56 protein-coding genes and 2 tRNA genes (2 of these 58 cut by a window edge) are annotated in these 54,712 nt (G+C 70.2%); 45 read left to right on the top strand and 13 right to left on the bottom strand.

The window, feature by feature from the left end; translation table 11 throughout:
- The 12 genes in view from J2Y69_RS15190 to J2Y69_RS15135 are tightly spaced (at most 25 nt apart) and all read left to right on the top strand, a layout consistent with a single transcriptional unit that may run on beyond the window.
- Positions 1–396, top strand: partial view of a phage tail tape measure protein gene (locus tag J2Y69_RS15190; protein WP_310022283.1) — the 3' end only. 2,469 nt of this gene lie to the left of the window's left edge; only the last 396 of its 2,865 coding nucleotides appear in the window; its start codon lies beyond the left edge, outside the window; it ends in the stop codon at positions 394–396.
- Between the two features lies 1 nt (position 397).
- Positions 398–1,141, top strand: a complete 744-nt coding sequence (locus tag J2Y69_RS15185; RefSeq protein ID WP_310022280.1) for a hypothetical protein — start codon at positions 398–400, stop codon at positions 1,139–1,141.
- A gap of 8 nt (positions 1,142–1,149) precedes the next feature.
- Positions 1,150–2,217, top strand: a complete 1,068-nt coding sequence (locus tag J2Y69_RS15180; protein ID WP_310022278.1) for a hypothetical protein — start codon at positions 1,150–1,152, stop codon at positions 2,215–2,217.
- Positions 2,218–3,213: a hypothetical protein gene (locus tag J2Y69_RS15175; protein WP_310022276.1), complete on the top strand. Its 996-nt coding sequence runs from the start codon at positions 2,218–2,220 to the stop codon at positions 3,211–3,213.
- Positions 3,210–3,650, top strand: coding sequence for a hypothetical protein (locus J2Y69_RS15170; protein ID WP_310022274.1), 441 nt, complete (start codon positions 3,210–3,212; stop codon positions 3,648–3,650). Before J2Y69_RS15175 ends, J2Y69_RS15170 begins: the two co-directional genes overlap by 4 nt.
- Complete coding sequence (locus tag J2Y69_RS15165; protein ID WP_310022272.1) at positions 3,650–5,344, top strand: SGNH/GDSL hydrolase family protein; 1,695 nt, start codon at positions 3,650–3,652, stop codon at positions 5,342–5,344. The genes J2Y69_RS15170 and J2Y69_RS15165 overlap by 1 nt, the downstream gene beginning before the upstream one ends.
- A gap of 2 nt (positions 5,345–5,346) precedes the next feature.
- The gene (locus tag J2Y69_RS15160) at positions 5,347–6,027 is read left to right on the top strand and encodes a hypothetical protein (protein WP_310022270.1); all 681 of its coding nucleotides are present in this window, start codon (positions 5,347–5,349) and stop codon (positions 6,025–6,027) included.
- A gap of 25 nt (positions 6,028–6,052) precedes the next feature.
- The gene (locus tag J2Y69_RS15155) at positions 6,053–6,502 is read left to right on the top strand and encodes a M15 family metallopeptidase domain-containing protein (protein WP_310022268.1); all 450 of its coding nucleotides are present in this window, start codon (positions 6,053–6,055) and stop codon (positions 6,500–6,502) included.
- A complete protein-coding gene (locus J2Y69_RS15150; RefSeq protein WP_310022266.1) occupies positions 6,495–7,127 on the top strand; it encodes a peptidoglycan recognition protein family protein in 633 nt (210 codons plus the stop codon). Before J2Y69_RS15155 ends, J2Y69_RS15150 begins: the two co-directional genes overlap by 8 nt.
- Positions 7,120–7,353, top strand: a complete 234-nt coding sequence (locus tag J2Y69_RS15145) for a hypothetical protein (RefSeq protein WP_310022264.1) — start codon at positions 7,120–7,122, stop codon at positions 7,351–7,353. Before J2Y69_RS15150 ends, J2Y69_RS15145 begins: the two co-directional genes overlap by 8 nt.
- Complete coding sequence (locus tag J2Y69_RS15140; RefSeq protein WP_310022262.1) at positions 7,353–7,670, top strand: hypothetical protein; 318 nt, start codon at positions 7,353–7,355, stop codon at positions 7,668–7,670. The genes J2Y69_RS15145 and J2Y69_RS15140 overlap by 1 nt, the downstream gene beginning before the upstream one ends.
- A gap of 10 nt (positions 7,671–7,680) precedes the next feature.
- Entirely contained in the window at positions 7,681–8,022 is a 342-nt protein-coding gene (locus tag J2Y69_RS15135) for a hypothetical protein (protein ID WP_310022259.1), read from the top strand.
- Positions 8,023–8,178: 156 nt separating this feature from the next.
- Here the strand turns inward: J2Y69_RS15135 and casA are convergent, their stop codons facing one another.
- From casA to J2Y69_RS15120, 3 genes are read right to left on the bottom strand one after another with little or no spacing between them, the layout of a single operon-like run.
- Complete coding sequence (casA, locus tag J2Y69_RS15130; protein WP_310022257.1) at positions 8,179–9,600, bottom strand: type I-E CRISPR-associated protein Cse1/CasA; 1,422 nt, start codon at positions 9,598–9,600, stop codon at positions 8,179–8,181.
- Positions 9,597–9,944: a hypothetical protein gene (locus J2Y69_RS15125; RefSeq protein WP_310022255.1), complete on the bottom strand. Its 348-nt coding sequence runs from the start codon at positions 9,942–9,944 to the stop codon at positions 9,597–9,599. The genes casA and J2Y69_RS15125 overlap by 4 nt, the downstream gene beginning before the upstream one ends.
- 12 nt (positions 9,945–9,956) lie before the next feature.
- The gene (locus tag J2Y69_RS15120) at positions 9,957–10,310 is read right to left on the bottom strand and encodes a hypothetical protein (RefSeq protein WP_310022253.1); all 354 of its coding nucleotides are present in this window, start codon (positions 10,308–10,310) and stop codon (positions 9,957–9,959) included.
- Positions 10,311–10,717: 407 nt separating this feature from the next.
- On the opposite strand from J2Y69_RS15120, the gene J2Y69_RS15115 reads away from it, so the two are divergent.
- Positions 10,718–10,978: a hypothetical protein gene (locus J2Y69_RS15115; RefSeq protein WP_310022250.1), complete on the top strand. Its 261-nt coding sequence runs from the start codon at positions 10,718–10,720 to the stop codon at positions 10,976–10,978.
- Positions 10,979–11,118: 140 nt separating this feature from the next.
- Here the strand turns inward: J2Y69_RS15115 and J2Y69_RS15110 are convergent.
- A tRNA-Gly gene (locus J2Y69_RS15110) sits at positions 11,119–11,189 on the bottom strand.
- A 100-nt stretch (positions 11,190–11,289) separates the two neighbouring features.
- Between J2Y69_RS15110 and J2Y69_RS15105 the strand changes: the two genes are divergently transcribed.
- The 9 genes from J2Y69_RS15105 to J2Y69_RS15065 all read left to right on the top strand — a co-directional run bounded on the left by J2Y69_RS15105 (position 11,290) and on the right by J2Y69_RS15065 (position 19,256).
- Positions 11,290–11,363 (top strand) — tRNA-Pro (locus tag J2Y69_RS15105).
- 68 nt (positions 11,364–11,431) lie between these two features.
- A complete protein-coding gene (gene tig, locus J2Y69_RS15100) occupies positions 11,432–12,925 on the top strand; it encodes a trigger factor (RefSeq protein ID WP_310022247.1) in 1,494 nt (497 codons plus the stop codon).
- Between the two features lie 62 nt (positions 12,926–12,987).
- Entirely contained in the window at positions 12,988–13,464 is a 477-nt protein-coding gene (locus tag J2Y69_RS15095; RefSeq protein ID WP_310022245.1) for a tetratricopeptide repeat protein, read from the top strand.
- Positions 13,465–13,544: 80 nt separating this feature from the next.
- Complete coding sequence (locus J2Y69_RS15090; RefSeq protein ID WP_310022244.1) at positions 13,545–14,138, top strand: ATP-dependent Clp protease proteolytic subunit; 594 nt, start codon at positions 13,545–13,547, stop codon at positions 14,136–14,138.
- 17 nt (positions 14,139–14,155) lie between these two features.
- Positions 14,156–14,806: an ATP-dependent Clp protease proteolytic subunit gene (locus J2Y69_RS15085; RefSeq protein ID WP_310022243.1), complete on the top strand. Its 651-nt coding sequence runs from the start codon at positions 14,156–14,158 to the stop codon at positions 14,804–14,806.
- 180 nt (positions 14,807–14,986) lie between these two features.
- Positions 14,987–15,937, top strand: coding sequence for a sugar-binding transcriptional regulator (locus tag J2Y69_RS15080; RefSeq protein WP_310022242.1), 951 nt, complete (start codon positions 14,987–14,989; stop codon positions 15,935–15,937).
- Positions 15,934–16,935 (top strand): deoxyribose-phosphate aldolase, encoded by a 1,002-nt coding sequence (deoC, locus tag J2Y69_RS15075; RefSeq protein ID WP_310022240.1) that lies wholly within the window; start codon positions 15,934–15,936, stop codon positions 16,933–16,935. The genes J2Y69_RS15080 and deoC overlap by 4 nt, the downstream gene beginning before the upstream one ends.
- Positions 16,936–16,965: 30 nt before the next feature.
- A complete protein-coding gene (locus tag J2Y69_RS15070; RefSeq protein ID WP_310022238.1) occupies positions 16,966–18,408 on the top strand; it encodes an aldehyde dehydrogenase family protein in 1,443 nt (480 codons plus the stop codon).
- Positions 18,405–19,256, top strand: a complete 852-nt coding sequence (locus J2Y69_RS15065) for an aldehyde dehydrogenase family protein (RefSeq protein ID WP_310022237.1) — start codon at positions 18,405–18,407, stop codon at positions 19,254–19,256. Before J2Y69_RS15070 ends, J2Y69_RS15065 begins: the two co-directional genes overlap by 4 nt.
- 25 nt (positions 19,257–19,281) lie before the next feature.
- Here J2Y69_RS15065 and J2Y69_RS15060 read toward each other — a convergent pair whose 3' ends face one another.
- Positions 19,282–19,767, bottom strand: coding sequence for a DUF2087 domain-containing protein (locus tag J2Y69_RS15060; protein ID WP_310022234.1), 486 nt, complete (start codon positions 19,765–19,767; stop codon positions 19,282–19,284).
- Positions 19,768–19,930: 163 nt separating this feature from the next.
- On the opposite strand from J2Y69_RS15060, the gene clpX reads away from it, so the two are divergent.
- Entirely contained in the window at positions 19,931–21,199 is a 1,269-nt protein-coding gene (gene clpX, locus J2Y69_RS15055) for an ATP-dependent Clp protease ATP-binding subunit ClpX (protein ID WP_310022233.1), read from the top strand.
- 162 nt (positions 21,200–21,361) lie between these two features.
- Here the strand turns inward: clpX and J2Y69_RS15050 are convergent, their stop codons facing one another.
- Both J2Y69_RS15050 and J2Y69_RS15045 read right to left on the bottom strand, forming a co-directional pair.
- Positions 21,362–23,413, bottom strand: a complete 2,052-nt coding sequence (locus J2Y69_RS15050) for a M3 family metallopeptidase (RefSeq protein WP_310022231.1) — start codon at positions 23,411–23,413, stop codon at positions 21,362–21,364.
- A gap of 53 nt (positions 23,414–23,466) precedes the next feature.
- The gene (locus tag J2Y69_RS15045) at positions 23,467–24,378 is read right to left on the bottom strand and encodes a LysR family transcriptional regulator (RefSeq protein WP_310022229.1); all 912 of its coding nucleotides are present in this window, start codon (positions 24,376–24,378) and stop codon (positions 23,467–23,469) included.
- Between the two features lie 87 nt (positions 24,379–24,465).
- Between J2Y69_RS15045 and tdh the strand changes: the two genes are divergently transcribed.
- The 5 genes from tdh to J2Y69_RS15020 all read left to right on the top strand — a co-directional run bounded on the left by tdh (position 24,466) and on the right by J2Y69_RS15020 (position 28,698).
- A complete protein-coding gene (gene tdh / locus J2Y69_RS15040) occupies positions 24,466–25,509 on the top strand; it encodes an L-threonine 3-dehydrogenase (RefSeq protein WP_310022227.1) in 1,044 nt (347 codons plus the stop codon).
- A 49-nt stretch (positions 25,510–25,558) separates the two neighbouring features.
- Positions 25,559–26,737 (top strand): glycine C-acetyltransferase, encoded by a 1,179-nt coding sequence (locus J2Y69_RS15035; protein ID WP_310022224.1) that lies wholly within the window; start codon positions 25,559–25,561, stop codon positions 26,735–26,737.
- Between the two features lie 58 nt (positions 26,738–26,795).
- Positions 26,796–27,776: an alpha/beta hydrolase family protein gene (locus tag J2Y69_RS15030; RefSeq protein WP_310022221.1), complete on the top strand. Its 981-nt coding sequence runs from the start codon at positions 26,796–26,798 to the stop codon at positions 27,774–27,776.
- A gap of 68 nt (positions 27,777–27,844) precedes the next feature.
- Positions 27,845–28,483, top strand: coding sequence for an ArsR/SmtB family transcription factor (locus tag J2Y69_RS15025; RefSeq protein ID WP_310022219.1), 639 nt, complete (start codon positions 27,845–27,847; stop codon positions 28,481–28,483).
- A complete protein-coding gene (locus tag J2Y69_RS15020; protein ID WP_310022216.1) occupies positions 28,480–28,698 on the top strand; it encodes a hypothetical protein in 219 nt (72 codons plus the stop codon). Before J2Y69_RS15025 ends, J2Y69_RS15020 begins: the two co-directional genes overlap by 4 nt.
- A 36-nt stretch (positions 28,699–28,734) precedes the next feature.
- Here the strand turns inward: J2Y69_RS15020 and J2Y69_RS15015 are convergent, their stop codons facing one another.
- Both J2Y69_RS15015 and valS read right to left on the bottom strand, forming a co-directional pair.
- Entirely contained in the window at positions 28,735–28,950 is a 216-nt protein-coding gene (locus tag J2Y69_RS15015) for a hypothetical protein (protein ID WP_310022339.1), read from the bottom strand.
- Positions 28,950–31,541: a valine--tRNA ligase gene (gene valS, locus J2Y69_RS15010; protein ID WP_310022213.1), complete on the bottom strand. Its 2,592-nt coding sequence runs from the start codon at positions 31,539–31,541 to the stop codon at positions 28,950–28,952. Before valS ends, J2Y69_RS15015 begins: the two co-directional genes overlap by 1 nt.
- 170 nt (positions 31,542–31,711) lie before the next feature.
- On the opposite strand from valS, the gene J2Y69_RS15005 reads away from it, so the two are divergent.
- The 4 genes from J2Y69_RS15005 to J2Y69_RS14990 are packed head-to-tail and all read left to right on the top strand — an operon-like array spanning position 31,712 to position 36,796.
- Positions 31,712–33,322: an ABC transporter substrate-binding protein gene (locus J2Y69_RS15005; protein WP_310022211.1), complete on the top strand. Its 1,611-nt coding sequence runs from the start codon at positions 31,712–31,714 to the stop codon at positions 33,320–33,322.
- 47 nt (positions 33,323–33,369) lie between these two features.
- Complete coding sequence (locus J2Y69_RS15000; protein WP_310022208.1) at positions 33,370–34,335, top strand: ABC transporter permease; 966 nt, start codon at positions 33,370–33,372, stop codon at positions 34,333–34,335.
- A complete protein-coding gene (locus J2Y69_RS14995; RefSeq protein ID WP_310022207.1) occupies positions 34,332–35,156 on the top strand; it encodes an ABC transporter permease in 825 nt (274 codons plus the stop codon). The genes J2Y69_RS15000 and J2Y69_RS14995 overlap by 4 nt, the downstream gene beginning before the upstream one ends.
- On the top strand, positions 35,153–36,796 hold the full coding sequence (locus J2Y69_RS14990) for an ABC transporter ATP-binding protein (RefSeq protein WP_310022204.1): 1,644 nt from the start codon (positions 35,153–35,155) through the stop codon (positions 36,794–36,796). The genes J2Y69_RS14995 and J2Y69_RS14990 overlap by 4 nt, the downstream gene beginning before the upstream one ends.
- On the opposite strand, the gene J2Y69_RS14985 is transcribed toward J2Y69_RS14990, so the two are convergent.
- Both J2Y69_RS14985 and J2Y69_RS14980 read right to left on the bottom strand, forming a co-directional pair.
- Entirely contained in the window at positions 36,731–37,378 is a 648-nt protein-coding gene (locus J2Y69_RS14985; RefSeq protein WP_310022202.1) for a pentapeptide repeat-containing protein, read from the bottom strand. The two genes, J2Y69_RS14990 and J2Y69_RS14985, sit on opposite strands and share 66 nt — an antisense overlap.
- A 9-nt stretch (positions 37,379–37,387) precedes the next feature.
- Complete coding sequence (locus J2Y69_RS14980) at positions 37,388–38,230, bottom strand: hypothetical protein (protein ID WP_310022199.1); 843 nt, start codon at positions 38,228–38,230, stop codon at positions 37,388–37,390.
- Positions 38,231–38,506: 276 nt separating this feature from the next.
- On the opposite strand from J2Y69_RS14980, the gene ileS reads away from it, so the two are divergent.
- The 4 genes from ileS (at position 38,507) to ndk (ending at position 44,228) form a co-directional block, all read left to right on the top strand.
- On the top strand, positions 38,507–41,953 hold the full coding sequence (gene ileS, locus J2Y69_RS14975; RefSeq protein ID WP_310022196.1) for an isoleucine--tRNA ligase: 3,447 nt from the start codon (positions 38,507–38,509) through the stop codon (positions 41,951–41,953).
- Positions 41,950–43,305 (top strand): bifunctional folylpolyglutamate synthase/dihydrofolate synthase, encoded by a 1,356-nt coding sequence (locus J2Y69_RS14970; RefSeq protein ID WP_310022194.1) that lies wholly within the window; start codon positions 41,950–41,952, stop codon positions 43,303–43,305. Before ileS ends, J2Y69_RS14970 begins: the two co-directional genes overlap by 4 nt.
- Entirely contained in the window at positions 43,302–43,709 is a 408-nt protein-coding gene (locus J2Y69_RS14965; RefSeq protein ID WP_310022191.1) for a DUF4233 domain-containing protein, read from the top strand. The genes J2Y69_RS14970 and J2Y69_RS14965 overlap by 4 nt, the downstream gene beginning before the upstream one ends.
- 102 nt (positions 43,710–43,811) lie before the next feature.
- Positions 43,812–44,228 carry a nucleoside-diphosphate kinase gene (ndk, locus tag J2Y69_RS14960; RefSeq protein WP_310022187.1) on the top strand — a complete coding sequence of 139 codons (417 nt, stop codon included), beginning with the start codon at positions 43,812–43,814 and terminating at the stop codon, positions 44,226–44,228.
- A gap of 118 nt (positions 44,229–44,346) precedes the next feature.
- On the opposite strand, the gene J2Y69_RS14955 is transcribed toward ndk, so the two are convergent.
- Positions 44,347–44,961, bottom strand: a complete 615-nt coding sequence (locus tag J2Y69_RS14955) for a vitamin K epoxide reductase family protein (protein ID WP_310022183.1) — start codon at positions 44,959–44,961, stop codon at positions 44,347–44,349.
- A gap of 273 nt (positions 44,962–45,234) precedes the next feature.
- Here J2Y69_RS14955 and J2Y69_RS14950 point away from each other — a divergent pair, with 273 nt between their 5' ends.
- On the top strand, positions 45,235–47,829 hold the full coding sequence (locus J2Y69_RS14950) for an Rne/Rng family ribonuclease (protein ID WP_310022180.1): 2,595 nt from the start codon (positions 45,235–45,237) through the stop codon (positions 47,827–47,829).
- On the opposite strand, the gene J2Y69_RS14945 is transcribed toward J2Y69_RS14950, so the two are convergent.
- Positions 47,797–48,060 (bottom strand): DUF4031 domain-containing protein, encoded by a 264-nt coding sequence (locus J2Y69_RS14945; RefSeq protein ID WP_310022177.1) that lies wholly within the window; start codon positions 48,058–48,060, stop codon positions 47,797–47,799. The two genes, J2Y69_RS14950 and J2Y69_RS14945, sit on opposite strands and share 33 nt — an antisense overlap.
- Positions 48,061–48,306: 246 nt before the next feature.
- Between J2Y69_RS14945 and rplU the strand changes: the two genes are divergently transcribed.
- The 8 genes from rplU to J2Y69_RS14905 form a co-directional block, all read left to right on the top strand.
- Complete coding sequence (gene rplU / locus J2Y69_RS14940; protein ID WP_310022174.1) at positions 48,307–48,615, top strand: 50S ribosomal protein L21; 309 nt, start codon at positions 48,307–48,309, stop codon at positions 48,613–48,615.
- A gap of 21 nt (positions 48,616–48,636) precedes the next feature.
- A complete protein-coding gene (rpmA, locus tag J2Y69_RS14935) occupies positions 48,637–48,894 on the top strand; it encodes a 50S ribosomal protein L27 (RefSeq protein WP_310022171.1) in 258 nt (85 codons plus the stop codon).
- 71 nt (positions 48,895–48,965) lie between these two features.
- Entirely contained in the window at positions 48,966–50,477 is a 1,512-nt protein-coding gene (gene obgE / locus J2Y69_RS14930; RefSeq protein WP_310022167.1) for a GTPase ObgE, read from the top strand.
- Positions 50,474–51,253 carry a glutamate 5-kinase gene (proB, locus tag J2Y69_RS14925; RefSeq protein ID WP_310022166.1) on the top strand — a complete coding sequence of 260 codons (780 nt, stop codon included), beginning with the start codon at positions 50,474–50,476 and terminating at the stop codon, positions 51,251–51,253. Before obgE ends, proB begins: the two co-directional genes overlap by 4 nt.
- Positions 51,254–51,304: 51 nt before the next feature.
- Positions 51,305–52,606 carry a glutamate-5-semialdehyde dehydrogenase gene (locus J2Y69_RS14920; protein WP_310022164.1) on the top strand — a complete coding sequence of 434 codons (1,302 nt, stop codon included), beginning with the start codon at positions 51,305–51,307 and terminating at the stop codon, positions 52,604–52,606.
- Positions 52,607–52,654: 48 nt separating this feature from the next.
- Positions 52,655–52,879 carry a hypothetical protein gene (locus J2Y69_RS14915; RefSeq protein WP_310022161.1) on the top strand — a complete coding sequence of 75 codons (225 nt, stop codon included), beginning with the start codon at positions 52,655–52,657 and terminating at the stop codon, positions 52,877–52,879.
- 10 nt (positions 52,880–52,889) lie between these two features.
- Complete coding sequence (nadD, locus tag J2Y69_RS14910) at positions 52,890–53,489, top strand: nicotinate-nucleotide adenylyltransferase (RefSeq protein WP_396653115.1); 600 nt, start codon at positions 52,890–52,892, stop codon at positions 53,487–53,489.
- On the top strand, positions 53,486–54,712 hold the 5' portion of the coding sequence (locus J2Y69_RS14905) for a ribonuclease E domain-containing protein (RefSeq protein WP_310022159.1). 75 nt of this gene lie beyond the right edge of the window; 1,227 of the gene's 1,302 nt are visible here — the first part of the coding sequence; the start codon lies at positions 53,486–53,488; the stop codon falls past the right edge of the window. Before nadD ends, J2Y69_RS14905 begins: the two co-directional genes overlap by 4 nt.

Here is a 54,712-nt window from a genome sequence, read left to right as displayed (position 1 = left end):
GCGAAGCCGAATGAGCGCGGTGGGTTCTATTCCTACGAGGCGTTCGAGGGTGGCGGGATCCGGTCGAATGTGCCGTCGGGGATTTATCCGGGCGGGGCCGAGATTCATAAGTTCGCGGAGAAGTCGTTGGCGTGGGAGGCATATATCTCCCCGAAAGCGGACCAGCGGGACCGGAATGTCGGTGTCTGGATGGAGACCGGCGATCGGCTCGGTGTGCTCGGCCCGCTTGTGGATTCGATCGCGGCGGCGCAGGGGCAGGGGCAGGGGCTAATGCCTGGTGACCGGTTGTCGCTGGTTGTCGATGGGCGTGAGTTCGAGGCGTATGTGCAGGCGAAAGCGGCGGGTGTTGTCGCCGCGAATGAGCAGAGGCAGATGTCGAGTCTTCGGGGGGAATGAAATGCGTTTCCAGATCGAGGATCTGATATTTGAGGGTGGGAGCGGTCCGGCTCGGTACACGATCGAGCCGGACAGCATCTCCGGGTGGCTGCTCGGCGGCACGTCGATGCGTCGTGAGCGCATCGATCGCCCGGTGGGGCCGGGATGGTTCTCCGGGCAGGCGTACCCGTCGGGCCGGTCGATCTCCTGGGGTGGGCTCGTCCACACGGACGGACCCGACGATCAGGAGTTCGCGCTGCGGACCCTGGAGGCGCTGTTGCGCGACGGGTCCACGGCTCGCCTGCACGGGCACGGCCGCTGGAATCTGTGGACCGATGTCGTACGGGCGGGTGAGCCGTCGCATTCGATCCTGGTGCCGGGCCGGCTGGCACGGTACCGGCTCGGCTTCGAGGCGGACGACCCGGATCTCTACGGGGAGACGCACGTCTTTCAGGCGGGTGAGCCCGCCGCGCACCAGGGGTTGCTCCCCGCCCATCCGGTGTTCACGGCGACGGGGAACCGGCCGGACGGGTACACGATCACCGGCCCTGGCGGGCGGCGGATCGTCGTGGCGGCACCGCTCCTTCCGGGGCAGACGCACGAGATCCCCACGGCGGAGGGCGGGCTGTACGTCAACGGCGTCCGGGTGCCTCGGGGCATCCGTGTGTGGCAGCCGTGGACGATCGGCCCCTCCGTGCCGGGTGTCGTGCAGACCGTGACGAGTGGTGTCGCCCTCCGGGTCGCCGTCACGGACACGTATGGGTAGGAGGCCGCATGGCTGAGATCGTCGCGCATGTCTGTGACGGGATCACGGGCGACCGGATCGACACAGTCCCCATCGCGGATTTCCCCCACTCTCGGCTGATGTCGGCCCGGGGGGATGCCTCGGCGGCGGTCCGACTGAACGGAACGTTCTCCAAGCCGGCGCTGAAGGAGCTGCTCACCCCGTGGCGGAATCTGATGGTGCTGGAGCGGGACGGGGTCGTCCAGTACGGCGGGTACATCATCGGGCGCCCGTATCAGCTCGGCGCGTCCGAGGTGACAGTGCGGCTCGGGGATCTGTGGGCGCTGATGGCGCGGCGGATCATGACCGGCAGGACGGCGCAGAACGTCGTCTTGTGGAATGAGACGGTCACCGGGACGCTACCGCAGATCGCCGCGTGGCATATGTCGGAGTCCTGGAATCGGAATGTTCTTCCGTCTCCGAAGTTTCCGTTTTCGATCGGTCCTTTCCCGGACACGAAAGCGATCACGCGGAAGTATTTCGGGTACACGATGCAGACCGTCGGCGATGTGCTGTCGTCGCTGATGTCGGAGGGGCTGGACATCTATTTCCGGCCGCAATGGGCAGGGGATGGTCGGTTCGAATGGCACATGCTCGGCGGTGAGGCATGGTCGTCACAGGTTGTCCGAGAATTCAACGTCTCCGCTAAGAAGTCGCCCGTCATTTCCTTCTCGGAAGACGTGAATGCGGGAGGGCAGACCAACAACGCCGACCGTGTGGGCGAGGGCAGTGAGATCAAACTGCTCGTCAACTCGCATGAGAACAGGGCGTCGCCGCTGCCTCTGCTGGAGCGGATAACGATGTCGAAATCGGTCAACGATATCGACCAACTGCATGCCCTCGCCGTCCAGGACATTGCCACGTTCGGGAAGCCGGTCACGGAATGGTCGTTCGTTGTCGATGCGGATCTCCCGGCTGATGTCGGGGATATCGCGGATCTCACATTCGACGGTGACAAGTGGATGGACGACGGCACCTTCCCGCACCGGATTGTGCGGGTGAATGCCGGTATCGGGCGGACGAAGACGATCGCTGTTCAGCCAGACGGGAGGGCGTGAATGGGTGTGAATCACCTCGGAGTGCCGCTCTCCTATGAGGATCTCATGCGGATGGTCCGGGAGATCGCGACCTCCACCATCCAGAATGCCGCGATCGGTCGTGCAGGGCTCACCGTCTACGGCGGCGGGTGGATCACGATCGAGAACGGTGGGCTGTCCGTCACCGGACAGGCCAGCGTCTCCGGCTCCCTGATCGGCTCGGGAACATTCCTGTGGACCGGCCCCGTCAACATCGCCGGCAACACCTACGTGTCGGGGACGCTCAACGTCGTCGGCCCGACTGCGTTCGGCAACACGGTGACCATCACCGGGGCGACGACGATCGGCGGCACGACGACGATCGCCGGGGCGACGACGATCAGCGGCGCCACCCTCCTGAACGCGGATCTGACCGTGGGCAGCGGGCGGATCCTCTGCGGGGCTGTGACGATCTCGCAGACCGGCGGCGGTCAGGTGAGCGTGGGGAACGTCTCGATCACTGGTGGCGGGTCATCGGGTGGACAGGTCTACTCCGCCTCGCAGCTAGAGCTCCGCGGGGAATCCGGGGTCCGGGTGATCGGCAAGCTCTCCACGTCCGAGATCGTCGCCCTCGGCAAGGTCACCGTGGCGGGAGACCTCGTCGCGGCGACTTTGGACGTGGCGGGGGCGAAGAACTTCCGGATGCCGCACCCGCTGAAGCCGCGCCATTGGCTGCGGCATGGGTCTACGGAGTCGCCGATCTCGGGGACCGAGTACACCGGGCGGGCATCGCTGGACGGTACCGGCCAGGCGGTGATCATGCTCCCGGACTACTTCGAGGCGCTGAACAAGCCCGGCGGGCGCACTGTCCATGTGACGCCGGTTGGACGGCCGTTCCCGGTCGGTGCGGATGAGGTGCAAGGCGGTCAGGTGACCGTCTACGGCGAGCCCGGACGGGACGTCTACTGGCTCGTCAAAGCGGAGCGATTCGGCGGGGACTTCCCCGTCGAAGAGGAGATCGAGGAGGAGGCGGCATGAGCGTGATCACCGGATTCATGTCCGATGCGGGCCTGAAGTCGTTCCAAGGCCGGTTCCCCCGGCTGGCGTTCGTGCTGGACCGGGTCGCGACGAGCGATTCGCGGGTGATGACCACAGCCCCCGTCTACGCGACGATCACCGACGCGACGGGCGCCCTCCGGGTGGATGTCGCACCGACGGAGACCATGATCCCCCGAGCAACGTACACCGTGCGGGCGACGTGGGATGCCGGGACGGGCATGGACGTCCTCTACGGTCTGCGCGTCCCGATCGGTGGTGGGGCGCTGTCGGATCTGATCCTGGCGTCTCGGTCGGTCGAGGCCGATCCGATCCCGTGGGGCTACGGCCCACCCCCGGAGGCTCTGGCCTCCGGAATCTACTACGACGCTGTCGCCGGGATGATGTACGGCGCCCAGAGTGAGGAGGTGGTGAGCTGATGGCAGGACTCATCCCCATCGGGAAGCCCGAATTCGCGTCCGACCCGACAACGGCGGGCCTGATCGACCGGGAGGGGACCGAATCGCAGGCGGCGGTGGACCGTCGCGTGCAGACACAAGTCACTCCTCTCGTAGCCGACGCGCTGAATGAAGACGCGGGGCTCCGGGCGACGGTCGCGGATCTCGCGGCCACCGCCGTGGAGGCGGACATCGACGGCCGCGATCTGGTCGAACGTGCAGACCCGGGCATCCCCCGCGGGGCGGACCTGACGGGCGATGTCGCGGGCGGATTCCGAAACGATTACGGGCAGTTCCCCGCCTACCTCAGCAAGGGCAACGCGTGGGCGGTGAAGGAGCTGCGGCTGCTCGGCGATGGGACGACGCTCAGGGGTGGAGGCGTCGAGGGCGCCTTGTCGGGATCCGTCGGCCGCGACTCGGCAGGAATCCCCCGACTGGGGGAGGACGCGATCGGCCCGGACGGCACCGTCCCGCAGTGGGTTCTTGACCGCTGGTCGAGCCGGATGGGCGTCGTCGGACGCTCCGCAGCCCCCGAGTGGTGCCCGGAGCCGACCCTGTACGACCCGGCCGCGGCGACCTTCAACTTCCGGCCGGATCAAGTCCTGCGGTGGACGTCGGCACTGGAGAGCGCCCGGGTGGGCGCGGGTGTCGCATCGATCATGGTCGCCGGGGACTCGGTCAGCCGTGTGATCGGCAGCGCCGCCCCGGGAGAGTCCGCGGACGCGGACGCCTGGCCGTGGCAGCTCCTCCGCTCCCTCGGCGTCCCTGTCGCCGGCCGCGGTATCCGCTGGCCCAATGGCGGCATGACCATCCAGAACGCCGGCACCGCGGCCAGCTCCGCCCTGCCGATGCCCGGCGGGTACTTCTCGCAGGGCATGGTGCGGGTCGTGGACGACGGCTCTCGGGCCTCGTATGTCAGCCCGCCGGCCGCGCCCGAGGTGACCGAGACCGATGAGGTCTGGATCTACGGCGGCGACATCACCGGCACATCGGTGGTCACCGTGGACGGTGTCGCCTACACCTGGGCAGGCTCCGCATCGGTCACCGGCGCCGACATCCCGTACATGCCGGGGCTTCTGCCCGGGCAGCGAGTCGGCCGGCTGACCGTCCCGCGGGGCGTGCACGTCGCCCGAGCACACGGCACCCCGGACGGTGTCCCGATCGGGGGAATCGAACTGCGCCGCAACTCGGGCGCGGTCATGCACCTCGCCGGCTTCTCCGGGAAGACGCTCCGCGCATTCTCGACCTCCACGGCCGGGAACCTCGACGGGCTGGGATGGGCGACGATCACCCGACCCACGCTCGCGATCGACGCCCTGGGCCTCAACGACTTCAAGGACCACATTCCGCTGTCGCAGTACAAGGCCGACCGGATCGCGCTGTGGTCGGCGATGCGGGCCGCGGGAGCCGACGTGTGGTGCGTGCTATCCCCACAGCCGGACTACACCAGATTCCCGACCGACCACATCCTCTCGCCGACGTATGCCGAGTACCTCCGGGCGACGTGTGAGGCGGCGCTGGAGGCGGACGTCCCGGTCCTGGACGTCGCCGCCGCATGGAAGAGCTACGAGCACTCCTCCTACTTCTACAGCGAGACCGATGGGACTCACCCGAAGTTGCCCGGCCTGCGCGTCCTCATGGCGCTCGTCCGCAACGCACTGACGAAGGGACACTAAGCATGCCGTTCTTCTTTCCCGTGACGACGGAGTACGATCCGACGCTCCCGACCGTGGTCCACCCCGCCGGGGTCACCCCGACCGGGCGGTGGATCGCGGACACCCTCCCGCTGGGGGCGGTCGCCTCCTGGAAGCCGCTCGTCGGCGGTGTCTCCCTGACGCCTCCGTCCGGAGCAGCCGCGCCGGTCGTGAAGACCGACGCCGCCGGCTTCCGGTACGTCGAGTTCCGGTCGGGGCAGGCTCTCGCCGGGGCGCTGACCGGGTCCGGGTACGGGCTCGTCACCGTCGTCGCCCGGATCCCCGCCGGACGCGGTTCCGGGCCGGCGTTCATGGGTGGCGGCGCCAACCTGAACTGGTCCTCGGGCTTCTCCAGGATCGAGTCCAATCGATCCGGCGGGGCGGCGGAGAACGAAGCGACCGGGGCGGGGACGGCGCCGACCGGAAGGTGGCTCACGCTCACCCTGACCGTGGACTCCCCGCAGACGGCGTCCACGATCCGGGTATCGGGGATCTCCGGGGCGCCGCGGACCACCACGGCCACGGGGATCTTCAGCACGCTCACGATCGGCGCGCAGGGCGGCACCGCCTATCCGATCGACGTCGCGGAGATCATCTACGCCGCAGGCACGGTCCCCCCGATCTCCCCGATCGAGGCGGCGATGCGCAGCTACTACGGCACCTGAGCGTGCCCCGAGAACAGGAGGACGCATGACGGACCTCGGACATGGGAGAGGGTGGCTGAATCCCGAGCCGGCAGAGTCGATCTTCCGGATCGATGCGCAGATCGGTCACCCCCTCCAGATCACCGACGCCGGCCGCACCTGGGACCAGCAGATGGAGGATTACCGCGCATACCTGGCCGGGACGGGCGCGTACGCGCTGCATCCGGACACGCCGTCGGTGCACCAGCTCGGCGAAGCGGCCGACACCGATGAGGGCCAGGACATCCTCCCGGTGATGGAGGAGCACGGCTGGGTGCGCACGGCCTTGGCCCGCGAGGAGTGGTGGCACTTCGAGTACCTCCGCGCGAGGGACAGGCACTACGGCGAGCAGGCATACACGCTGCCCGCCCCGCCCGTCCCAGTCGTGGTCCCGCGCCTGGTGATCCCGGCCGGCGCACTGCGCCGGCAGCGGATGAGGGGAGCGGCCCGTGGCTGAGTATCCCGGAGCTGCCCGTGCAGGGCTGAGCCCCAATCGGTCCCGCCGAGAGGGCGGCATCAGTCTGTTCATCGTGCACCACTACGCGAGCACGCAGGATCCCGAGTCGGCGTGGAGGCGCTTCAACACCGAGAACGACCGCTCGGTCAGCCCCAACTATCAGGTGAACGCCGACGGGACCGTGTTCGAGGTCGTGCCGCCGCGATGGTGGCGGGCGTGGACGACGGGAGCGATCGACCATCAGGCGATCACCTGTGAGACGCAGAACACCACGCGCGCTCCCGGGTGGGGGATCTCTCCGGAGTCTCATGAGGCCATCGCCCGCCTGGTCGCCTGGGCGCACACCGAGCACGGGATACCCCTCCAGCGCGCCGAGGTCGCGGACGGCAACCGGGTCACCCGTCCGGGGGTCATCGGCCACCGGGACACACCCGCCGGCCGCGAGTCGGGGACCGAATGTCCCGGCCCGTCGATGGACATCGAATGGATCATCGCCCGCGCCCGGCAGATCACCACGGGCGACAAGCCCGCCCCGCCGGTACCCCCGGCCCGCATCGCCGCACCCGTGGCGACGCTACGCAGAAACCGCCTTCGGGCACAACGCAAGGAGAGTACACATGGCTGAATCCGGCATCAAGGCAATGCACTACCCCCGCACCAGCGACAACCAGACGATCATCTTCCTCTGGAACGAACTGTCCGGCTTCGCGCACGAGGTCGAGGGAACCACCGCCGAGACCAACAACGCCATCTCCCAGATCTGGGGAACCGGCCCGTTCATCCTCGGTACAGAGTCGTGGGCGTCCGCGATCAAGCGCGACCTGGCGAAGGTCCGCACCGGCTCCGCCTGATGACCTACGACCCCGAGACCTACTCCGTCCCGGAGATCGCCCGCCTCCTCAAAGACCTCCGTGCCGAGATGGGCGGGCTCCGGGAGCAGGTTCAAGCGCTCGCCGGCACGTTCGTTACCCGTGGGGAGTTCGAGGCATGGCGGACCGCCTATGACCGTGAGGTCCGCGACCTGAAGGCTGATCTCACGGAGACGCGGACCGCGACGGCCCCCGTCCGTGTGTCGGGCTGGACGATCGCCGCTTTCGGGCTGTCCGCGGTCGTCGGCCTCGGCTCTCTGCTGGGCCTCGCCATCACCCTCATCAACATCATCCCCTGACAGGAGCATCATGACGACTGACCCTCTCATCCCCGTCGCGACGGTCATCGCGGCGAAGCGCGGTTTCCTCCGTACCGCCGCAAACGCTCTCGCGTCCGCGATCCCGATCGGCGCGATTGCGATCGGCACGACCGGCGATTTCTGGATCGGTGTCGGCCTCGGCGCTGCCGGCGCTATCGCCTCCTCGATCCTCGCGGGAACCGCTTCTGCCCTCTCGATCCTCTCGAAGGGCATCCCCTCGGACTACTCCGATGTCGCTCTGGTGAAGCTCTCCGCGCTCGACGCGGATGAGCAGCACGCGACCCTGGACGGCGCTCGCGGCCGGGCTCTGCTCCGCCGCGACCTCCGCTAGCCCCGGCCCCCTCACACGAACCGCCCCGCTTCTCTTCGGAGGAGCGGGGCGGTTCGTCGTGTCCGGGGATCCCCGCGTGGGCAGGGAATGGCTGTGGTGAAGAGCCGGTTCGGACCACCCCCGCTGAGGCGGGGACATGTGGGCAGGTTAGCAGGGTCAGGGGTCCGGGGTCTCGCTGACGAGGATGGCGTCCCAGATTCGGCGTGTGGCGGCGTAGAACCAGGCTTCGACGCGGTACAGGCTGTAGAGGGTGCCCTGGTGCTCGTGGCCGATCTGCGCGGCGGCGCGGTAGGGGGTCGTCTCTACGAGGCGTCGGCCGTGGGCGCGCACGAGATCCCCGAGCCGGTCCGCCTGGTCCGTCGCGCACAGCTCGTCCGCGACCGCGGCATCCAGGACGCTCTCCAGGTGGGTGAGCCCCCCGTCGCGGGGGTCGCCGCCGTGGGAGCCGGCGGCGATCTCGATGTTCTGGACGAGGTGCCGGTACGCGGCGAGGAGGCTGGTGGCGTGGCGGGCGATGCTGACGGCTCGGGTCGGGTCGGCGAAATCCCCGGCGGTCAGGGTGATGCTGGTCGTGGTGATGTCATCGATGCGTGCCCGGTAGACGTCGGTGGCTGGGGTGGCGGCGACGACTCGCACAGAGGTGGCCGGATCTATCGCGCGGGAGGTGGTCAGGGCGGCGATGTGCGCGGCGATGGGCCAGGTCGTGGTTCCGCCGGGCAGGATGCGGGGGAGGAGCCGCCATGCCGGCCAGGGCGACCGGAGCGGCTTGACCGGCCCCCGGCCCGTCTTGCCGGGGGTGCGCCATGCGTTCATCGGGTCGCGGACACCATCGTCGGCGGTGTGTCCGTTGCTGACGATCGCCCCTGTGGCGGCTCCGTCCTGGATGTGCAGGCGGATGCGGCGGGACTGCCAGGTCAGCACGTCCGTGATCCCCGTCGCCAGCCGGGGTAGGTGCTCCTCGGACGGCGGGTGCTCCCACGCGGGCATTCCGGCCGGGTCGGGGACACGGTTCAGGAGCAGTGTTTCCGCGAGGGTGGCGCCCTCGACCCGGAGCAGCACCCGGTCCAGCGGTGCGCCGATCACCGGATACGATTTTCCCTTGCTGGTACGGGGGTCGCCGGACGCGGCCGACTTGATCCCCGCCGGATGGTAGGCGTGTGCGGACACCAGCCACCGGGCGGCTTCCTCCAGGGTGAGGGAGGCGTCCAGGGTCGGGTAGAGCGAGCTGTCCGGGATCAGCTCGCTCGGCGGCTTCACCCGGCCGGTGAGCCCCGGGATCTGCATGAACGGCGCGTCCGGGTCGGCCAGCTCGAACCGGTCCGCCCACTGGTCCAGGTACGCGGTGACGGATCTGGCGTGGATCCGCCGTGCCATCCACATTCCCAGCGGGTCCGCGTCCAGGTGATACACGACAGCGAGGAGGAGGCGCAGGATCGCGAGGGACTGCCATTCCGTGTCCCCGCTGACCCGGGTGTACTCGTGCGCGCGGACCAGCGCATCCCGGATGCTCACCACGTCCCCACCACCCTCGACCCGCCGTACGGGGATCCACGGATCCCGCGCCAGATTGAAGGTCACTTCCCGAGCGCCTTCCGGATCGTCATTCGATTCAGGCCGGTCTCCCGGCTCATCGCGGTCTCCGCCTGATCTGCGGATGCGGCGATGATCGCCCCCGTCAGAGAGGCCATCGCCGCCCGCTCCGCCCGCCGCGCCGTCACGTAGGCGTCCGTGATCGTCGCGAGTGTCGCATCGCCGAGGATGAGCATCGCCGCGGTCGAGAACGCGGCCTCCCGGTCGTCGGCCAGGTCTCGCTCCGGATACCGTGCATGCACCATCTCCGATGCTCTGTGCAGTGCTGCGCGCTGCTCCGCGGTGACCTTCACGTCGCCCAACCAAGCGTCCAGCTCGTCGCGTTCCTGCATGCTCATCTCCTGTCACTCTCCGTCGAGGAAGCGGTTCACTGCCTCGTAGAACTCGTCCGGGATCTCCGTGACCGCGACGATGCGGGTCGGGAAGACCAGGTGCGCACCCAGGGCAGCGTCCTCGTCCTCAACGAACCGGCCCGCCTCGTCCGTCGCCCAGGTGCCCTCCACCTCGACCAGGACCGAGGTCGCCGGGTCGAGGGGGACACCGGCCTGAGCGAAATACCCGGCCAGCTCCTCCACCGACTTGCACACCGACTTGCCCGGGCGGGTCGTGCCAGTGCAGTAGGACTCGCTGATCTGGTACTCCGGGTCAAGAAGCTGCTCGACGGGGATGCTGCGATCCTGGATGCGGTAGAAGCTCATGTATAGAACTATACAGGTGGAGCCGTGTCCTGTCTAGATCTATACAGAATTCGATGGCCCCGCAGTCTCGACCGGCTCCACGGCGGATGCCCAGACCCAGCAGCGCTGCACCTCGCCCGCGATCATGAATTCGACCCCTACCGCGTGCGGGGTCCACATCACGGCCCGCGCCCGGACGCGGAGGGGTTGGTCCCCGTATCGAACCCATGCCTGGACCCATGCGGGCTGAGGGTCTCGTGTCAGCGGGTACCGGGAGGTGCGGAGCTCCTCGGGGGTGAGGGTCTGGAGTGGCGCGGAGGCGGCGATCTTCTCGGCCCGACGGTCTTCGCCGAGGTTCGGGTAGCGCTTGTTCGATCCCACAGGGGGACTCTACCCGTAATCGAAACTCTGTTCTATGGTGTTAACCCATGAGCGCCGTGACAGTCGAACAGCCCGTGACCCTCTGGATGGTCAACGAAACCCCGGCCAGGATGATCTACGCCGGCCGACGGTGGCGAGTGACCGACACTCCAACCCGTCTCCGAGAGTCGATCTGGGCTGCACCGCTCCAGCCGCACCGCGGCCTATACGGCTGGAGGTTTCAGGGCACCGACGAGGCGGGGGAGTCTCTCGTCTTCGATGTCTACAAGAGCGGTGACGGATGGCACGTCCACCACACCTATGCCTAAACCGGCGACGGTCGCCCGCCGCTTTGCACGCGATGAGAAGCAGATAAGGTGCCAAATAAGGTGCACCAAAGCGGAACAGCCGCTCTCCTCAAATGCCTCAAGGCCCCTACTTCCCTGTCGGGAGTAGAGGCCTTGTTCTGAGGGGGTGACGGGAATCGAACCCGCGCAATCAGTTTGGAAGACTGAGACTCTACCATTGAGCTACACCCCCGGAATCCGTGTCCGGGACGACTACGATCATAGCGGACGGTCGGGGATGCTCCCGTCCGTTAGACTTCTGTGGGCCGTTCCCGCAGATGCGGGTTGCTACCCGGGGCGTAGCTCAGCTTGGTAGAGCGCCCGCTTTGGGAGCGGGAGGTCGCAGGTTCAAATCCTGTCGCCCCGACGTCGGCCGCATCGACGCCGTAGCCGCGCCACTGATCCGCGCGGGACATTCACAAGGAGAGCACGAGCATGGCGAACAGCACCGTCGAGAAGCTTGCCCCGACCCGGGCGAAGCTCCACATCACGGTCACCCCCGAGGACCTCAAGCCCAGCATCACCCACGCCTACGAGCACATCGCCCAGGACGTGCAGATCCCCGGCTTCCGCCAGGGCAAGGTCCCGGCACCGATCATCGACCAGCGCATCGGTCGCGGCGCGGTCATGGAGCACGCGGTGAACGAGAGCATGGACCGGTTCTTCCAGGAGGCGGTCGTCGAGCACAAGCTGCGCATCGTCGGCCGTCCGGCCGTCGAGGTCACCGAGTGGCCCGCGGAGAAGGACTTCTCCGGCGACCTGAAGGTCGAGATCGAGGTGGACGTCCGTCCCGAGATCGAGACCCCGGCGTTCGAGGGGCTCACCGTCACGGTGGACCCGGTGGAGACCGATGAGGCCGCGCTCGACGCCGAGCTCGACCGTCTGCGGGGCCGCTTCGGCACGCTCATCCCGGTCGACCGTCCCGCCGCGAAGGGCGACTTCGTTGAGCTCGACCTCATCGCCGCGATCGACGGTGCCGAGATCGACCGCGCCGAGGGCGTGTCGTACGAGGTCGGCTCCGGCGAGCTGCTCGAGGGCATCGACGACGCCATCGACTCGCTCACCGCCGGTGAGGAGACCACGTTCCGCTCGAAGCTCGTCGGCGGCGACCACGCCGGTGAGGACGCCGAGGTCTCGGTGACCATCAAGGCGGTCAAGGAGCGCGAGCTCCCCGAGGCGGACGACGACTTCGCGCAGATCGCGAGCGAGTTCGACACGATCGGCGAGCTCCGCGACAGCCTGCGCGCGCAGGTCGACCAGCAGGGTGCGTTCACGCAGGCCACCTCCGCCCGCGACAAGCTCGTCGAGCTGCTGCTCGAGAAGGTGGAGATCCCCGTCCCGCCGCAGCTCATCGAGGACGAGGTGCACAACCACCTCGAGTCCGAGGGGCGTCTCGAGGACGACGAGCACCGCGCCGAGGTGACCGAGGCGAGCGAGAAGCAGTTCCGCACCCAGGTGCTGCTCGACACGATCGCCGAGGACGCCGGGGTCGAGGTCTCGCAGGACGAGCTCAGCCAGTACCTCATCCAGACCGCGGCCCAGTACGGCATGCCCCCGCAGCAGTTCGTCGAGGCCCTGCAGTCCTCGAACCAGCTGCCGGCTCTGGTCGGCGAGGTCGCGCGCAACAAGGCGCTCGCGATCGCGCTCGGCAAGGTGACCGTCGTCGACACGGCCGGCAAGCCGGTCGACCTCAGCGGCTTCATCGCCGACCCCGCGGGAGACGACGCCGAGGCCGATGTCACCGAGGCCGTGGAGGAGAAGCCCGCGAAGAAGGCTCCGGCGAAGAAGCCTGCGGCGAAGAAGGCTCCGGCCAAGAAGGCCGACGACGCCGAGGCGACCGCCGCGGAGGAGAAGCCCGCCGCGAAGAAGCCCGCCACCCGGAAGGCTCCGGCCAAGAAGACCGCGGCCAAGGCTGACGACGCCGAATGAACCCGAGGAAAGGGGCGGATGCGATCGCATCCGCCCCTTTCCCGTATCCGGAGGAGGACCTCATGGACGAATGGCAGAGCAGGGTCGACGCCGTGTGGGCCGATGATGCCTTGAGCGATGCCGAGCGCATCGCGCGCATCGACGAGCTGGCGGCAGAGCGCGCCGTCGACGACCCGATCGCGCTGTTCGAGCGCGCCGGCGCCCAGGACTCCGCAGGCCGGGAGGGCGATGCCGAGGTGCTCTACCGACGGGCGTTGGCGGGCGGCCTCGATGGCCGCCGTCGGGCGGAGGCGCGGATCCAGCTGGCGAGCACGTTGCGCAACCTCGGCCAGGTCGAGGAGAGCCTGCGCGTCCTGGACGAGGAGCGTCGGGGCGGGGAGCTCGCGGATGCGGCTGCCGCCTTCTACGCGCTGGCCCTGGCCTCCGCGGGGGATCCGAAGGCGGCAGCGGCGATCGCGCTGGAGACGCTCGCCCCCCACTTGCCGCAGTACACGCGATCGGTCGCCGCCTACGCACGGGAGCTCGGCGGGACGCGCTGATATGCCGACGGCGAACACGGGCGGGGCCCCGCGGCGCCGCCGGTAGATTCGAAGAACCGAACACGGAAACAGGAGCTCACATGGCTGCAGAACCCCTCGTCGCGACGAGTGTCTTCGACAGGCTGCTCAAGGATCGGATCATCTGGCTCGGCTCGGAGGTGCGTGATGACAACGCCAACGAGATCTGCGCAAAGATCCTCCTCCTCGCTGCGGAGGACCCTGAGAAGGACATCTACCTCTACATCAACTCCCCGGGCGGGTCGATCACGGCGGGCATGGCGATCTACGACACCATGCAGTTCGTGCCCAACGACATCGTGACGGTCGGCATCGGCATGGCGGCCTCGATGGGCCAGCTGCTGCTCACCAGCGGGACCAAGGGCAAGCGCTACATCACCCCGAACGCGCGGGTGCTGCTTCACCAGCCGCACGGCGGCTTCGGCGGCACCGCGAGCGACATCCAGACGCAGGCGCAGCTCATCCTCTCGATGAAGAAGCGGCTCGCCGAGATCACCGCCTCGCAGACCGGCAAGTCGGTCGAGCAGATCGACGCGGATGGCGACCGGGACCGCTGGTTCACGGCGAGCGAGGCGCTGGAGTACGGCTTCGTCGATCACATCCGCGAGCACGCGACGGATGTGCACGGCGGCGGCGGAACCGGCGCGGACAAGTAAGGCTGGAGAGGAAACACATGTACACACCCACCTTCCGCTCCGCCGGAGACCTCCCGTCGAGCCGATACGTGCTCCCGCAGTTCGAGGAGCGCACCGCCTACGGGTTCAAGCGCCAGGACCCCTACAACAAGCTGTTCGAGGATCGCGTGATCTTCCTCGGCGTGCAGGTGGACGACGCATCGGCCGATGACGTGATGGCCCAGCTCCTCGTCCTGGAGAGCCAGGACAGCGAGCGCGACATCACGATGTACATCAACTCGCCCGGTGGCTCGTTCACGGCCATGACCGCGATCTACGACACGATGCAGTACGTCGCGCCGCAGATCCAGACCGTGGTCCTGGGCCAGGCCGCGTCGGCCGCGGCCGTCCTGCTCGCGGCTGGCGCCCCGGGCAAGCGGCTTGCACTGCCGAACGCCCGCGTGCTCATCCACCAGCCCGCGATGGGCGAGGCAGGCCACGGCCAGGCCTCGGACATCGAGATCCAGGCGGCGGAGATCCTCCGCATGCGCACCTGGCTGGAGGAGACGCTCGCCGCCCACACCAGCAAGTCGAAGGAAGAGGTGAACCGCGACATCGATCGCGACAACATCCTCTCCGCGGCGCAGGCCAAGGAATACGGCATCGTCGACCAGGTGCTCACGAGCCGCAAGCGCGCTTCGCTGAGCTGACGACGAGAAGACGCACGGAAGGGGCGGCCCGGGGACATCCCGGGCCGCCCCTTCCGTGCGTGCAGGGCTCCAGACGACGATGCGGAGGAACGGTCGCCGCGGATGCGCGGATGCGCGGAGGACGTTTGCTCATCTGAGCAATCGCGTGCGCGTCCGCGTGGTGACGCGTATTCTCGAGACATGCCCGCGCCTGCGAACGACAACGAGCTCCTCGCGGTGCGCGTCGCGGAGCTCTACTACGACGAGAACCGCACCCAGGACGAGATCGGGGCACTGCTGCAGATCTCGCGGTGGAAGGTCGGGCGGCTGCTGGCGCAGGCGCGCGAGGACGGCATCGTCCGCATCGAGATCGTGCACCCGCGGGCGCGCCGTCTCGGCGTCGAGCGCCTCCTGCGCGAGCGCTTCGGACTCGCCGACGCCGTCGTCGTCCCCGTCGGCGGCGCGGAGGACGAGACGCTCGGGCGAGTGGCGCAGGCCGCTGCCGACCACCTCGGCTCCCTCCGCCCGATGCCCAAGACGCTGGCGGTGAGCTGGGGGCGTACGCTGACCGCGGTCGCCGATCGGCTGCCGGACGGCTGGGCGCGCGGCGTGACCGTCGTGCAGATGAACGGCGGCGTGAGCGTGAACCGCCGACCGGGCGGTGCGGCATCCCTGGCCGCCACGGTGGCCCAGCGGGCGAACGGCCAGGTGGCGCTGCTGCCGAGCCCGGCGATCCTCGAGCGGCTCGAGACCAAGCAGGCCATCGAGAACGACCGCACGGTCGCGGGCGTGCTGGAGCAGGCGGCCTCTGCGGACGCGTACCTCTTCACGGCCGGCGTCTGCGACGCGACCTCGGCGCATGTCCAGAACGGCTACCTGGGCGCCGACGACATCGCCGACCTCGCCCGGCGCGGCGCCGTGGGCGACGTGCTGGGGCGCTACATCGACGCGGACGGGCACATCGTCGCGCCCGAGCTCGACGCGCGAACGGTCGGCTTGAGCCTGGACCGCCTGCGCGCCGCACGCACGTCCGTCTTCGTGACGGCCGGCCGCGCGAAGCACGACATCGCGCGCACCGTGGTGTCGAGCGGACTGTGCACCATGATGGTCACCGACGAGGAGACCGCCCTGACCCTGTTGGAGGAGAAGTGACGACGACCGATCTGAATCGCAGGACGGCGGTGGACGTGCTGGGCGGCGAGCCCGACGACCTCACGCTCCGACGCTTCCTGCACGGCCTTCCCGGAGTCGACGCGGTCGGGCTGGAGCAGCGGTCCGCCGCGCTCGGCACCCGCTCGATCAAGACGACCTCCAAGGCCTGGGCGCTGGACACGATCGTCCGCCTCACGGACCTCACCACGCTCGAAGGCGCCGACACCGCGGGCAAGGTGCGCTCCCTCGTCTCGAAGGCGAAGCAGCCGGACGCCGCCGACCCCTCCTGCCCTCCGGTCGCCGCCGTGTGCGTGTACGGGGATATGGTGCCGTACGCCGTCGAGGCGCTCGGTGCGAAGCACGGCGACCCCGATGACGGGGCCATCTCGGTCGCCGCGGTGGCGACGGCCTTCCCGAGCGGACGCGCCTCCCTGGACGTCAAGCTCGCGGACACGCGCGACGCGGTGGCGGGCGGGGCGGACGAGATCGACATGGTGATCGATCGCGGCGCCTTCCTCTCCGGTCACTACAGCCAGGTCTTCGACCAGATCGTTCAGGTGAAGGACGCCTGCCGGCGTGAGGACGGTTCGTCCGCCTCGCTCAAGGTGATCCTGGAGACGGGTGAGCTGAACACGTACGGCAACGTCAAGCGCGCCTCCTGGCTCGCGATCCTCGCCGGAGGGGACTTCATCAAGACCTCGACGGGCAAGGTCCAGCCGGCGGCGACGCTGCCGGTGACGCTGCTCATGCTCGAGGTCGTGCGGGACTGGCACCGGCTCACCGGTGACCGGATCGGGGTGAAGCCGGCCGGCGGGATCCGCACGTCCAAGGACGCGATCAAGCATCTCGTCCAGGTCGCGGAGACCGTGGGGGAGGAGTGGCTGCAGCCGCACCTGTTCCGCTTCGGCGCGTCGAGCCTGCTCAACGACGTCCTGCTGCAGCGGCAGAAGCTCGCCACCGGACGCTACTCCGGGCCCGACTACGTGACGATCGACTAGCGGCCGCGGCCACGACCTGAAGGACAGAAGATGGGTTTCCTGGAATACGCACCCGCTCCCGAGTCGCGGAGCATCCTGCACCTGCGCGATGAGTACGGCCTGTTCATCGACGGCGAGTTCGTCGAGGGGCGCGGCACGTCGTTCGCCACGATCTCGCCCGCCGATGAGACGCACATCGCCACGATCGCGCACGCCTCCGAGGAGGACGTGGACGACGCGGTTGCGGCGGCGCGCCGCGCCTACACGAAGGTGTGGTCGAAGATGTCGGGGCGCGACCGCGGCAAGTATCTCTTCCGCATCGCCCGTCTCGTGCAGGAGCGGGCTCGGGAGCTCGCGGTCGCCGAGAGCCTCGACAACGGCAAGCCGATCTCCGAGAGCCGTGACGTGGACGTGCCGCTGGTCGCCGCCTGGTTCTTCTACTACGCGGGATGGGCGGACAAGCTCGACTACGCGGGGGCGGGCCTGAACCCGAAGGCGCACGGAGTCGCCGGCCAGGTCATCCCGTGGAACTTCCCGCTGCTGATGCTCGCGTGGAAGATCGCCCCGGCTCTGGCCGCGGGGAACACCGTGGTGCTGAAGCCCGCCGAGACCACGCCTCTCACCGCGCTCATCTTCGCCGAGATCCTCCAGCAGGCGGACCTCCCGGCCGGCGTCGTGAACATCGTCACGGGCGCGGGAGCGACGGGCGCCGCCCTCGTCCGCCACCCGGATGTGGACAAGGTCGCCTTCACCGGATCGACCCCGGTCGGGCGCGAGATCGCCCGCACGGTCGCGGGCACCGGCAAGGCGCTGACCCTGGAGCTCGGCGGCAAGGCGGCGAACATCGTCTTCGACGACGCGCCGATCGACCAGGCCGTCGAGGGGATCGTGAACGGGATCTTCTTCAACCAGGGGCACGTGTGCTGCGCAGGCAGCAGGCTCCTGGTGCAGGAGTCCATCCACGACGAGGTCATCGACCGACTGAAGACGAGGCTGTCCACGCTGCGACTCGGCGACCCGCTCGACAAGAACACCGACATCGGCGCGATCAACTCGGCCGAGCAGCTGGCGCGGATCCGCGAGCTCAGCCAGGTGGGCGAGGACGAGGGCGCCGAGCGGTGGACCGCGGACTGCGCGATCCCGGAGAAGGGGTTCTGGTTCGCCCCGACGATCTTCACCGGTGTCGAGGCGTCGCACCGGATCGCTCGCGAGGAGGTCTTCGGGCCCGTCCTGTCCGTCCTCACCTTCCGGACACCGGCCGAGGCGATCGCCAAGGCCAACAACACCCCCTACGGGCTGTCGGCCGGGATCTGGAGCGACAAGGGCTCGCGGATCCTCGCGGTGGCGGATCGCCTGCGGGCGGGCGTCATCTGGGCCAACACCTTCAACCGATTCGATCCGTCCAGCCCGTTCGGCGGGTACAAGGAGTCCGGCTACGGCCGTGAGGGCGGCAAGCAGGGACTCGCCGCCTACCTGAAGGGAGCCGCGGCATGAGCGCGCGACTGACTGTGCCCAAGACCTACAAGCTCGCGATCGGCGGAGCCTTCCCCCGCAGCGAGTCCGGCCGCACCTATGAGGTGCGCTCGGCCAAGGGGGCCTTCCTCGCCAATGCGGCGCAGGCATCGCGCAAGGACGCCCGCGACGCCGTGCGTGCCGCCCGCGCCGCGCAGTCGGGCTGGGCGGGCGCCACCGCATACAACCGCGGCCAGGTGCTCTACCGGGTCGCGGAGGTGCTGGAGGGGCGGAAGGCCCAGTTCGCCGAGGAGATCGTCGCCCAGCAGGGCGTGACCCCCGCGGCCGCAGCCGCCCAGGTCGAGGAGGCCATCGACCTGTGGGTCTGGTACGCCGGGTGGTGCGACAAGTACGCCCAGGTCGCCGGGAACCTCAACCCCGTCGCCGGCGCCTACTTCAACATCTCGACGCCCGAGCCGACCGGCGTGGTGGCGATCATCGCGCCGCAGGACTCGGCGCTGCTCGGCCTCGTCTCGGTCGTCGCGCCGGCGCTCGTCGCCGGCAACGCGGTGGTCGTCGTGGCGAGCGAGACGCACCCGCTCTCGGCGATCAGCCTGGCCGAGGTGCTGGCCACGAGCGACGTCCCCGGCGGTGTCGTGAACGTCCTCACCGGCTCTCCCGCGGAGCTCGCGCCGTGGCTCGCCGCGCACGCCGACGTGAACGCCCTGGATCTCGCAGGCGCGGGTGCCATCGACTGGGTGGACCTGCAGATCGCCGCGGCCGAGACGCTGACCCGCGTCCTGCCGCCGGGCGAGGTCGTCGCATCCCCGCAGCGGATCGCGGCGTTCACCGAGGTGAAGACGGTCTGGCACCCGAAGAGCATGATCTGAGGTTCACGCTCGTTCTCGGACGCTGTTACGGGCGCCAGTACGCCGATCCGTCGGTCTGCCGGGTGAGCACGCCGTGCACGATGAGATAGCGACGTAGCGTCGGGATGTCGTCCGTGTAGCGCCCGAGGCGGTCATTGAGTTCGCCTTCGGAGAGGCGCTCGTCCTCGGCGAGCAGCTGCTCGCCGACCGCGCTCAGCAGTTCCGCGCGCTCGTCGGCCCGTCTCGGATACTGCCGGATCCGGCCGGTCGGATCGAACCATCGGGACGACGGATCGGATCGGGGCGACGTCGCGGTCAGTCCGGTCAGGGCTTCCCTGATGCCGACAGCGTTCAGCATCAGCGCAGAGTCCGTGTGCGTGATCAGGCCGCTCCGGAGCAGGGCATCCACCGCCTTGCGTCGTCTGACGGCCGTGACGTCCGCGTCGGGCGCGCCTGTCAGCACGATCGACGCGAAGACACGCGCCACATCCTCGTTCGCCAGGCAGGCCAGCATCGCTCGAACGTCGCTCATGATGCGTCAACCATCTCAGATCGATGCGCGAACCATCGGCACCGGATCGTGGCGAGACGCGATCGTCTGAGGGGTTCCACGGCGCTTTCCGTGGCGATGCGACCCGGTGTCGGGGGCAGAGGTTAGGCTCGAACTCGAACATCGGTCTCGAAGGAGGACGCGCATGGCACGCATCGGTGAAAGCGCCGACCTCTTCAAGTGCTCCTTCTGCGGGAAGAGCCAGAAGCAGGTCCAGCAGCTCATCGCCGGTCCCGGTGTGTACATCTGCGACGAGTGCGTCGAGCTGTGCAACGAGATCATCGAAGAGCGGATGGCCGAGTCCTCCGGCGGGGCGGTCGCGGAGTTCGACCTCCCCAAACCCCGCGAGATCTTCTCCTTCCTGGAGGAGTACGTCGTCGGGCAGGAGCCGGCCAAGAAGGCCCTCGCCGTCGCGGTGTACAACCACTACAAGCGCATCCGTGCGCACGGCACCCTCCAGCCGGCGGAGCAGAAGGCCGACGAGGTCGAGGTCGCCAAGAGCAACATCCTGCTGATCGGGCCGACGGGCTGCGGCAAGACCTACCTCGCGCAGACCCTGGCCAAGCGCCTCAACGTCCCCTTCGCCGTCGCGGACGCGACGGCGCTCACCGAGGCGGGCTACGTCGGCGAAGACGTCGAGAACATCCTGCTCAAGCTGATCCAGGCCGCGGACTACGACGTCAAGCGCGCCGAGACCGGCATCATCTACATCGACGAGATCGACAAGATCGCGCGCAAGGCGGAGAACCCCTCGATCACCCGTGACGTCTCGGGGGAGGGCGTGCAGCAGGCGCTCCTGAAGATCCTCGAGGGCACGGTCGCCTCGGTCCCGCCGCAGGGCGGTCGCAAGCACCCGCATCAGGAGTTCCTGCAGATCGACACGACCAACGTCCTCTTCATCGTCGCCGGCGCCTTCGCCGGTCTCGAGGACATCGTCTCCTCCCGCGTCGGCAAGCACGGTGTCGGCTTCGGGGCGCCGCTGCACGACAAGGGCAAGGACCTCGAGCTCTTCAGCGAGGTGCTGCCGGAGGACCTGCACCGGTTCGGCCTGATCCCCGAGTTCATCGGTCGTCTGCCCGTGGTCGCCTCGGTCTCGCCGCTCGATCAGGACGCTCTCATCGACATCCTCACCGGCCCGCGCAACGCGCTCGTCAAGCAGTACCAGCGGATGTTCCAGCTCGACGGCGTCGAGCTGGAGTTCGAGGAGGACGCGCTGCGCTCGATCGCCGACCTCGCCGTCGAGCGCAAGACGGGCGCGCGTGGTCTGCGCGCGATCCTCGAAGACGTGCTCGGGCCCATCATGTTCGAGATCCCCTCCGCCGAGGACGTGGCGAAGGTCATCGTCACGCAGGCATCGGTCGACGAAGGTGCCCCGCCGACGGTCATCCTCGCGCGCAAGCGCAAGAGCGCCTGAGAGGGGCCGGCGCCCTCCAGGTTGCTGGTTGTGCTCCGTTTCGGGCGTCCCGTGTCCCACTTTTCGCAGCCCATGTCCCGAATTTCGGGGTTTTGAAGCCCGCGAACAACCATTTTCGGGACATGGCTGCGCCCAGTTCGCGCGTATGGACCGGGAGAGGCCTCAGTCGGTGAGGCCGCGCCGTTTCAGGAGCGGGGCGATCTCGGCATCCCGGCCGCGGAAGTCCCGGTAGGCCGCAAGGGGATCCATCGCGCCGCCCACTCCGAGCAGCCGGTGACGGAACCGGTCGCCGTTCTCACGGGTGAGACCGCCGTTCTCGTGGAACCACTCCACGGTGTCGGCGTCGAGCACCTCGCTCCAGATGTACGAGTAGTAGCCGGCGCTGTACCCACCAGCGAAGACATGGGCGAAGGCGGGGGCGGAGTAGCGGGTGGGCACGGCGGGATCGTCCAGACCGATCTCCGCGAGCGCCGCCGCCTCGAACACGCCGACGTCGTCGATCCGCTCTCCCTGATGCAGACGGTGCAGCGCCTGGTCGAGCCATGCCGCGGCGAGGTACTCGCTGGTGAGGAATCCCTGGTTGAACGCCTCGGTGGCCCGCAGCCGGTCGACGATGTCGGCGGGGAGAGGCTCACCGGTCTCGTGGTGCCTGGCGTAGCCGTCGAGGACCTCGGGCCAGAGGATCCACATCTCGTTGACCTGGCTGGGGAACTCCACGAAGTCGCGGAACACGTTCGTGCCGGAGAAGTGCGGATAGGTCACCACGGCGAACAGCCCGTGGAGAGCATGACCGAACTCATGGAAGAGCGTGGTCACCTCGTCGAGCGTCAGCAGCGTCGGACGGCCGTCGCCGGGACGTGCGACGTTGAGGTTGTTCACGACGACCGGCGCCGTGCCGCGGACCCTCGACTGGCTGACGATCGGGTTCATCCACGCGCCGCCGCGCTTGCTGTCCCGCGTGTACAGATCGAGGACGTAGAGGCCGATCGGCGTCCCGTCCTCCTCGAAGACCTCGAATACACGGGCATCCGCGTGATAGGCGGTCACGTCGGTCCGCTCCGCGAACGTGATGCCGTAGAGCCGGGTCGCGGCGGCGAAGACCCCGTCCCGGAGGACCCGCTCGGCCTCGAACCAGGGGCGGAGGGCTGCCGTGTCGATGTCGTACTCCGCCGCGCGGAGCCTCTCGGTGTAGTAGGCCCAGTCGTGGGCCTCCAGCGGGAACGGTGCGCTCTCTGTCGTCTCGATGATCCGCTGGAGCGCCTGACGCTCGGCGGCGGCGTTGCGCGCGGCGGGCGCCGCGAGGCGTCGCAGCATCTCCTCGACCGCCTCGGGGGTGCCGGCGGTCTCGTCCGCGGTGACGGCGGCCGCATGCGACGGATAGCCCAGCAGGGTCGCGCGCTCAGCGCGCAGGCTCACGATCTCCGCGAGCACCGCGCGGTTGTCGTACTGGTTCCCGCGCGCGGCGCGCGCTCGAGAGGCCTCCATGATCCGCCGGCGGCTCTCCCTGTTGCGGAGGGAGGAGAGATACGGGTGGCCGGTGAACAGCGGGAGCGTCACCAGGTAGCGTCCGTCGAGCCCCCGGTCCGCCGCGGCACGCGCCGTCGCGGAGAGCTCGCCCTCCGCGAGACCGTCGAGGTCCGCCACGTCGTCGAACACGACGGCGAGGTCGTTCGTGTCGGCGAGGAGATTCCTCTCGAAGGTCGTGCTCAGCGTCGAGAGGCGCTGGTTGAGGGTCGTGAGGCGTTCCTTCGCATCGTCCTCCAGCCCAGCGCCCGCAAGGGTCATCTCGCGGTGCCAGCGCTCGACGAGATACCGCTGCTCGGGATCGAGGCCGAGGCCGTCGACCTGTTCGCGGACCGCGGCGACGCGACGATAGAGCCCGCTGTCGAGGACGATCGCATCGTGGTGAGCGGCCATGAGCGGCGCAAGCTCCTCGTCGACCGCCTGGATGTCCTCGGTCGCGTCCGCCGAGCTGACGGTGTAGAAGGCCCCGGCGACACGTTCGAGGAGAGCGCCGCTGCGCTCCAGCGCCTCCATCGTGTTCTCGAAGGTCGGCGCCTCCGCGGCGGAGGCGATCCGGCGGACCTCGTCCAGGTGCTCGGCGAACCCGGCACGGAAGGCCGGAAGATAGTGCTCGGGCCGGATCGCGGCGTACTCCGGCATCGCATAGGGGAGCGTCGAGGGGAGCAGCAGCGGATTGGCGTCGGCGGTCATCCTCCGAGCCTATGACTCCGTCACACCTCTGCTCCGTCACGGAGAGGAGCGCGTCACGCGCGCGCGAGCTCCGCCATCACCCGATCGAGCGCCTCGGCAACGAGGCGCACGGATCGTCGGCGCAGGTTCTCCGGGCGGGCGAGGACGTCGATGAGCCGATTGGTGCCCACCCCGCGGAGCGGGCGGCGCACCACGCCCGCCGCGTCCGCGGCGACGGAGGTGTAGCGCGGCAGCATCCCGACGACGCCCCCGGCGGCGATCACGGCGGCCGCCACACCGTAGTCGTTGATCCGGTGCACGACCTCGACGGGACGGTTCGTCACGGCGGAGATCGCGCGGAGCACATCGTCGGGGGAGTACCCGATGCGGCTCGCGACCCAGCGCTCGCCCACGACCTGCTCGGGGTCGAGCGTGGCCTCTGCGGCGAGAGGGTGCGATGCGGGAAGGGCGACGTCGAGCGGCTCGGTCGCGAGCGGGACGGTGCGGACGCCGTTGCGCGGCCACGGCGCGCTGTGCTCCATGCGGTGCGCGAGCACGAGGTCGTAGCGAGCGGTGAGGGCCGGGAACTCCGACTGCGCCACATCCTCGTCCGTGAAACGGACGACCGGGACGTCCGTGCCGTGGCCGAGCTCCCGCACGAGCGGGCCGAACAGCGCCTGCGCCGCGCTGTGGAAGCCGCTGACGGTCACGATGCCGCTCGCCGTGCCCTCGAACTCGTCGACGGCCGTCCTCGCCGCCGCCATCGCATCGAGCGCGGTCGCCCCGGCGGCGGCCAGCACCTCTCCGGCGGCGGTGAGGACGAGCGTCCGCCCCTGCTTCCTGGTGAGAGGGGTGCGGACCCCGCGCTGCAGCGAGGCCAGCTGCTGTGAGACGGCGGACGGGGTGACGTGCAGCGCCTCGGCGACGGCGGTGACGCTGCCGAGCGCTCCCAGCTCACGGAGGATCTGGAGCTGCTGAAGGTGCATATGGCCATTCAACCATGTAGGCATGCTGAAGCATTGATCCAGATACTGAGCATTGATCTACAGAGTAGAACGAGGTCTGATCGAAGCATGAAGGCTTTGTTCAAGGACGGTCCGCACGCCGGGCTCGCGCTCGTCGAGCGTCCGGATCCGGTCGCAGGCCCGGACGAGGTCGTCATCCGGGTCCTCCGCACCGGCATCTGCGGCACGGATCTGCACATTCGGCGCTGGGACGACTGGGCCGCCTCCGAGATCGCCGCCCCGCTCATCCCGGGGCACGAGTTCTACGGCGAGGTCGTCGAGGCCGGCCCGCTGGTCCACGACATCGTCGTCGGGGATCGCGTCTCCGGCGAGGGGCACATCGTCTGCGGAACGTGCCGCAACTGCCGCGCCGGTCGCCGCCAGATGTGCATCCGGACGATCGGCCTCGGTCTGCACCGGGACGGCGCCTTCGCCGAGTACCTCTCGCTCCCCGCCACCAACGTCTGGGTGCACCACCCGGACGTCGAGCCGGAGCTCGGAGCGATCTTCGACCCGCTCGGCAACGCCGTGCACACCGCGCTCGCCTTCCCGCTGGTGGGCGAGGACGTCCTCGTCACCGGGTGCGGCCCGATCGGGCTGATGGCGATCGCGGTCGCGCGCCATGCCGGCGCGCGGTTCATCACGGCGACGGACGTCAGCGCACCGCGGCTGGAGCTCGCGCGCACGATGGGCGCAGATCAGGTGGTCGACGTCTCGACCCAGGACGTACGCGACGCCCAGGCCGCCCTCGGGATGAGGGAGGGGTTCGACATCGGGTTCGAGATGAGCGGGGCGCCCTCCGCGCTCCCGACGATGATCGAGAACATGAATCACGGGGGCCGCATCGCCATGCTGGGTCTGCCGAGCGCGCCGTTCGGCGTGGACTGGGGAAAGATCGTCACGCACATGCTCACCATCAAGGGGATCTACGGTCGCGAGATGTTCGAGACCTGGAACGCGATGGGGGCGATGCTCCAGTCCAGCCCGACGCTGCGCGCCGCGATCTCGCAGATCGTCGCCGAGGTTGTCCCGGCGAGGGACTGGGAACGGGGCTTCGCGGCGGCGGAGGCCGCGGGCACCGGCAAGATCGTCCTGGACTGGACCGAGCTGTAGGACCGAGTTGCAGGACGAGCTGTAGGAACGAGCGGAAGAGAGAGCGCAGATGTACGGAGCATTCCAGGAGCACCTGGTCGCGGAGCTCGCGGGGATCGAGGAGGCCGGGCTGACCAAGCGCGAACGCGGCATCCGGGGCCCGCAGAGCGCCGAGATCGTCGCGGACGGCGCGGAGGTGCTGAACTTCTGCGCCAACAACTACCTCGGTCTCGCCGATGACCCGCGGATCGTCGATGCGGCCAAGGGGGCACTGGACGACTGGGGATACGGGCTCGCGAGCGTCCGCTTCATCTGCGGGACGCAGGAGCAGCACCTGGAGCTGGAGCGGCGTCTGGCCGCCTTCCTCGGCACGGAGGACGCCATCCTCTACTCCTCCTGCTTCGACGCGAACGGCGGCGTCTTCGAGACCCTCTTCTCCGCCGAGGACGCGATCATCTCGGATGAGCTCAACCACGCGTCGATCATCGACGGGATCCGCCTGTCGAAGGCGCGTCGCCTGCGCTACCGCAACCGGGACATGGCGGACCTCGAGGAGCAGCTGCGCGCCGCCGCCGATGCGCGGTTCCGCGTGATCGTCACGGACGGCGTCTTCTCCATGGACGGCTACATCGCGCCGCTCCAGGAGATCTGCGCGCTCGCCGAGCGCTACGACGCCCTCGTCTTCGTCGACGACTCGCACGCGGTCGGGTTCATCGGGGAGCGCGGACGGGGCACTCCCGAGCTCTGCGGCGTGGAGGGCAGGGTTGACATCTACACCGGGACCTTCGGCAAGGCCCTCGGCGGCGCATCCGGCGGATACGTCGCCGCGCATCGCGACATCGTGGCGCTCCTGCGCCAGCGCTCGCGTCCCTACCTGTTCTCGAACACGCTCGCGCCGTCCATCGTCGCGGGGACCCTGACCGCGCTCGACCTCGTGGAGGGATCAGGCGGGCTTCGTGCACGTCTCCGGGAGAACGCGGCGCTCTTCCGCGCGCGCATGGCCGAGGAGGGCTTCGACCTGCTCCCCGGCGAGCATCCGATCGTCCCGGTCATGTTCGGGGATGCGGCGAGGACGGCCAGGATCGCCGCCGAGATGCAACGGCTGGGCGTCTACGTCACGGCCTTCAGCTTCCCGGTGGTCCCGCGCGGGCTGGCACGCATCCGCGTCCAGCTCTCCGCGGCCCACACGCCGGAGCAGGTCGAGCGCTGCGTCGCGGCGTTCGTCGCTGCCCGCGAGACGACGGCCTGAGCACACGGCGGGTTCCGACGGGGAGCGGAATCATCGGAACCCGGAGGAGGATGGGGCGATGACCCTCTCCACGGAGCTTCGCTGGACACTCGATGACATCGGCATGGCCGGGACCTTCACCCGCCCCGACGGCGCAGGTCCCTTCCCCGCCGTCGTCCTGGTGGCGGGGAGCGGACCCACCGATCGCGACTGGACCTCGCCGCTCCTTCCCGGGACGAACGGCTCGGCCCGCCTGATCGCCGAGGCGCTCGCCGCCCGCGGGATCGCCTCCCTGCGGTATGACAAGCGCGCATCCGGCCCGGACGCCCGCGAGAACGTGCCGAGGCTCATCGGACTGCTCAGCATGGCTGCGCATCGGGAGGAGCTGGAGGCCGCGGTTCGCGCGCTGGCGGCGCAGGACCAGGTGGACAGCACGCGGATCGTGGGGCTCGGGAACAGCGAGGGCTGCCTGCACGTCCTGCACTACGCGCTTGCCGACGAGCCGTTCCCGTTCGCCGGGATCGTCCTGACGGCCCCTCCCGGACGCGCGGTCCGCGACGTGCTGATGATGCAGCTCGGCCTCCAGCTGAGGGCGGCGCCGGACGGAGAGGAGCTCCTCGCCCTCGTCCGGGAGGCCGCGGACCGGTACGACGCGGGCGAGCCGATGGATCCGGATCCACGGGTGCCGGAGGGAGTGCGGGCGGTGCTGGCGAGCTTCGAGGCTCCGGTGAACCTTCCGCTGGCGCGCGAGCTCTGGGCGGAGGATGCGACGACGACGCTCGCCGAGGTTCGGGTGCCCACCCTCGTCCTGCTGGGCGGCAAGGATCTGCAGGTCGATCCGGAGGCGGATGGCGGGCCGTTGCGGCACGCGGCCGAGGGGCGGGAGAACATCCGGATCGTCCTCCTTCCCGAGGCCAACCACGTGCTCAAGGAGGACCGTCGGCCGCTGACGGAGATCGTCCCCGGCACGGGATACAACGAGGAGGGCACGCGGCTCGATCCGGAGCTCCTCGACGTCGTCGGCCCGTGGTTGGAGAGCGTGTTCGCCCGGCAAGCATGATCGATCACTGAGAGTTTCTTTCCAAAGAAACCCTTGCAAAGAATCTCTTGCAAAGTTATCTTTGCATTATGAACGATGAGACGGGCAACGAGACGGCGGGCAATGAGGAGGGGCGCACCCTTGACGCGCGAGCGCTGAAGGCGCTCGCCCATCCGCTACGGGTGCGAATCTTCGATCTGCTGGCCGAGCGCGGTCCGCAGACCGCCAGCTCCCTCGCGACGCTGGTGGGGGAGACGTCGGGAGCGACGAGCTACCATCTGCGGGCGCTCGCCGCGCACGATCTGATCCGCGAGGTCCCGGGGCGGGGGACGGCGAGGGAGCGGTGGTGGGAACGGCCGCAGGGGCGGATCAACGTGCCGGGGCCCGACGACACGATGACGCCGTCGAACCGGGCGGCCGCGCAGATCGTGACGGGGGAGTTCTTCCGCCTGCGCTACGAGACGCTGATGGCGTATCTGAACCGCACCTCGGCGGGCGAGACCGACGAGTGGCGCGACGCCGCCCTCATCATGTCCTCGAACCTCGACCTCACGCTCGATCAGCTCGAAGGGCTGAAGAACGAGCTCACTGCGGTCATCGACGCCGCCATCGAGAGATATCGCGGGCAGGAGGGGCCCGGTGTCCGCCGGGTGTCGCTGCGCGCGGAGCTGTTCGACCTGCCCATCGCCGCGGATGGTCGCCGCGCCGCCACGGAGGAGGAGTCATGACCGCCGCCACGCTGCACGTCGCCGCACCGACCCGCGCCGAGGGCGTCCTCCTCCGTTTCGCAGAACGGCTCGCGGCCGCGGTGCGCGGCCGGATGGAACGTCGTGCCGAGCGCCGGGCGCTCGCCGCGGACCTGCTCCGTGAGCAGCAGGCGCGGCGTGCGGATCCGACGGCCGTCGACCGTGCGCTGCTGCTCATCGGTTCACGACCGCGCTGACGCCGCGATCCCTCACGGCGTCAGCGCGGCGTGTGCTCAGTCCTGGAAGGGTCGGACGACGATCTCGCCGGTGGCGGTCCGGAGGATCTCCCAGCCGGCGTCGAGCTCGACGACCGGTCGCCCCTCCAGCCAGGTGAGCGTCCAGTGCCCGGTGAGGCCCTTGGCCTCGACCTCGGCGATCGCCGGCCGGAGGGCGGCGGGCACCGAGGCCGGCGGCTCGGATCCTGCGGCCCAGCGTGTGCCCAGCTGCATCATGCCTCCTCGGTCGGTGCCAGCTCGATCGCGGTCACGAGCAGCTGCTCGGCCTCCACGAAGTGGAGCTCCTGGATGCGTCCCACCGCGCGCAGATCATCGGCGGCCGCGCGCAGCGCCTCGATCTTCGCGGCGGGGGCGGCGATCGTCGCCGAGGACACGGGGGTCTTCTGGGACGCCTTGGCCTCGGTCTTCGCCCGGCGGATGCCGATGAGCGCCTCGCTCGCCACGGAGAGGACCGCGGGGTCTCCGTCACCGCCGAGCGGCTCGGGCCACGCGGACGTGTGCACCGATCCCTCCTCGAACCAGGACCACGCCTCCTCGGTGGCGAAGGAGACGACCGGTGCGAGCAGCCGGAGCAGCGTCGACAGGGCGAGGCGCAGCGCCAGCGCGGCGGAGGCCTGACCGACATCGGTGCGGTCGTAGGCGCGCTCCTTCACGAGCTCGAGGTAGTCGTCGCAGAACGTCCAGAAGAACGCCTCGGTGATCTCCAGGGCGCGGGCCTGGTCGTAGGCCTCGAAGGCCTTGGTCGCGTCGCGCACCACGCCGTCGAGGGCGGCGAGCATCGACGCGTCCAGGGCGCGGGTGACGCTGGCGCCCTCGGGCACGGGGAAGGAGAGCACGAACTTCGCCGCGTTGAGGATCTTGATCGCGAGGCGCCGGCCGATCTTCACCTGCGTCGGGTTCTGCGGGTCGAAGGCGGCGTCCATGCCGAGACGGCTCGATGCCGACCAGTAGCGGACCGCGTCCGAGCCGTGCTTATCGAGCACGTCGGCCGGGGTCACCACGTTGCCCTTGGACTTGGACATCTTCTTCCGGTCGGGATCGACGATGAAGCCGGAGATGGCCGCGTGCCGCCAGGGGGCGCGGTCGTCCTCCAGCGTGGAGCGCAGCATCGTCGAGAACAGCCAGGTCCGGATGATGTCCTGCCCCTGCGGGCGCAGATCGAACGGCGCGACGAGCTTCCACAGCTCCTCGTCGCGCTCCCAGCCGCCGGCCAGCTGCGGGGTGAGGGAGGACGTCGCCCAGGTGTCGAGGATGTCTTTCTCGGCGTCGAAGCCGCCCGGCGCGCCGCGCTGCTCCTCGGAGTAGCCGGCCGGGACGTCCGTGGTCGGATCGATCGGGAGCAGGGCGTGGTCGGGGGTGATCACGCGGTCGTAGTCGCGCTCGCCGTTCTCGTCCAGGCCGTACCAGAGCGGGATCGGCACGCCGAAGAACCGCTGCCGGGACACCAGCCAGTCTCCGGTGAGGCCGCCGACCCAGTTCTCGTAGCGCACGCGCATGAAATCGGGGTGCCAGGCGAGCTCGCGGCCGTGTGCGACGAGCTTCTCCCTGAGGTCGTCGTCGCGAGCGCTGTTGCGGATGTACCACTGCCGTGTCGAGACGATCTCCAGCGGACGGTCGCCCTTCTCGAAGAACTTCACTGCGTGGGTGAAGGGCTTCGAGACCGAGACCAGGTCCCCGGACTCCTCCAGGAGCTCCACGACCCGCTTCCGGGCGCTGAACACCGTCTTCCCCGCGAGCTCCGCGTAGGCGGCCTTCGCGGCGTCCGTCGTGAGCGCCTCAGGGGCGTCGGGGAGGACCCGGCCGTCGTGGCCGAGGATCGTGCGGTTGGGGAGGTCGAGCTCCCGCCACCACACGATGTCGGTGACGTCGCCGAAGGTGCAGATCATGGCGATGCCGGAGCCCTTGTCCGGCTGTGCGAGGTGGTGCGCGAGCACCGGCACCTCGACGTCGAACAGCGGCGTGCGCACCGTCGTCCCGAAGGACGCCCGGTAGCGCTCGTCATCGGGGTGGGCGACCAGGGCCACGCAGGCCGCGAGCAGCTCCGGGCGGGTGGTCTCGATGTGGATGTCGCCGGAGCCGTCGGACCGGTGGAAGGCGAGACGGTGGAAGGCCGCGGGCTGGTCCCGGTCCTCCAGCTCCGCCTGCGCGATGGCGGAGCGGAAGTCGATGTCCCACAGCGTGGGCGCAAGGGACTGGTAGGCCTCGCCGCGCTCCAGGTTGCGGAGGAAGGCGAGCTGGCTCTGCCGGATCGTGTCGGACGAGATCGTCCGGTACGTCTGCGACCAGTCGACGCTCAGACCGAGCTGGCGGAAGAGGTCCTCGAACTGCTTCTCGTCCTCGACGGTGAGACGCTCGCAGAGCTCGATGAAGTTGCGGCGGCTGATCGGGATCTGGTCCGCGGCCCTGCTGGACTTGTTGTCGCCGCCTTCGAAGGGGGGCGCGAAGTCGGGGTCGTACGGGAGGGAGGGGTCGCAGCGCACGCCGTAGTAGTTCTGCACGCGGCGCTCGGTGGGAAGGCCGTTGTCGTCCCAGCCCATCGGGTAGAACACCTTCTTGCCGCGCATCCGCTCGAAGCGGGCCTTGACGTCGGTGTGCGTATAGGAGAAGACGTGCCCGATGTGGAGGCTGCCAGAGGCGGTCGGCGGCGGGGTGTCGACGGAGTAGACCCCGTCACGACCGGAGGCCGCCGCGCCCGCGCGATCGAACAGGAACGTGCCCTGGTCGGCCCACTTCTCGCCCCACTTGGTCTCGAGACCTTCGAGGGCTGGCTTGTCGGGGATCGGGTTCTGCGACGTCGCGGGCATGGAGGTCTCCTTGTGCGATGTATGCGGCACCGTGTGTACGTGCCTGAGTGTGGGTGGTGCGGCCAGTCTATCGACGCCCATCGGGGCCGGCGTAGATCGACCGGGTCCAAGAAGTCCGGATAGGATGAAGGGTCCCCTTCCCGACTTTTCCCGACGGCCCGAGGTCATCCATGCCCGTTCCCTTCGCGCGCCGGCTGCTGCCGATCGCGGCGCTCGCCGCCGCTGCCGCCCTCGCCCTCAGCTCCTGCGCCTCCGGCCCCGGCGACGACCGCGCGGGCGAGATCGTCTGGGGCGTGGACGGGAGCCTGCTCTCGTCCGGCCACATGGACCCGCAGGTCAGCCAGCTCGACATCTCGGCGATGGTGCAGCGCTCGGTGCTGGACTCCCTGGTGTTCCAGAAGCCCGACGGCTCCTTCGCCCCGTGGCTCGCGACCTCCTGGACCGTGAACGAGAACAGCACGGCCTACACGTTCGAGCTGCGCGACGACGTGACCTTCCACGACGGGACGCCCTTCGACGCCACGGCCGTGAAGACGAACTTCGATCGGATCATGGACCCGGCCACCGCCTCGACACAGGCGGCGAGCATGCTCGGCGGCCCCTTCTACCAGGCCACCGAGGTCGTCGACCCGCACACCGTGACGGTGCGGTTCTCCCAGCCCTACGCGCCGTTCCTCCAGGCGGCGAGCACCGCGCAGCTCGGCTTCTACTCGCCGAAGGTCCTCGCCGACCATGCGGACGAGCTGAAGGCCGGAGGACCGGGGATCACCGTGGGCACAGGGCCGTACGAGCTCACCGGCTACACGCCGGACCAGGAGATCGTCTACACCCGCAACCACGACTACGCCTGGGCCCCGGAAGGACAGAAGGCCCCGGAGACGGAGACGCTCCGCGTCCAGATCCTGCCCGAGGCGTCCGTGCGCGCGGGCGTCGTCTCCTCCGGCGAGGCGGATCTGGTCAGCCAGCTCCCGCCGAACCTCGTGTCCGAGGTGAAGGGCGCGGCGACCGTCGAGACCCGTGAGGAGCCGGGGCTGCCCTACTCGCTCTACCTCAACGAGAAGTACGGCGTGTTCGCGGACGAGAAGGTCCGCCAGGCGTTCTCCCGCGCGATCGACATCGACACCGCGGTGGAGAAGATCTTCTTCGGCGAGTTCCCGCGGGCATGGAGCGTCCTCGGGCCCACCACGCCGGGCTACGACTCCTCGCTGGAGGGCTCATGGCCCGTCGACCCCGACCTCGCGAACTCCCTGCTGGATCAGGCCGGCTGGACCCAGCGCGACGCCGACGGGATCCGGATGAAGGACGGCCAGCGTCTCTCCGCCCGGTGGATCGCCTGGACCCCGGTGCCCGACGACCGCGCGGCGCTGGCGAACGCGATCCAGTCCGATCTCAAGGCCGTGGGCTTCGAGGTCGTCCGCGAGGTGCTCGAACCCGGCGCGTACAACGAGCAGTACGTCCCGAAGACCTTCGACCTGACGGACTGGAGCTTCTCCGGCGTTGACGCGGACCTGCTGCGCAGCCACCTCGCCAGCGACGGGTTCCAGAACGCCTCCCAGGTCAGCGATCCGCAGATCGACGCGCTCCTCGCCAAGGGCGTGGCGAGCACCGATCCGGCGGCGCGCGCCGCGGTCTACGGCGAGCTGCAGCAGTGGAACGCCCAGCACATCGCGATCGTCCCGCTCTACGTGCCGGCGAGCATCACCGCCGTCGGCGAGCGTGTGTCGGGACTGGGCTTCGACCTCTACGGGCGCCCGCTGTTCTTCGGCGTCTCCGTGAAGTGATCGCCGCCCGGTCGGCTGCGGCCCCGCTCCGATGAACGGGCGCTGACATGGCGATCCTGCGCCGGATCGGGAGCCTCGCCGCATCGATCGTGCTCGTGCTGTGGGGTGCGGCGACGCTCGCCTTCCTCGCCTTCCGGGTGCTCCCCGGCGATCCGGTGAGCGTGATGCTCGGCCCGCAGGCCCAGGTGGGGGAGGCGGTCAAGGAACGGATCAGGGCGGACCTCGGGCTGGACCGTCCGGTGGTCGAGCAGTACCTCGGGTATCTCGGCGGCCTCCTGCACGGCGACCTCGGGACCTCCTACCAGCTGCGCATGCCGGTGGTCGAGGTCATCGGCCGGCAGCTCGGAGCGACCGTCCAGCTGACTGCGCTCGCGCTCCTCATCGCCGTCGCGCTCGCCGCGGGGGCGGCGCTCCTGGCCCGCGGGCGGACGTCACGGGGGATCGTCGCTGGCCTCGAGCTGATCGTGCTCTCCTCCCCGGTGTTCTGGATCGGGCTGCTCCTGCTGAGCGTCTTCGCCTTCGGCCTCGGCTGGTTCCCCGTCTCCGGGTCGAGGAGCCCGTCCGCCGTGATCCTCCCCGCCGTCACGCTCGCCCTCCCGGTCGCGGCCCTGCTCGGCCAGGTGCTGCGGGACGGGATCGAGGCCGCCGAGCGGCAGCCGTTCGCGCTGACGGTGCGGGCGCGCGGAGCCGGACACGGGCGGCTGACGCTGCGCCACACGCTGCGCCACGGGGCGACGGGCGCGATGACGCTCGCGGCCTACCTCGTCGGCTCCCTCCTCGGCGGTGCCGTGCTCGTCGAGACGGTCTTCGCGCGGCCGGGCCTCGGGCGGGTGACCCTCGCCGCGATCACCGACCGTGATCTCCCGGTCGTGACCGGGGTGATCCTGCTCAGCGCCCTCGTCTTCGTCGTCGTCAACACCGTGGTCGAGCTCATGGCTCCGGTGGTGGACCCACGGCTCCGCCGTGCGCCGGGCGCGCGGATGAGGCCGGGCAGGGCGGAGGCTCGGCGATGAGCGCGCGCATGCCGACGGTCCGGCTCGTCCTGACGCTGCTCTCCGGTGCCGTGCTGCTCGCGGCCGTTGCGCTGGCGGTGCTGCCCGGGGTCTTCGCGACGGCGGATCCGCTGCAGACCGATGTCCGTCAGGCGCTGCTGCCGCCGAGCCCTGCGCACTGGTTCGGCACGGACCAGTCGGGCCGGGACGTCTACTCCCGGGTCGTGCACGGCGCGGGGAGGTCGCTCGGGATCGGCGTCCTCGCGACGGGTCTCGCGCTCCTCGGCGGCATGCTGATCGGGACGCTCTCGGGTCTCGCCGCCCGCCCGGTCGACGCGATCCTCATGCGGGCGAACGACGTGCTCATGGCGTTCCCGGAGTTCCTCCTCGCCCTCATCGTCGTGGCGCTCCTGGGTCCGGGCGCGGTGAACGTCGCTGTCGCGGTCACCCTGGCCGCCGCGCCCGTCTACGTGCGCCTCGCGCGATCCCAGACGCAGGCGCTGCGGCGAGCCGAGCACGTCGAGGCGGCGCGGATCCTCGGCGTTCCCGCCGGCCGCGCCTTCCTGCGTCACATCGCACCGGGGGTGCTCGGCTCCCTCAGCGTCCTGGCGACGATCGGTCTCGGGTCGAGCATCCTCGCCGCCGCGGGCCTCGGGTTTCTCGGCCTCGGTCCCGCGGAGCCCGCGCCGGAATGGGGGCTGATGCTCGCCGGCGGACGGAACGTGCTGGGACAGGCGTGGTGGATATCCGTCTTCCCCGGCCTCGCGATCACCGCGACGGTGCTGGCCGCGACCTACGCCGGGCGGACGCTGCGCGCGCGGGCCGAGGGGAGGGTCCGATGACCGAGAGCGAGGGACTTTGGGTCGAGGGACAGCGGGTTGAAGGGCTGCGGGTCGAGGGGCTGCGGGTGCGGGTGGCGGGACGGACGGTCGTGGACGGCGTGTCCTTCGATGCGGCGCCGGGCGAGTGCGTCGCGATCGTCGGGGAGTCGGGAGCGGGGAAGACGCTGACCGCGCGCGCCCTGCTCGGACTGCTTCCGGAAGGTGCGGAGAGCGACGCCGACACGCTCGACATCGCGGGCGTCGACGCCAGGGGCCTCCCGGAACGCGGCTGGCGGGCGCTCCGCGGCGCGCGGATCGGTCTCGTGTCGCAGGATGCGCTGGTGTCGCTGGATCCGTTGCGAAGGGTCGGCGCGGAGGTGGCGGAGCCGCTGGAGATCCATCGTCGGCAGGGGAGGGCCGCACGATCCGAGCGGGTGCGCGAGCTCCTCGCCGCCGTGGCGGTCTCCGAGCCCGCGCGCCGCGCACGGCAGTATCCTCACGAGCTGTCCGGTGGTCTGCGGCAGCGCGCCCTGATCGCCTCGGCGCTGGCGGCGTCGCCCGCCGTCCTCATCGCCGACGAACCCACCACTGCTCTCGACGCGACGGTGCAGCTCCGCGTGCTCGATCTGCTGAGGAGCATCGCGGACCGTGGCACCGCGCTGGTGCTCGTGAGTCACGACATCGGAGCCGTCCGGCGCATCGCGGACCGCGTCGTCGTGATGAAGGACGGAGCCGTCGTCGAGCAGGGGCCCACGGAGCGGGTCCTCACGGCTCCCGCGTATGCGTACACCGCGGAGCTGGTGCGGGCCGGGAGCATCGTCCCGCAGGCCGACGCGGGGGCCGACGCGAGCGCCGGTGCAGGCGATGGTGCCGGCGACGTCGTGCTCCGCGCGATCGGGGTGGGCAAGAGCTTCGATCGTCCCATCCTCCGGGACGCGTCCTTCGTCCTGCGCGCCGGGGCGACGCTCGGGGTCGTCGGGGAGTCGGGATCCGGCAAGACGACCCTCGCCCGCATCCTCGTCGGCGTGGAGACCCCGGATGAGGGGCGGGTCGAGCGCGGAGCCGAGAAGCGGAGTGTGCAGCTGGTGCACCAGAACCCGCTCGGGGCGTTCGATCCGCGGTGGACGATCGGCCGCTCCCTCCGGGAGGCGCTCGCGGCCGGGGGAGTGCCCCGCCGTGATCGCGCCGAGCAGGTGCTCGCCCTCCTGGCCGAGGTGGGTCTGGATCCGGAACTTGCCCGTCGACGTCCGATCCAGCTTTCGGGGGGACAGCGTCAGCGGGCGGCCATCGCCCGGGCGCTGGCCGCCGACCCGCGGATCCTCGTGCTCGACGAGCCGGTCTCCGCCCTGGACGCGACGGTGCGCCGCCGGATCCTCACGCTCCTCGTCCGGCTCCAGCAGGAGCGCGGCCTCACGATGGTGCTCGTCTCCCACGACCTCGGCGTCGTGGCCGCGGTGGCCGACGAGGTGCTCGTGCTCCGCGACGGCGAGGTGGTGGAGCAGGGGACGGTCCGCGAGGTCTTCTCCGCGCCCCGGCACCCCTTCACCCAGGAGCTGATCGCGGCCGCGACGGGCGGCGGGGCCGGATCGGCGCCCTCAGTCGCGGACATCGATCCCGGCCGCGGCGGCGAGGACGCCGGCGAGCAGCTCGATCTGCCGTGAGCTCATCGTCGCGCCCTTGAGGCTCAGCACGTCGAGGTAGGACAGAGTGTCGAGGCCGCGGAGGTCGACGTCCTCGGCGCGGAGGCCGCGGGCATCGACCTCGTCCGCCCGGCAGCCTGTGAACCTCACCCGGGACAGCGTCGCGTGGGGGAGGTCGAGCGCACGGAGAGCGGAGTCGGCGATCTCGACGTCCTCCACGCGGGCGCCGCCGAACGTGAGGTAGTCGATGCGCACACCTCGGATCTCGAGCTCCGCGACGCGTGCGTCGGTGAGGTCGAGCGTGCCGATGCGTCCGCCGACGATCCGCACCCGGCGGAGCGAGGCGTTGCGCAGGACGAGCGTCGGGGTCTGCGGGTCCTGGATCTCGACGTCCATCACGGTGGCGCCGGTGAGATCGGCGCCGTCGGCCGTGCCGTAGAGGACGCATTGCTCGAGCTGCGCATGTGCGAGGTCGCCCGTTCGGAGTGCGATGCGCTGACCGAAGTGATCTCCGCGCCGAGCCCCCTCGGCGTCCTCGAGGGCGGGAGGGAGGTCAGGTGGGGAGACGTGCGGCGGGCGGGGCTTCTGGATCGGGCGGGCCATGCCCCGACCCTACGAGGTGCCGCCGACGTCCTCGCCGTGACGGGTGTCGAGAGCCTCGAGCGCGTCGAAGAACCGGTCGCCGCCGGTCGCCGCCCAGACGGTGCCCGCACCGACCCCGTGCGCGGCGCAGAGCGCGCTGAGGCGGGAACGGCGCGGGAGCCGCCTCACCGCGGCCTGCCACGCCGCGGAACCCGGTGTGCTCGGGCGGATCCCGTGCGCGTGCAGCGCCGCCGACGCGGCGTCGGCCCGCGCGTCCTCCCGCGCGCCCTCGGCGTCCAATCGCCGTCGTCGTCCGGAGAGCACCACGGCCGTCGGGATCGAGACCGCGAGGGCGACGACGGCGGAGAGCACCGCGAACCCTGCGAGCAGCCCCGTGGACTGTCCTGGGTCGGCAGTGCCGCCGATTCCGGCCGTCCATTCGGGGGCTGTGAGGACGACGGCGACCGCGGCGATGATCACGAGGCACCCCGCCGCGGCGAGCTGCACCGACCCGGTGTCGTCGACCCGGCGCGAGGCGAGGGAGGCGATGCCCGCAGGGATCAGGAGCACCGCGGTCGCCGCAGCGAGGGCGGTGGCGACGACGAGGCGCATGCTCAGGTCCATGCTCGCGACGGGGAGCACGCTCACCCCGACCACGGCGATCAGCACGGGGACCCAGCCGAGGAAGGCCCACCGATCATGCCGCACGTCGAGCGTCGGATCCGTGGACGCGTCGCGGGAGCGCCCGATCCAGGCCCGTGCCATCCGGGTCGCCGCGTCCGCGGACGCCCGCTCGACCCGGGTCCTCCGCTCGCCCGTCAGCTCATCGCGTTCGGCGGCGAGGATCGGGCGGAGGGCGGAAACGGTGAGCATCGCACGCAGTCTAGGCGTGACACGGCATCGACGTCGCGCCGCACCCTCGTCGTGCGTAGAATGGCGGGACAGGCGTCGATCCGGTCATCACCGGGAAGCCTTCGGAAGAACGGCGGTGCTCCGGCCCCGCCCAGTAGAACCGAACGGGGCAGGCCCGTCACAGCCGCAGTGAGAGTGGCGCGGCCCGCGAGCGGGACGTGCACGCGGGGTGGTACCGCGGCCTCCGGGTCGTCCTCGCAGCAGCATCCGCCCGCCACCAGAGCACTGCGAGACACGATGACCTACCCTCGCCCTTCGACGAACCCCGGATCCTCCTTCGGGCCCGCCGCCGTCACGCCCAGCCCGCGCTTCCCCGAGATCGAGCGCGACGTGCTCGCCTTCTGGAAGACGGACGACACCTTCCGCGCCTCCATCGCGCAGCGCGAGGGGGCCGACGAATGGGTGTTCTACGACGGGCCGCCGTTCGCCAACGGGCTGCCGCACTACGGACACCTCCTCACCGGGTATGCGAAGGACCTCTTCCCGCGGTTCCAGACGATGCTCGGCAAGAGGGTGGACCGCGTGTTCGGCTGGGACACCCACGGCCTTCCGGCGGAGCTCGAGGCGATGAAGCAGCTCGGGATCACCGAGAAGAGCGAGATCGAGGACATGGGGATCGACGTCTTCAACGCGAAGGCGCGCGACTCGGTCCTCGCGTACACGCACGAGTGGGAGGACTACGTCACCCGCCAGGCCCGCTGGGTGGACTTCGAGCGCGGATACAAGACGCTCGACCTCGGCTACATGGAGAGCGTCCTGTGGGCCTTCAAGACCCTGTACGACAAGGACCTCGCCTACGAGGGCTACCGCGTCCTCCCGTACTGCTGGCGCGACGAGACCCCGCTCTCGGCGCACGAGCTGCGGATGGACGACGACGTCTACCAGATGCGTCAGGACCCGTCGGTCACCGTCACGTTCCCCCTCACGGGCGCCGAGGCCGAGGCTCTGGGACTCACCGGGGTCCGCGCGCTCGCCTGGACGACGACCCCATGGACGCTGCCGACGAACGCCGCGCTCGCCGTCGGGCCCGCGATCGTCTACGCCGTGCTCCCCGCCGGGCCGGGCGGGGCCGCCGACGTCCACGCGGCGGATGGCGAGGACGCGGCCGCCGAGGCCGCCGCGCACCGGTACCTCCTCGCGCGCGACCTCATCGGCGGCTACGCGAAGGACCTCGGCTACGAATCGGCGGAGGGCGCTCTGGCCGCGGTCGAGGCGACGGTCCTCGGGGCCGAGCTCGACGGCGTCAGCTACGACCGCCTCTTCGACTACTACGCCGACGTCGAGGCCTGGGGAATGCAGAACGCCTGGCGCATCCTCGTCGACGACTACGTGACCACGGGGGACGGCACCGGCATCGTGCATCAGGCCCCGGCGTTCGGTGAGGACGACCAGCGCGTCGCCGGCGCCGCGGGCATCCCCACGATCCTCTCGCTCGACGACGGCGGGCGCTTCCTGCCCCAGGTCTCCGACGTCGCCGGCGAGCTCTGGATGGACGCGAACACGCCGCTCGTCCGCCTCGTGCGCTCCGCCGGGCGCCTCCTGCGCCTGCAGAGCTACGAGCACTCCTACCCGCACTGCTGGCGCTGCCGGAACCCCCTCATCTACAAGGCGGTGTCGAGCTGGTTCATCCGCGTCACCGACATCAAGGACCGCATGCTCGCCGGCAACGAGCGGATCACCTGGGTCCCGGAGAACGTCAAGCACGGGCAGTTCGGCAAATGGCTCGAAGGGGCGCGGGACTGGTCCATCAGCCGCAACCGGTACTGGGGCTCGCCCATCCCGATCTGGAAGAGCGATGACCCCGAGCACCCCCGCATCGACGCCTACGGCTCCCTCGAGGAGCTGGAGCGGGACTTCGGCGCGCTGCCGCGGAACCCGCAGGGCGAGGTCGACCTGCACCGTCCGTACATCGACGAGCTGACCAGGCCGAACCCGGACGACCCGACCGGGGCGAGCACGATGCGCCGGATCGAGGACGTCTTCGACGTGTGGTTCGACTCCGGGTCGATGCCCTATGCCCAGGTGCACTACCCGTTCGAGAACCAGGAGTGGTTCGACTCGCACGCGCCGGCCGACTTCATCGTGGAGTACATCGGGCAGACGCGCGGCTGGTTCTACGTGATGCACGTGCTGTCCACCGCTCTCTTCGACAGGCCCGCGTTCACCGGCGTGAGCTGCCACGGCATCGTCCTCGGCAGCGACGGCTACAAGATGTCGAAGTCCCTGCGCAACTATCCCGACGTGTCGGAGGTGTTCGACCGCGACGGCTCGGACGCCATGCGCTGGTTCCTGATGTCCAGCTCGGTGCTGCGCGGCGGCAACCTCTCGGTCACCGAGGAGGGCATCCGCGCGGGCGTCAGGGAGTTCCTGCTCCCGCTGTGGAGCTCGTGGTACTTCTTCGCGACCTACGCCAACGCCGCGGGCGGATCCGGGGGAGAGGGGTACGAGGCGGCCTGGCGGACGGACTCGACCGACGTCCTGGACCGCGACATCCTCGCCAGGACCGGCGATCTGGTCCGCGACGTGCGGGCGGATCTCGAAGGACTGGACTCCACGACCGCGGCCTCGCGCCTCCGCGACTTCGTCGAGGTGCTGACCAACTGGTACATCCGGCGCTCCAGGGACAGGTTCTGGGCCGGCGTGACCGAGGACCCGGCGAGTCGCGACGCCTTCGACACGCTGTACACGGTGCTGGAGACGCTCTGCCGCGTGGCCGCCCCGCTCGTGCCGCTGGTCGGCGAGCGGATCTGGCAGGGCCTCACCGGCGGTCGCAGCGTGCACCTCGCGGACTGGCCGGACGCGGACGCCTTCCCGCGCGCCGACGAGGTGCGCGACGCGATGGACGCGGTGCGCGAGCTCTCCAGCGTCGGCAACGCGCTGCGCAAGAAGGAGCGTCTGCGGGTGCGTCTGCCGCTGGCCCGGTTCACCGTGGTCTCCCCGGCGGCGGCGAGCCTCGCGCCCTTCGAGGACATCCTCCGGGAGGAGCTGAACGTCAAGTCCGTCGAGCTCGTCGCCCAGACCGACGCGACCGCCGCGGAGTACGGCATCAGCCATCGGCTGAGCGTCAACGCCCGCGCGGCGGGTCCGCGTCTCGGCAAGGACGTGCAGAAGGTCATCCAGGCGGCGCGCGCCGGGGACTGGAGCGCGGAGGGCGGTGCGGTCACCGCGGGCGGAGTGGTGCTGGAGCCGGCCGAGTACGAGCTCGCGCTGGAGACGACCGGGCGGCCGGACGGCGAGGCGCTCGCCGTCGTCCCGACCGGGGGCTTCGTCCTGCTCGACACCGCGACGACACCGGAGCTGGAGGCCGAGGGCCTCGCGCGCGACGTGATCCGCGCGGTGCAGGACACGCGGAAGAAGGCCGGTTTCGAGGTGAGCGACCGGATCCGGCTCGACCTCCTCTTCCTGGACGCGTCGGACGCCGACGCCGTCCTGTCCGCCTCCTCCGCATCCGGGGTCGCCGAGGAGACGCTGGCGAGCGGGTACCGGGTGCTCGCGGACGGCCGTGACGCCGCCGTGCCCGCGGACGCCGGGAACACCGGGAACACTGGGAACACCGAGGGCGCGGCGTGGCGTCGGGAGGCCTTCGGCGCGGAGCCCGGACACGTCGAGTTCGTCCCGGCGGGGACCTACGCCAACGCCGGGGGCTTCTACGCCGCCGTGACACGGATCGGAGAGGGCGAATGACCGACGACCGCGAGCGCGCCGACGCCGTCTACTCCGCCCTCCTCGCACGCGCGGGGGAGAGCTGGGTGCAGCCGCGCAAGGAGCGCACGGCCCGCCTCCTGGAGCTGCTGGACGACCCGCAGAAGACCTACCGGGTCGTGCACCTCACCGGGACGAACGGCAAGACCTCGACCGCGCGGATGATCGAGAGCCTGGTCCGGGCGCACGGCCTGCGGACGGGGCTGTTCACCAGTCCGCATCTGGAGCGGTTCACCGAGCGCATCATGATCGACGGCGCCCCGATCGCGGACGCCGCGGTCGCCGATGCGTGGGAGGAGATCGAGCCGTTCGTGGGGATGGTGGACGCGGAGCTCGCGGCGGCGGGCGAGGCGGCGCTGACCTTCTTCGAACTGCTCACGGTGCTCGCATTCGTCGCGGCGGCCGACGCCCCGGTGGACGTGCTCGTGCTCGAGGTGGGCATGGGCGGATCCTGGGACTCCACGAACACGGCCGACGGCGACGTCGCCGTCTTCGCCCCGATCGACCTCGACCACGCCGACAGGCTCGGCGACACCGTGGAGAAGATCGCCGACGTCAAGGCCGGGATCATCAAGGACGGCGCTGCCGTGGTGTCCGCCCGGCAGCTTCCCGCGGTCGATGCCGTGCTCCGCCGCGCCGCCGCACGGCACGGGGCCTCGATCGCGTTCGAGGGGCAGGACTTCGCGCTCGTCGAGCAGCGCCTGGCCGTCGGCGGGCAGCAGATCACGATCCGTGGCCTCGCGGGGGAGTACCGGGAGGAGTACCTGCCGCTCTACGGCGCGCATCAGGGCTTCAACGCCGCGCTCGCCGTGGCGGCCGTGGAATCGCTCATCGGCGGCGCCGAACGGGCGATCCCCGGCGACATCCTCGCCGAAGGGCTCCAGGGCGCGACGTCGCCCGGGCGGCTGCAGCTCCTCGGCATCGCGCCGACGGTCGTCGTGGACGCCGCGCACAACCCGCACGGCGCGCGCGCCCTCGCGCAGGCGCTGAAGGAGAGCTTCGACTTCGACGAGTGGGGCATCGTGCTCGGCGTGCTCAAGGACAAGGACGCCGTCGGCATCATCGCCGCCCTGGCGCCCTCGGCGGCCCAGGTGTTCGTCACGGTCCCTGGTTCGGATCGTGCGGCGGACGCCGAGGGGCTGGCCGACCTCGTGGAGCGCGCGGGCGTGCTGGTGACGGTGCATCCGTCGCTGGCGGACGCCGCAGACGCGGCGCGGGAGTGGGCGGCCGGCGCCGACCGTCGCGCCGTGGCGATCGCGGGATCCGTCGTGCTCGCTGGCGAGGCGATCGCCCTCGCGGAGGAAGAGGACTGGAAGGCCGGGTGGCGCGCATGACCGCCGCCGCGCGCCCTGCGCGCCCGCCCCGGGGACTCGCCCAGAAGCTGGGCGCGATCGTGCTGGGCTTCGAGGCCATCGTCGTCGGGCTCGGGGGCCTTACCGTGTTCGGCCTCCGCGCGCTGCCCGCGGGCATAGAGCCGTGGTGGGCGATCGTCGGCGGCGCGGTCGTCGCCGTCGCGATGATCGTCACGGCGGGCCTCCTGGCCAGGCGGGGCGGTGTCGTGCTGGGATGGATCCTGCAGGCACTGGTCCTCGCCTCGGCGCTCCTGGTTCCGGCGATGCTCGTGATCGCGCTCATCTTCGGAGGCATGTGGGCCTACGCGATGATCGCGGGCGGGCGCGTCGACCGGGCGTCCCGTGCTCGCGACAGCGCTCCGGAGGATCGTCGCCCCCAGGCCTGACAGCGCCCAGATCCCCAGCCCCCCACACCCAGACCCAGACCCCAAGACCCCCAGGAACATCGTTACCGTGCGCGTCCGCGTGCAGACAGAGAGTTGAGAGACATGCCCACCGAAGAGACCCTGGTCCTGGTCAAGCCCGACGGCGTCGCCCGCGGCCTCACCGGATCGATCCTGGCCCGTATCGAGGCGAAGGGCTACGCGCTCGTCGACATCCGCCTCGTCGAGCCCGATCGCGACGTCCTCGCCCTGCACTACGCCGAGCACGAGGGCAAGCCGTTCTACGAGCCGCTGCTCGAGTTCATGATGTCGGGTCCGAGCGTCGCGATCCGCCTCGCGGGCAACCGTGTGATCGAGGGCTTCCGCTCGCTGGCCGGAACCACGGACCCGACCACCGCGGCGCCCGGCACGATCCGCGGCGACCTCGGCCGGGACTGGGGTCTCGCCGTGCAGCAGAACCTCGTCCACGGCTCGGACAGCCCCGAGTCCGCCGCGCGCGAGCTCGGCATCTGGTTCGGCTGAGCTCTTCTCGCGCCCGCGCCGTTTCTGCCCCGCCGTGGCAGTTGTTGTGGGTTGACACGCGCGTCAACCCACAGAACATGCCACGGCGGGGCAGAAACGTGTCAGCGGACGGGGGATGTCAGCGGAAGAGCGGGCGGGTGAGCTCGCCGAGGAGGTCCAGACCGGAGAGCTGCGCGAGGGCGATGATCAGCGCGAAGGCGACGATCGAGGCCAGCGGCACCCAGACCATGAGCCGCCCGGCGCGTTCCTGCGCGCGGGTGGACACGGGGAGAGTTCCGTTGCGGAGGAGATGCACGACCGTGGCGAGGAACGTCGGGATCGTGACGGCCCAGGTCAGCATGCACCACGGGCAGAGCGTCCGGAGGTCGTAGATGCTCTGGGTGATCAGCCAGCAGACGAAGGCGAACGCCCCGGCGACGCCGAGGCCGAACAGACCCCAGAACCAGGCGGGGAAACGGACGCCGGCGAGCAGGGCGACGCCGAGGACCAGCGGAGCCATCCAGGCGGTCAGGCCGATGATCGGGTTCGGGAACCCGAAGACGGAGCCCTGCCAGGAGTCGAGGTTCACCCCGCACTGCACCAGGACGCTGAAGTTGCAGCTCAGGGCCGCGTCCGGGTCCTGCAGCTGGGCGAGCTTGTCGAGGGTGAGCTGGAACGCCGCCCACCAGCCCACGACGCTGGCGACGATCAGCCAGATGGCGTAGCCGACGGGGCGGGTGCGCTGCGCGGTCATGCTCTGGATTATCGCAGGCCGTTTCTATGCTCCGGGTGGGGTGACGTCGCGGCTCGTCGCGTCGGATGCCGCGAACAACAGGTCGAGGTGCGATAATGGTCCGGATGTCGTGCGCGGCCGCGCCGTCACCGACATCGTTTGCAGACTTCGGAGGCGCTTGCCTCCACGCGATCAGAGCGTTCGCCGATCGCAGACCGAGTGAGTTCGCGGGACGTGAGAGCGCCGCATGAGATTTCACGGGGGCACAGCCGCCGTGCAGGGAGCACGCCAGAGATGGCCGACGAGAACAACAATGACAACACCCCTACCCTCGACATCGATGCGCTCCTGCCGGAGGATCCGGCGGGCGCAGGAGGGGGACAGGCTGCGGTTCCCGATGACGCCGTGACCGAGGACGTCCCGACACTGGCCATCGAGCCGTCGGTCGAGCTCTCCGCCTCCGCCGAGGACGTCATCGAGACGCCGGAGCACCCGGGCGCCGAGAACTCGGACGCCGACGCGACGACCGAGTCTGCCGCCGAGGACACGACGACCGAGGCTGAGCCAGCCGCCGAGCCCATCACCACCGAGCCCGAGCCCACCGTTGAGCCCGAGCCTGCCGCCGACACCGAGCCCGCCGTCGAGGACCGTGAGGAGTCCGAGAAGGCCGAGGATGCGGGTCCCGTCGCGCGTGAGCGCGGCACGGGGCGCCGGGGTGCTTCCCGGACCGCACCGGAGCCGGAGCCCGAGCCCGAGGCGGTCACCGCGGTGGCCCTTGGCCTCCTGCCCGAGGTCTTCGTGTCGCAGGTCTCGACGCAGCTGCACTTCTACGCGCCGGAGGTCGTGCCGCTGCCGGCGCGTCCGTCGCGGGAGCCCGAGGACGCGGCGGGAGCGAACCGTCGCGGCCGCCGCCGTCGGAGCGGAGAGGTCGAGGAGCCGCGCGAGGAGCAGCCGCGGCAGCGTCAGCGGGTCGTGGAGTACATCACCGAGCCGCAGCGGATCAAGGGATCCACCCGCCTGGAGGCGAAGAAGCAGCGTCGCCGCGACGGACGGGACGCGGGCCGTCGTCGCCCCGTCGTGACCGAGGCGGAGTTCCTCGCCCGCCGCGAGGCGGTCGACCGCGAGATGGTGGTGCGCTCCAAGAACGGGCGGACCCAGATCGCGGTGCTGGAGGACAACGTCCTCGTCGAGCACTACGTCGCCCGCAACCAGGACGCGTCCCTCATCGGAAACGTGTACCTCGGTCGTGTGCAGAACGTCCTGCCGAGCATGGAGGCCGCGTTCGTCGACATCGGACGAGGGCGCAACGCCGTGCTGTACTCGGGAGAGGTGGACTGGGAGGGCGTCGAGACCGGCAACCAGCCGCGTCGCATCGAGCTCGCCCTCAAGCCGGGTGACAAGGTCCTCGTGCAGGTCACGAAGGACCCCGTCGGCCACAAGGGCGCCCGCCTCACGAGCCAGATCTCGCTCCCGGGCCGCTATCTGGTCTACGTGCCGAACGGGTCGATGAACGGCATCTCCCGCAAGCTCCCCGACACCGAGCGCGCGCGGCTGAAGCGCATCCTCAAGGAGGTGCTGCCGGAGTCGTCCGGCGTGATCGTGCGCACGGCCGCCGAGGGGGCGACCGAGGACCAGCTCACCCGCGACGTGCAGCGGCTCACCGCACAGTGGGAGCACGTGCAGAAGCAGGTCGAGACGCAGCAGGCCCCGGCACTGCTGCACGCCGAGCCCGACCTGCTCGTGAAGATCGTCCGCGACGTCTTCAACGAGGACTTCACCAAGATGCTCATCCAGGGCACGGACGCCTCGCGCACCATCCGCACCTACCTGGAGAGCGTGGCGCCCGACCTGCTCGAGCGCGTCGAGGCGTACGAGGACGACATCGACCCGTTCGACGCGTTCCGCGTCACCGAGCAGATCGAGAAGGCGCTGGATCGCAAGGTCTGGCTGCCCTCCGGCGGATCCCTCGTGATCGACCGGACCGAGGCGATGACGGTCGTCGACGTCAACACCGGCAAGTTCGTCGGCTCGGGCGGGAACCTCGAGGAGACCGTCACGAAGAACAACCTCGAGGCGGCCGAGGAGATCGTCCGGCAGCTGCGTCTGCGCGACATCGGCGGCATCATCGTCGTCGACTTCATCGACATGGTCCTCGAGTCCAACCGGGATCTGGTGCTCCGGCGCCTGGTCGAGTGCCTCAGCCGCGACCGGACAAAGCACCAGGTGGCGGAGGTCACCTCCCTCGGCCTGGTGCAGATGACCCGCAAGAAGCTGGGTCTCGGCCTCCTGGAGACCTTCAGCGAGCCCTGCGAGGTCTGCGCGGGCCGCGGCGTGATCGTCCACCACGATCCGGTGGTCAAGCACCGGGCGTCCTCCTCGTCCTCCTCGGGGCAGTCCGGTCGTCGCCAGCGCGGCGGAAACGGCAACGGCAACGGTGGAAACGGCAACGGCGGCGGTCAGCAGACGCCTCAGCCGGCTCCGGCCGCGAACGGCGGCACGCACAGCATCACCGAGGGCGCCAAGTCCGCCCTCGCCCAGATCGCGGCCTCCACGATCGTTCCGACGTCCGAGGCGGAGGCCGGGGCCGAGCCCGCGGCGATCGTCGCCGAGGCGCCGGACGCTGCGGCGCCGATCGTCGAGGCGCCGGCGGAACGGGCCAAGAAGGCCCGGAAGAAGAGGTCGGCGGATCGGAAGAGCCCCAAGACGGAAGCCGAGCAGCTCCTCGACTCGGTCCTGGACGCCCTTCCCGAGCCGAAGGCGCCCGGTCAGGGACGCAACCGCCGTCGGGTGACGACGGCGGCGCTCTCCGCGGGCACGGCCGTGGTGCACACGCCGGGAGCCGGCGACGCGCCGGCCTCAGCGGTCGCGAGCGGGGACGCGGAGTCCTGAGGCGATCAGTGCCCGCACGAGCTGTTTGCCGCTGACGTGCTGCGCGCCACCGGCGATCAGTCTCTCGGCGGCATCGGCGGGGACGTCGTAGTGGTCCAGGTCGAACGCGCGGGGAGCGATGCCGTGCGCCGACGCGAAGGCGTGGAGCTCATCGATGCTCTCGTCGCTGACCAGGTGCGCCCACAGCCTGCCGTGGGCCGGCCAGACCGGATCGTCGATGAGGATCGTCATGCCGCGATCCTATGCGCGCCCGGGATCGGCGGGGCCTGTTCACGACACGGCGGGCCGACTTTGCGGGACCGGGGGAGAATCCGGTAAAGTAGCCCCTTGGTGCACCGTGCCGTCTGCCCCACTCGGACGTCCGGACATGCCAATCGCGCCCGCCACTGCGGTTCCCTCTGCTGTGGCGCGAAGCAAGCACAGTCTTCCCGTGAGATTACGGAGCCGCATGGCTCCCCAATGAAAAACAGGTGTGAAGTGGTTTACGCAGTAGTGCGCGCCGGCGGTCGGCAGGAGAAGGTCGAGGTCGGCACGATCGTCCAGCTCGACCGCCTCAAGGCTGCCCAGGGCGACAAGATCGAGCTGCCGGCTGTTCTGCTCGTCGACGGCGAGAAGGTCACCACGGACGCCGATGCGCTCGCGAAGGTGAAGGTCACCGCCGAGGTCATCGGCAACCTTCGCGGTCCGAAGATCGTCATCCAGAAGTTCAAGAACAAGACCGGTTACAAGAAGCGCCAGGGCCACCGTCAGGACCTCACGCGCGTCAAGGTCACCGGTATCAAGTAAGCACGGAAGAGGCTCTGAGAGATGGCACACAAAAAGGGTGCGAGCTCGACCCGCAACGGTCGTGACTCCAACGCACAGCGACTCGGCGTGAAGCGCTTCGGCGGCCAGGCCGTCAACGCCGGCGAGATCCTCGTCCGTCAGCGCGGCACGCACTTCCACCCCGGCGTGAACGTCGGCCGCGGCGGCGACGACACGCTGTTCGCTCTGGCCGCCGGCGCGGTCGAGTTCGGCACGAAGGGCGGCCGCAAGGTCGTCAACATCGTCGCCGGCGCCGAGTAAAAGCACAGCGACAGTTCCGGACGGGGCGGGCTTCGGCCCGCCCCGTCCGCGTATCCCGAGGAGAGTCCGCCATGGTCGCGTTCATCGACACCGTGACGCTGCACCTGCGTGCAGGCAAAGGCGGCAACGGCTGCGTGTCCGTGCACCGTGAGAAGTTCAAGCCGCTGGGCGGCCCCGACGGCGGCAACGGCGGCGACGGCGGGGACATCGTGCTCCTCGCCGATCCGCAGGTGACGACGCTGCTGTCATACCACCACTCGCCGCACCGCTCCGGCGGCAACGGCGGCTTCGGCATGGGAGATCTCCGTGCGGGCGCCGCGGGGGAGGAGCTGGTCCTCCCGGTTCCCCTCGGCACGGTGGTGAAGTCGCCCGAGGGCGAGGTCATCATCGACATGATCATCCCCGGCGAGCGTTTCGTCGTCGCTCCCGGCGGACGCGGCGGGCTCGGCAACGCGGCTCTCGCGACGACCAAGCGCAAGGCGCCCGGCTTCGCGCTCCTCGGCACGCCCGGGTATGAGGGCGACGTGGTCCTCGAGCTCAAGACGGTCGCGGACGTCGCGCTGGTCGGCTATCCGTCGGCGGGGAAGTCGAGCCTGATCGCGGCGATCTCGGCGGCCAAGCCGAAGATCGCGGACTACCCGTTCACGACCCTGCACCCGAACCTCGGCGTCGTGCAGGCGGGCGACATCCGCTACACCGTCGCCGATGTCCCCGGCCTCATCGAGGGCGCGAGCGAGGGCCGCGGCCTCGGCCTGGAGTTCCTGCGTCACGTCGAGCGGTGCTCCGCGCTGCTGCACGTGCTCGACTGCGCGACCCTCGAGTCCGGACGCGATCCGCTGTCGGATCTCGAGGTGATCCTCGCCGAGCTCGCCGCCTACGAGGTCCCGGAGGGACAGCTCCCGCTCCTGGAGCGTCCGCAGATCGTCGCGCTCAACAAGGTCGACGTGCCGGAGGCGCGGGACCTCGCCGAGCTCGTCCGTCCCGACCTTGAGGCGCGCGGCTTCCGCGTGTTCGAGATCTCCGCGGCCTCGCACGAGGGACTGCGCCCGCTCACCTTCGCGCTCGGCGAGATCGTCGAGCAGCACAGGGCGGCTCAGGCGGTCGAGACCCCGCCGGAGCGCGTGGTCATCCGGCCCCGCGGCTCCGTGCGCGACTTCGAGATCCGCGTCGAGGGCGGCACCTACGGCAACGTGTACCGCATCCTCGGCGAGAAGCCGGTCCGCTGGGTGCAGCAGACGGACTTCCAGAACGAGGAGGCCGTCGGCTACCTCGCCGATCGCCTGGAGCGGCTCGGGGTCGAGGACGAGCTGTTCCGCGTGGGCGCGACGGCCGGCTCGACCGTCGTGATCGGCGCCGGCGACAGCGTCGTGTTCGACTGGGAGCCGTCGATGACGTCCGCGGCCGAGCTCATCACCTCGCCGCGCGGCCTCGACTCCCGGTTCGACCCGAACTCGCGACGCACGACGAGCCAGCGCCGGGAGAAGTACTACGAGCGGATGGACGCCAAGGCGGCGGCCAGGGCCGAGCTCGATGCCGAGCGTCGGGCGACCAAGGATTCGGAGCTCCCCGGAGAGGACGGGTGACCGCGCGGTCCCGCGCGGACCTCGCGACCGCCGAACGCGTCGTCGTCAAGGTGGGCTCCTCCTCGATCAGCGGGGAGTCCGCGTGGCGGATCCCCGTGCTGGTCGAGGCGCTCGCGACGGCGCACGCACGGGGGACCGAGGTGGTCCTGGTCTCGTCCGGCGCGATCGCGACGGGCATCCCGTTCCTCCGCCTGGACGCGCGTCCCACGGACCTCGCCACCCAGCAGGCGGCGGCGGCGGTGGGGCAGAACGTGCTCGTCTACCGCTATCAGCAGGCCTTGCAGCCCCATGGGATCGTGGCGGGCCAGGTGCTGCTGACCACGGGGGACCTGGAGCACCCGACCTCGCGCAGCAACGCCAAGCGGGCCATGGAGCGCCTTCTCGGCCTCCGTGTCCTCCCGATCGTGAACGAGAACGACACGGTGGCGACGCAGGAGATCCGCTTCGGGGACAACGACCGTCTCGGGGCCCTCGTCGCCCAGCTGATCGGCGCCGACGCCCTGGTCCTGCTCAGCGATGTGGAGTCGCTGTACACCAAGCCGCCGTCGGATCCGTCGGCGCAGCCGCTGGATGTGATCCCGTCCGGGGCCGACCTGAGCGGGCTCGAGTTCGGTGCGAGCGTCGTGAACGGCGTCGGGACGGGCGGCGCGGCCACCAAGGTCTCCGCCGCGCGCCTGGCCGCCGCATCGGGCGTCGGGGTGCTCGTCACCAGCGCCGACCTGGTCGCCCAGGCGCTCGCCGGCGACGCCGTCGGCACCTGGTTCGAGCCGGCGTAGCCTCGTCCGCGAGGCGGGCCACCGGCCTGCGGGTCTCGCTATGCTGGCCGGATGACCACCGCGTCCGTCCCCTCCTTCACCGCGCCCGTCGTCGACCCCTTCGCCGCGGAGGGGCCGATCGTGCGCCTGCAGCGGGCGAAGGAGGCCGCTCGCGAGACGGCGCGGCTGACCAGCGGCGACAAGGCGCGGGCGCTCGACGCGATCGCCACGGCGATCACCGAGCGCGCGGAGGCGATCATCGCCGCGAACGGGGCCGACCTCGACCGCGGACGGGCGGACGGCATCGGCGACGCGCTGCTGGACCGACTGCGGCTGGATGAGAAGCGGATCGCCGCGCTCGCGTCGGCCGTGCGCGACGTGATCGCGCTGCCGGACCCGGTGGGCCAGGTGATCGGCGGGCACCGGATGCCCAACGGCGTCGCCCTGGAGCAGGTGCGCGTGCCGTTCGGCGTGGTCGGCGTGATCTACGAGGCGCGGCCCAACGTCACGGTCGACATCGCCGCCCTCGCCCTGCGCTCCGGGAACGCCGTGGTGCTCCGCGGGGGGAGCGCGGCCAAGGACTCGAACGCGGTGCTCGTCGACGTCATGCGCGAGGCCCTGCGCGGCGCGGGCGTCACCCCGGAGGCGATCCAGACGGTCGACGACTTCGGCAGGGACGGGGCACGTGCGCTCATGCACGCCCGAGGGCTCATCGACGTCCTGGTCCCGCGCGGCAGCGCGTCCCTGATCGAGACGGTCGTCACGGAGTCCACCGTCCCGGTGATCGAGACCGGCGCGGGCAACGTCCACATCGTGCTGGACGAGAGCGCGCCGGAGGACTGGGCGCGGGAGATCGTGGTGAACGCGAAGGTGCAGCGTCCGAGCGTCTGCAACGCCGTGGAGACGGTCCTGGTGCTCCGCGCGGCGGCGGACCGCCTCATCCCCGGCGTCGTTGCGGACCTCGTGGCCCAGGGGGTAACCGTGCACGGTGACGACGCCGTCGCGGGTCTGGCACCCGGGGTGGTGCCCGCCACCGAGGAGGACTGGGGGACGGAGTACCTGAGCCTCGACATCGCGATGAGGGTGGTCGACACCCTCGAGGACGCCCTGGAGCACATCCGCGCCTACAGCACAGGGCACACCGAGTCGATCATCACCACGGACGTGCGCAACGCCGAGCGCTTCCTCGCCGAGGTGGACTCCGCGGTCGTGATGGCGAACGCCTCCACCCGCTTCACCGACGGCGGGGAGTTCGGGTTCGGCGCAGAGGTCGGCATCTCCACCCAGAAGCTGCATGCCAGGGGCCCGATGGGGCTCGCCGAGCTGACCAGCACGAAGTGGCTGGCGCGTGGGGCCGGGCAGACCCGCGCCTGAGGACTAGACTGGGGAGCGAATTCCGCCCGGTCACTACTTGGAGCATCGATGAACTTCGCCGCACAGATCGCGATGGCAGCCGCCGAAGCCGAGCACCACGGCAACGTGGCGCTGGACACCCTCGTGTTCGGCCTCATCGCCGCCGCGGTGTTCGGGCTCCTCGGGCTGGTGACCTTCTCGTACCGCAACGTCGCGAACCGTCACGCGGCCAAGGCCGAGGCCTGGGCCGTCGAGCACGGCAAGGACGCTCACGGAGCGGGGCACGGCCACTAGGCCCCTGCGGATGACGACGACCGCGCGCGCACCGCGCATCGGCGTGATGGGTGGGACGTTCGACCCTATCCATCACGGCCACCTCGTCGCCGCGAGCGAGGTCGCGCACTCCTTCGGCCTCGACGAGGTCGTCTTCGTCCCGACCGGGCGGCCGTGGCAGAAGAGCGAGGTCTCGCCGAGCGAGCACCGCTATCTGATGACGGTGATCGCCACGGCGTCGAACCCGAGCTTCACGGTGAGCCGGGTCGACATCGACCGCGAGGGGCCCACCTACACGATCGACACGCTGCGCGACCTCAAGCGCGAGCGGCCGGAGGCGGAGTTCTTCTTCATCACGGGGGCCGACGCCGTGGCGCAGATTCTCAGCTGGAGGGATCATGATGAGTTGTGGGACCTGGCCCACTTCGTCGCGGTGTCCCGACCAGGGCACGTCCTGAGCACGGACGGGTTGCCCAGCGACAATGTGAGCCAACTGGAGGTCCCGGCGCTGTCGATCTCGTCCACAGCGTGCCGCGCACGGGTCGAGGCCGGAGATCCGGTCTGGTACCTCGTCCCGGACGGCGTGGTCCAGTACATCGCGAAGCATCATCTGTATCGGAGCAAGGCATGAGCACATCGGATCAGCCCGAAGCCGCACCGCTGACCCGCAAGCAGCTGCGGGAGGCCCGGCTCACCGGAGCGAACGCGGTCATCACCGAGGAGCAGGCGCAGACGGCGCTCACCGCGCAGCGTGAGCGCGTGCGATCCTCCTCGACCCCCGAGCCCGCTGCCCCCGAGCCCGTTGTGCAGGAGCCGGTTGCGCCTGAGCCCGAGAAGGCCGCGGTCGAGGAGCAGCCAAGCACATCGGCGGACTCCGCACCGACCAGTTCCGCGCCGGCAAAGTCCGAGCCGAGCAGTTCCGCGTCCGCCGAGGAGCGTCAGGAGGCGGACGCCTCCGCCGATGGCGCCGGCTCCCGACTGACCCGGCGCCAGGTGCGCGAGCGGGTCCGCACGGCCTCCGTCCCGGTCGTCTCGCCCGAGGAGCAGAAGACCACGGAGCAGGCCACACAGCAGGCGCAGTCCGCTGAGCCGGCGCCGGCGAGCCCCGTCTCCTCGGGCCCCGCATCCTCCTCCTTCGCCCTTCCGGAGATCACGCCGACGGTGGACGGCGTGACGACTGCGCCCGGAGTCGCCGAGGGCATCCCTGAGGTCGTGGACGCCGATGTCGAGGAGCAGATCGAGAACGTCTCCGCGTCGATGCCGGTCCCGGCGTTCCCAGCCTGGTCCTCCAAGCCGGAGTCGCCGGCACCCGTGGTGGAGGGCGTGTCGGTGTTCGACGCGGTCAACCGCCGTGAGGGCACGCCCGTACCCGCACCCGCCGCCGACGAAGACGCGCAGGTCTCGGAGCCGTCCGCCCCGATCGCGAAGGACCACACCGTCACGGAGGGCTTCGGAGCAGCACTGCTGGAGACCGCCCCGGCGGAGGAGAAGCCGCGATCCTTCGACGACCTGCTCGTCTCGGACTCGACGGGCTCACAGCACGCGGCGCCCAACGCCCTGATCTTCCAGCAGTCTCCGGGCATGCCATCGCTGTCGGGCCCGGTCGCGGCGACAGGGGAGATCCTCGTCACCGGGAGCTACGACCTGCCCGAGGGGCTCGGATCCCAGGGGCACGCAAAGGGCACGACGGACGGCAAGGAGGTCGACGTCGTGCTCGTGGACGGCGAGCTCCCCGCCGCCTCCTCGCCGACGCCCATCGCCGCCAGCGCCGCCATCAGCACCATCAAACCCGCCGGTGAGGTGATTCGCCCCCCCGAGCCCGAGAAGAGCGGCCGGCTGATGATCGCCCTGACG

Source organism: Microbacterium resistens (genome assembly GCF_031456305.1).
In the GTDB taxonomy this organism is placed as follows: domain Bacteria; phylum Actinomycetota; class Actinomycetes; order Actinomycetales; family Microbacteriaceae; genus Microbacterium; species Microbacterium resistens_A.
The sequence above is the reverse complement of the archived record's forward strand: the minus strand, read 5'-3'. Positions and strand labels throughout refer to the sequence as shown.

What these genes read in the sequence shown, in the direction of transcription:
- ileS (WP_310022196.1), top strand. Translation starts at nt 38,507, where the DNA reads ATGACCTACCCTCGCCCTTCGACGAACCCCGGATCCTCCTTCGGGCCC.
- J2Y69_RS14955 (WP_310022183.1), bottom strand. Translation starts at nt 44,961, where the DNA reads ATGACCGCGCAGCGCACCCGCCCCGTCGGCTACGCCATCTGGCTGATC.
- J2Y69_RS15080 (WP_310022242.1), top strand. Translation starts at nt 14,987, where the DNA reads ATGCCCGCGCCTGCGAACGACAACGAGCTCCTCGCGGTGCGCGTCGCG.
- J2Y69_RS15160 (WP_310022270.1), top strand. Translation starts at nt 5,347, where the DNA reads ATGCCGTTCTTCTTTCCCGTGACGACGGAGTACGATCCGACGCTCCCG.
- J2Y69_RS15185 (WP_310022280.1), top strand. Translation starts at nt 398, where the DNA reads ATGCGTTTCCAGATCGAGGATCTGATATTTGAGGGTGGGAGCGGTCCG.
- J2Y69_RS15065 (WP_310022237.1), top strand. Translation starts at nt 18,405, where the DNA reads ATGAGCGCGCGACTGACTGTGCCCAAGACCTACAAGCTCGCGATCGGC.
- J2Y69_RS15175 (WP_310022276.1), top strand. Translation starts at nt 2,218, where the DNA reads ATGGGTGTGAATCACCTCGGAGTGCCGCTCTCCTATGAGGATCTCATG.
- J2Y69_RS15060 (WP_310022234.1), bottom strand. Translation starts at nt 19,767, where the DNA reads ATGAGCGACGTTCGAGCGATGCTGGCCTGCCTGGCGAACGAGGATGTG.
- J2Y69_RS15145 (WP_310022264.1), top strand. Translation starts at nt 7,120, where the DNA reads ATGGCTGAATCCGGCATCAAGGCAATGCACTACCCCCGCACCAGCGAC.
- J2Y69_RS15070 (WP_310022238.1), top strand. Translation starts at nt 16,966, where the DNA reads ATGGGTTTCCTGGAATACGCACCCGCTCCCGAGTCGCGGAGCATCCTG.
- J2Y69_RS15170 (WP_310022274.1), top strand. Translation starts at nt 3,210, where the DNA reads ATGAGCGTGATCACCGGATTCATGTCCGATGCGGGCCTGAAGTCGTTC.
- J2Y69_RS14980 (WP_310022199.1), bottom strand. Translation starts at nt 38,230, where the DNA reads ATGCTCACCGTTTCCGCCCTCCGCCCGATCCTCGCCGCCGAACGCGAT.
- J2Y69_RS14915 (WP_310022161.1), top strand. Translation starts at nt 52,655, where the DNA reads ATGAACTTCGCCGCACAGATCGCGATGGCAGCCGCCGAAGCCGAGCAC.
- J2Y69_RS15025 (WP_310022219.1), top strand. Translation starts at nt 27,845, where the DNA reads ATGAACGATGAGACGGGCAACGAGACGGCGGGCAATGAGGAGGGGCGC.
- J2Y69_RS15115 (WP_310022250.1), top strand. Translation starts at nt 10,718, where the DNA reads ATGAGCGCCGTGACAGTCGAACAGCCCGTGACCCTCTGGATGGTCAAC.
- J2Y69_RS15090 (WP_310022244.1), top strand. Translation starts at nt 13,545, where the DNA reads ATGGCTGCAGAACCCCTCGTCGCGACGAGTGTCTTCGACAGGCTGCTC.
- rpmA (WP_310022171.1), top strand. Translation starts at nt 48,637, where the DNA reads ATGGCACACAAAAAGGGTGCGAGCTCGACCCGCAACGGTCGTGACTCC.
- J2Y69_RS14920 (WP_310022164.1), top strand. Translation starts at nt 51,305, where the DNA reads ATGACCACCGCGTCCGTCCCCTCCTTCACCGCGCCCGTCGTCGACCCC.
- J2Y69_RS15020 (WP_310022216.1), top strand. Translation starts at nt 28,480, where the DNA reads ATGACCGCCGCCACGCTGCACGTCGCCGCACCGACCCGCGCCGAGGGC.
- J2Y69_RS15180 (WP_310022278.1), top strand. Translation starts at nt 1,150, where the DNA reads ATGGCTGAGATCGTCGCGCATGTCTGTGACGGGATCACGGGCGACCGG.
- J2Y69_RS15085 (WP_310022243.1), top strand. Translation starts at nt 14,156, where the DNA reads ATGTACACACCCACCTTCCGCTCCGCCGGAGACCTCCCGTCGAGCCGA.
- J2Y69_RS14945 (WP_310022177.1), bottom strand. Translation starts at nt 48,060, where the DNA reads ATGACGATCCTCATCGACGATCCGGTCTGGCCGGCCCACGGCAGGCTG.
- J2Y69_RS14970 (WP_310022194.1), top strand. Translation starts at nt 41,950, where the DNA reads ATGACCGACGACCGCGAGCGCGCCGACGCCGTCTACTCCGCCCTCCTC.
- J2Y69_RS15045 (WP_310022229.1), bottom strand. Translation starts at nt 24,378, where the DNA reads ATGCACCTTCAGCAGCTCCAGATCCTCCGTGAGCTGGGAGCGCTCGGC.
- J2Y69_RS15155 (WP_310022268.1), top strand. Translation starts at nt 6,053, where the DNA reads ATGACGGACCTCGGACATGGGAGAGGGTGGCTGAATCCCGAGCCGGCA.
- J2Y69_RS14990 (WP_310022204.1), top strand. Translation starts at nt 35,153, where the DNA reads ATGACCGAGAGCGAGGGACTTTGGGTCGAGGGACAGCGGGTTGAAGGG.
- J2Y69_RS15165 (WP_310022272.1), top strand. Translation starts at nt 3,650, where the DNA reads ATGGCAGGACTCATCCCCATCGGGAAGCCCGAATTCGCGTCCGACCCG.
- tdh (WP_310022227.1), top strand. Translation starts at nt 24,466, where the DNA reads ATGAAGGCTTTGTTCAAGGACGGTCCGCACGCCGGGCTCGCGCTCGTC.
- ndk (WP_310022187.1), top strand. Translation starts at nt 43,812, where the DNA reads ATGCCCACCGAAGAGACCCTGGTCCTGGTCAAGCCCGACGGCGTCGCC.
- obgE (WP_310022167.1), top strand. Translation starts at nt 48,966, where the DNA reads ATGGTCGCGTTCATCGACACCGTGACGCTGCACCTGCGTGCAGGCAAA.
- J2Y69_RS15140 (WP_310022262.1), top strand. Translation starts at nt 7,353, where the DNA reads ATGACCTACGACCCCGAGACCTACTCCGTCCCGGAGATCGCCCGCCTC.
- J2Y69_RS14985 (WP_310022202.1), bottom strand. Translation starts at nt 37,378, where the DNA reads ATGGCCCGCCCGATCCAGAAGCCCCGCCCGCCGCACGTCTCCCCACCT.
- J2Y69_RS14965 (WP_310022191.1), top strand. Translation starts at nt 43,302, where the DNA reads ATGACCGCCGCCGCGCGCCCTGCGCGCCCGCCCCGGGGACTCGCCCAG.
- nadD (WP_396653115.1), top strand. Translation starts at nt 52,890, where the DNA reads ATGACGACGACCGCGCGCGCACCGCGCATCGGCGTGATGGGTGGGACG.
- J2Y69_RS15050 (WP_310022231.1), bottom strand. Translation starts at nt 23,413, where the DNA reads ATGACCGCCGACGCCAATCCGCTGCTGCTCCCCTCGACGCTCCCCTAT.
- J2Y69_RS15120 (WP_310022253.1), bottom strand. Translation starts at nt 10,310, where the DNA reads ATGAGCTTCTACCGCATCCAGGATCGCAGCATCCCCGTCGAGCAGCTT.
- clpX (WP_310022233.1), top strand. Translation starts at nt 19,931, where the DNA reads ATGGCACGCATCGGTGAAAGCGCCGACCTCTTCAAGTGCTCCTTCTGC.
- J2Y69_RS14995 (WP_310022207.1), top strand. Translation starts at nt 34,332, where the DNA reads ATGAGCGCGCGCATGCCGACGGTCCGGCTCGTCCTGACGCTGCTCTCC.
- J2Y69_RS14950 (WP_310022180.1), top strand. Translation starts at nt 45,235, where the DNA reads ATGGCCGACGAGAACAACAATGACAACACCCCTACCCTCGACATCGAT.
- J2Y69_RS15015 (WP_310022339.1), bottom strand. Translation starts at nt 28,950, where the DNA reads ATGCAGCTGGGCACACGCTGGGCCGCAGGATCCGAGCCGCCGGCCTCG.
- J2Y69_RS15035 (WP_310022224.1), top strand. Translation starts at nt 25,559, where the DNA reads ATGTACGGAGCATTCCAGGAGCACCTGGTCGCGGAGCTCGCGGGGATC.
- J2Y69_RS15125 (WP_310022255.1), bottom strand. Translation starts at nt 9,944, where the DNA reads ATGCAGGAACGCGACGAGCTGGACGCTTGGTTGGGCGACGTGAAGGTC.
- valS (WP_310022213.1), bottom strand. Translation starts at nt 31,541, where the DNA reads ATGCCCGCGACGTCGCAGAACCCGATCCCCGACAAGCCAGCCCTCGAA.
- J2Y69_RS15030 (WP_310022221.1), top strand. Translation starts at nt 26,796, where the DNA reads ATGACCCTCTCCACGGAGCTTCGCTGGACACTCGATGACATCGGCATG.
- J2Y69_RS15095 (WP_310022245.1), top strand. Translation starts at nt 12,988, where the DNA reads ATGGACGAATGGCAGAGCAGGGTCGACGCCGTGTGGGCCGATGATGCC.
- J2Y69_RS15135 (WP_310022259.1), top strand. Translation starts at nt 7,681, where the DNA reads ATGACGACTGACCCTCTCATCCCCGTCGCGACGGTCATCGCGGCGAAG.
- J2Y69_RS15005 (WP_310022211.1), top strand. Translation starts at nt 31,712, where the DNA reads ATGCCCGTTCCCTTCGCGCGCCGGCTGCTGCCGATCGCGGCGCTCGCC.
- J2Y69_RS15000 (WP_310022208.1), top strand. Translation starts at nt 33,370, where the DNA reads ATGGCGATCCTGCGCCGGATCGGGAGCCTCGCCGCATCGATCGTGCTC.
- tig (WP_310022247.1), top strand. Translation starts at nt 11,432, where the DNA reads ATGGCGAACAGCACCGTCGAGAAGCTTGCCCCGACCCGGGCGAAGCTC.